The sequence below is a fragment of the Citrobacter sp. Cpo103 genome (assembly GCF_030332605.1).
GTDB lineage: Bacteria > Pseudomonadota > Gammaproteobacteria > Enterobacterales > Enterobacteriaceae > Citrobacter > Citrobacter portucalensis.
Map to the genome: position 1 here is coordinate 1 of NZ_JAOWHO010000026.1, position 57,671 is coordinate 57,671.

The 57,671-nt window shown below is 50.9% G+C and carries 57 protein-coding genes and 1 tRNA gene (1 of these 58 running past the window's edge); 25 read left to right on the forward strand and 33 right to left on the reverse strand.

The features are described 5' to 3' along the window. The 6 genes from OGX89_RS07780 to OGX89_RS07805 all read left to right on the forward strand — a co-directional run bounded on the left by OGX89_RS07780 (position 1) and on the right by OGX89_RS07805 (position 5,336). A tRNA-Arg gene (locus OGX89_RS07780) sits at positions 1–77 on the forward strand. A gap of 252 nt (positions 78–329) precedes the next feature. Continuing rightward, positions 330–896 carry a fructose-1-phosphate/6-phosphogluconate phosphatase gene (gene yqaB, locus OGX89_RS07785; protein ID WP_003825960.1) on the forward strand — a complete coding sequence of 189 codons (567 nt, stop codon included), beginning with the start codon at positions 330–332 and terminating at the stop codon, positions 894–896. After that, positions 893–1,321: a YqaA family protein gene (locus OGX89_RS07790; protein ID WP_003825961.1), complete on the forward strand. Its 429-nt coding sequence runs from the start codon at positions 893–895 to the stop codon at positions 1,319–1,321. Before yqaB ends, OGX89_RS07790 begins: the two co-directional genes overlap by 4 nt. 77 nt (positions 1,322–1,398) lie before the next feature. Further along, positions 1,399–2,955, forward strand: a complete 1,557-nt coding sequence (gene gshA / locus OGX89_RS07795) for a glutamate--cysteine ligase (protein ID WP_008785615.1) — start codon at positions 1,399–1,401, stop codon at positions 2,953–2,955. Between the two features lie 149 nt (positions 2,956–3,104). Beyond that, positions 3,105–3,620, forward strand: a complete 516-nt coding sequence (gene luxS, locus OGX89_RS07800) for an S-ribosylhomocysteine lyase (RefSeq protein WP_003037312.1) — start codon at positions 3,105–3,107, stop codon at positions 3,618–3,620. A 345-nt stretch (positions 3,621–3,965) separates the two neighbouring features. Next, entirely contained in the window at positions 3,966–5,336 is a 1,371-nt protein-coding gene (locus tag OGX89_RS07805) for a carbohydrate porin (RefSeq protein ID WP_125112816.1), read from the forward strand. Between the two features lie 48 nt (positions 5,337–5,384). On the opposite strand, the gene emrB is transcribed toward OGX89_RS07805, so the two are convergent. The 14 genes from emrB to OGX89_RS07875 all read right to left on the reverse strand — a co-directional run bounded on the left by emrB (position 5,385) and on the right by OGX89_RS07875 (position 19,577). Continuing rightward, on the reverse strand, positions 5,385–6,923 hold the full coding sequence (gene emrB / locus OGX89_RS07810; protein ID WP_125112815.1) for a multidrug efflux MFS transporter permease subunit EmrB: 1,539 nt from the start codon (positions 6,921–6,923) through the stop codon (positions 5,385–5,387). A 16-nt stretch (positions 6,924–6,939) separates the two neighbouring features. Next, positions 6,940–8,112 (reverse strand): multidrug efflux MFS transporter periplasmic adaptor subunit EmrA, encoded by a 1,173-nt coding sequence (gene emrA / locus OGX89_RS07815; protein WP_003825968.1) that lies wholly within the window; start codon positions 8,110–8,112, stop codon positions 6,940–6,942. A 129-nt stretch (positions 8,113–8,241) separates the two neighbouring features. Further along, a complete protein-coding gene (gene emrR / locus OGX89_RS07820; protein ID WP_003037300.1) occupies positions 8,242–8,772 on the reverse strand; it encodes a multidrug efflux transporter EmrAB transcriptional repressor EmrR in 531 nt (176 codons plus the stop codon). A 90-nt stretch (positions 8,773–8,862) separates the two neighbouring features. Then, positions 8,863–9,198, reverse strand: a complete 336-nt coding sequence (ygaH, locus tag OGX89_RS07825; RefSeq protein ID WP_003825969.1) for an L-valine transporter subunit YgaH — start codon at positions 9,196–9,198, stop codon at positions 8,863–8,865. After that, complete coding sequence (locus OGX89_RS07830; protein ID WP_003825971.1) at positions 9,188–9,925, reverse strand: AzlC family ABC transporter permease; 738 nt, start codon at positions 9,923–9,925, stop codon at positions 9,188–9,190. Before OGX89_RS07830 ends, ygaH begins: the two co-directional genes overlap by 11 nt. A 122-nt stretch (positions 9,926–10,047) precedes the next feature. Continuing rightward, positions 10,048–11,232: an MFS transporter gene (locus OGX89_RS07835; RefSeq protein ID WP_125112814.1), complete on the reverse strand. Its 1,185-nt coding sequence runs from the start codon at positions 11,230–11,232 to the stop codon at positions 10,048–10,050. 190 nt (positions 11,233–11,422) lie between these two features. After that, positions 11,423–12,418, reverse strand: coding sequence for a glycine betaine/L-proline ABC transporter substrate-binding protein ProX (gene proX, locus OGX89_RS07840; RefSeq protein WP_003825976.1), 996 nt, complete (start codon positions 12,416–12,418; stop codon positions 11,423–11,425). A 93-nt stretch (positions 12,419–12,511) separates the two neighbouring features. Continuing rightward, complete coding sequence (proW, locus tag OGX89_RS07845) at positions 12,512–13,576, reverse strand: glycine betaine/L-proline ABC transporter permease ProW (RefSeq protein WP_008785611.1); 1,065 nt, start codon at positions 13,574–13,576, stop codon at positions 12,512–12,514. After that, positions 13,569–14,771, reverse strand: coding sequence for a glycine betaine/L-proline ABC transporter ATP-binding protein ProV (gene proV / locus OGX89_RS07850; RefSeq protein WP_003037282.1), 1,203 nt, complete (start codon positions 14,769–14,771; stop codon positions 13,569–13,571). The genes proW and proV overlap by 8 nt, the downstream gene beginning before the upstream one ends. 354 nt (positions 14,772–15,125) lie before the next feature. Beyond that, positions 15,126–16,085, reverse strand: a complete 960-nt coding sequence (gene nrdF / locus OGX89_RS07855) for a class 1b ribonucleoside-diphosphate reductase subunit beta (protein WP_048215699.1) — start codon at positions 16,083–16,085, stop codon at positions 15,126–15,128. A 10-nt stretch (positions 16,086–16,095) separates the two neighbouring features. After that, positions 16,096–18,240: a class 1b ribonucleoside-diphosphate reductase subunit alpha gene (gene nrdE, locus OGX89_RS07860; protein ID WP_193134568.1), complete on the reverse strand. Its 2,145-nt coding sequence runs from the start codon at positions 18,238–18,240 to the stop codon at positions 16,096–16,098. Further along, positions 18,213–18,623, reverse strand: coding sequence for a class Ib ribonucleoside-diphosphate reductase assembly flavoprotein NrdI (nrdI, locus tag OGX89_RS07865; RefSeq protein ID WP_003825987.1), 411 nt, complete (start codon positions 18,621–18,623; stop codon positions 18,213–18,215). Before nrdI ends, nrdE begins: the two co-directional genes overlap by 28 nt. Continuing rightward, complete coding sequence (gene nrdH, locus OGX89_RS07870) at positions 18,620–18,865, reverse strand: glutaredoxin-like protein NrdH (RefSeq protein ID WP_048236625.1); 246 nt, start codon at positions 18,863–18,865, stop codon at positions 18,620–18,622. Before nrdH ends, nrdI begins: the two co-directional genes overlap by 4 nt. A gap of 280 nt (positions 18,866–19,145) precedes the next feature. Next, positions 19,146–19,577, reverse strand: coding sequence for a carboxymuconolactone decarboxylase family protein (locus OGX89_RS07875; protein ID WP_003825991.1), 432 nt, complete (start codon positions 19,575–19,577; stop codon positions 19,146–19,148). A gap of 90 nt (positions 19,578–19,667) precedes the next feature. Between OGX89_RS07875 and pdxR the strand changes: the two genes are divergently transcribed. Both pdxR and OGX89_RS07885 read left to right on the forward strand, forming a co-directional pair. Then, positions 19,668–21,002, forward strand: coding sequence for a MocR-like pyridoxine biosynthesis transcription factor PdxR (gene pdxR / locus OGX89_RS07880; protein WP_125112812.1), 1,335 nt, complete (start codon positions 19,668–19,670; stop codon positions 21,000–21,002). Positions 21,003–21,125: 123 nt separating this feature from the next. Next, entirely contained in the window at positions 21,126–21,476 is a 351-nt protein-coding gene (locus OGX89_RS07885) for a DUF2002 family protein (RefSeq protein WP_003037262.1), read from the forward strand. 36 nt (positions 21,477–21,512) lie between these two features. On the opposite strand, the gene alaE is transcribed toward OGX89_RS07885, so the two are convergent. Next, on the reverse strand, positions 21,513–21,962 hold the full coding sequence (alaE, locus tag OGX89_RS07890) for an L-alanine exporter AlaE (RefSeq protein WP_003037259.1): 450 nt from the start codon (positions 21,960–21,962) through the stop codon (positions 21,513–21,515). A 557-nt stretch (positions 21,963–22,519) separates the two neighbouring features. Between alaE and stpA the strand changes: the two genes are divergently transcribed. Further along, positions 22,520–22,921 carry a DNA-binding protein StpA gene (gene stpA, locus OGX89_RS07895; RefSeq protein WP_008785604.1) on the forward strand — a complete coding sequence of 134 codons (402 nt, stop codon included), beginning with the start codon at positions 22,520–22,522 and terminating at the stop codon, positions 22,919–22,921. Between the two features lie 36 nt (positions 22,922–22,957). On the opposite strand, the gene OGX89_RS07900 is transcribed toward stpA, so the two are convergent. The 3 genes from OGX89_RS07900 to OGX89_RS07910 all read right to left on the reverse strand — a co-directional run bounded on the left by OGX89_RS07900 (position 22,958) and on the right by OGX89_RS07910 (position 24,064). Further along, positions 22,958–23,137, reverse strand: coding sequence for a GDFGVC terminal motif YodC-like protein (locus OGX89_RS07900; RefSeq protein WP_003825999.1), 180 nt, complete (start codon positions 23,135–23,137; stop codon positions 22,958–22,960). Positions 23,138–23,227: 90 nt separating this feature from the next. Further along, positions 23,228–23,755 carry a rhodanese family protein gene (locus tag OGX89_RS07905; protein WP_003826001.1) on the reverse strand — a complete coding sequence of 176 codons (528 nt, stop codon included), beginning with the start codon at positions 23,753–23,755 and terminating at the stop codon, positions 23,228–23,230. A gap of 9 nt (positions 23,756–23,764) precedes the next feature. Next, on the reverse strand, positions 23,765–24,064 hold the full coding sequence (locus OGX89_RS07910) for an ArsR/SmtB family transcription factor (protein ID WP_003037247.1): 300 nt from the start codon (positions 24,062–24,064) through the stop codon (positions 23,765–23,767). 183 nt (positions 24,065–24,247) lie between these two features. Here OGX89_RS07910 and OGX89_RS07915 point away from each other — a divergent pair, with 183 nt between their 5' ends. Next, positions 24,248–24,406 carry a YqaE/Pmp3 family membrane protein gene (locus OGX89_RS07915; protein ID WP_003037242.1) on the forward strand — a complete coding sequence of 53 codons (159 nt, stop codon included), beginning with the start codon at positions 24,248–24,250 and terminating at the stop codon, positions 24,404–24,406. Positions 24,407–24,501: 95 nt separating this feature from the next. Beyond that, positions 24,502–24,951 carry a peptidoglycan-binding protein LysM gene (gene lysM, locus OGX89_RS07920; protein ID WP_063940987.1) on the forward strand — a complete coding sequence of 150 codons (450 nt, stop codon included), beginning with the start codon at positions 24,502–24,504 and terminating at the stop codon, positions 24,949–24,951. 12 nt (positions 24,952–24,963) lie between these two features. On the opposite strand, the gene csiR is transcribed toward lysM, so the two are convergent. The 7 genes from csiR to OGX89_RS07955 all read right to left on the reverse strand — a co-directional run bounded on the left by csiR (position 24,964) and on the right by OGX89_RS07955 (position 33,139). Next, positions 24,964–25,650: a DNA-binding transcriptional regulator CsiR gene (gene csiR / locus OGX89_RS07925; protein WP_020996289.1), complete on the reverse strand. Its 687-nt coding sequence runs from the start codon at positions 25,648–25,650 to the stop codon at positions 24,964–24,966. 45 nt (positions 25,651–25,695) lie between these two features. Further along, complete coding sequence (gabP, locus tag OGX89_RS07930; protein WP_032944690.1) at positions 25,696–27,096, reverse strand: GABA permease; 1,401 nt, start codon at positions 27,094–27,096, stop codon at positions 25,696–25,698. 147 nt (positions 27,097–27,243) lie between these two features. Beyond that, a complete protein-coding gene (gabT, locus tag OGX89_RS07935; protein ID WP_063940988.1) occupies positions 27,244–28,527 on the reverse strand; it encodes a 4-aminobutyrate--2-oxoglutarate transaminase in 1,284 nt (427 codons plus the stop codon). Positions 28,528–28,552: 25 nt separating this feature from the next. Then, positions 28,553–30,001 (reverse strand): NADP-dependent succinate-semialdehyde dehydrogenase, encoded by a 1,449-nt coding sequence (gabD, locus tag OGX89_RS07940; RefSeq protein ID WP_125112811.1) that lies wholly within the window; start codon positions 29,999–30,001, stop codon positions 28,553–28,555. A 23-nt stretch (positions 30,002–30,024) separates the two neighbouring features. Next, positions 30,025–31,293: an L-2-hydroxyglutarate dehydrogenase gene (lhgD, locus tag OGX89_RS07945; protein WP_003826017.1), complete on the reverse strand. Its 1,269-nt coding sequence runs from the start codon at positions 31,291–31,293 to the stop codon at positions 30,025–30,027. A gap of 17 nt (positions 31,294–31,310) precedes the next feature. Beyond that, complete coding sequence (glaH, locus tag OGX89_RS07950; protein ID WP_003826020.1) at positions 31,311–32,288, reverse strand: glutarate dioxygenase GlaH; 978 nt, start codon at positions 32,286–32,288, stop codon at positions 31,311–31,313. Between the two features lie 248 nt (positions 32,289–32,536). Then, on the reverse strand, positions 32,537–33,139 hold the full coding sequence (locus OGX89_RS07955) for a short chain dehydrogenase (RefSeq protein WP_003826021.1): 603 nt from the start codon (positions 33,137–33,139) through the stop codon (positions 32,537–32,539). Positions 33,140–33,237: 98 nt separating this feature from the next. Between OGX89_RS07955 and OGX89_RS07960 the strand changes: the two genes are divergently transcribed. Next, positions 33,238–34,128, forward strand: coding sequence for a LysR substrate-binding domain-containing protein (locus OGX89_RS07960; protein ID WP_003826023.1), 891 nt, complete (start codon positions 33,238–33,240; stop codon positions 34,126–34,128). Between the two features lie 49 nt (positions 34,129–34,177). Here the strand turns inward: OGX89_RS07960 and OGX89_RS07965 are convergent, their stop codons facing one another. From OGX89_RS07965 to OGX89_RS07975, 3 genes are read right to left on the reverse strand one after another with little or no spacing between them, the layout of a single operon-like run. Further along, positions 34,178–35,692 carry a tripartite tricarboxylate transporter permease gene (locus tag OGX89_RS07965; protein WP_003826025.1) on the reverse strand — a complete coding sequence of 505 codons (1,515 nt, stop codon included), beginning with the start codon at positions 35,690–35,692 and terminating at the stop codon, positions 34,178–34,180. A gap of 10 nt (positions 35,693–35,702) precedes the next feature. Continuing rightward, positions 35,703–36,137 (reverse strand): tripartite tricarboxylate transporter TctB family protein, encoded by a 435-nt coding sequence (locus tag OGX89_RS07970; RefSeq protein WP_100247225.1) that lies wholly within the window; start codon positions 36,135–36,137, stop codon positions 35,703–35,705. Positions 36,138–36,151: 14 nt separating this feature from the next. Further along, entirely contained in the window at positions 36,152–37,129 is a 978-nt protein-coding gene (locus tag OGX89_RS07975) for a Bug family tripartite tricarboxylate transporter substrate binding protein (RefSeq protein WP_125112810.1), read from the reverse strand. A gap of 153 nt (positions 37,130–37,282) precedes the next feature. Here OGX89_RS07975 and tctD point away from each other — a divergent pair, with 153 nt between their 5' ends. The 13 genes from tctD to OGX89_RS08040 all read left to right on the forward strand — a co-directional run bounded on the left by tctD (position 37,283) and on the right by OGX89_RS08040 (position 52,935). After that, on the forward strand, positions 37,283–37,957 hold the full coding sequence (tctD, locus tag OGX89_RS07980; protein ID WP_003826032.1) for a transcriptional regulator TctD: 675 nt from the start codon (positions 37,283–37,285) through the stop codon (positions 37,955–37,957). Then, entirely contained in the window at positions 37,944–39,356 is a 1,413-nt protein-coding gene (locus tag OGX89_RS07985; protein ID WP_057067654.1) for a sensor histidine kinase, read from the forward strand. The genes tctD and OGX89_RS07985 overlap by 14 nt, the downstream gene beginning before the upstream one ends. A 454-nt stretch (positions 39,357–39,810) precedes the next feature. Beyond that, complete coding sequence (locus OGX89_RS07990; protein ID WP_003826035.1) at positions 39,811–41,226, forward strand: undecaprenyl-phosphate glucose phosphotransferase; 1,416 nt, start codon at positions 39,811–39,813, stop codon at positions 41,224–41,226. After that, positions 41,216–42,502, forward strand: coding sequence for an outer membrane beta-barrel protein (locus tag OGX89_RS07995; protein ID WP_125112809.1), 1,287 nt, complete (start codon positions 41,216–41,218; stop codon positions 42,500–42,502). The genes OGX89_RS07990 and OGX89_RS07995 overlap by 11 nt, the downstream gene beginning before the upstream one ends. A gap of 1 nt (position 42,503) precedes the next feature. Beyond that, positions 42,504–43,061, forward strand: coding sequence for a polysaccharide biosynthesis/export family protein (locus tag OGX89_RS08000; RefSeq protein WP_003826038.1), 558 nt, complete (start codon positions 42,504–42,506; stop codon positions 43,059–43,061). Positions 43,062–43,063: 2 nt separating this feature from the next. Further along, positions 43,064–45,193: a GumC family protein gene (locus tag OGX89_RS08005; protein ID WP_125112808.1), complete on the forward strand. Its 2,130-nt coding sequence runs from the start codon at positions 43,064–43,066 to the stop codon at positions 45,191–45,193. Beyond that, positions 45,190–46,401: a lipopolysaccharide biosynthesis protein gene (locus OGX89_RS08010; protein ID WP_125112807.1), complete on the forward strand. Its 1,212-nt coding sequence runs from the start codon at positions 45,190–45,192 to the stop codon at positions 46,399–46,401. The genes OGX89_RS08005 and OGX89_RS08010 overlap by 4 nt, the downstream gene beginning before the upstream one ends. Further along, positions 46,398–47,768, forward strand: a complete 1,371-nt coding sequence (locus OGX89_RS08015) for a hypothetical protein (RefSeq protein ID WP_003826045.1) — start codon at positions 46,398–46,400, stop codon at positions 47,766–47,768. The genes OGX89_RS08010 and OGX89_RS08015 overlap by 4 nt, the downstream gene beginning before the upstream one ends. Before the next feature lie 4 nt (positions 47,769–47,772). Then, positions 47,773–48,762, forward strand: a complete 990-nt coding sequence (locus tag OGX89_RS08020; protein ID WP_125112806.1) for a glycosyltransferase family 2 protein — start codon at positions 47,773–47,775, stop codon at positions 48,760–48,762. Between the two features lie 14 nt (positions 48,763–48,776). Beyond that, positions 48,777–49,988, forward strand: a complete 1,212-nt coding sequence (locus OGX89_RS08025; protein WP_125112805.1) for a glycosyltransferase family 4 protein — start codon at positions 48,777–48,779, stop codon at positions 49,986–49,988. A gap of 1 nt (position 49,989) precedes the next feature. After that, positions 49,990–51,102: a glycosyltransferase family 4 protein gene (locus tag OGX89_RS08030; protein WP_125112804.1), complete on the forward strand. Its 1,113-nt coding sequence runs from the start codon at positions 49,990–49,992 to the stop codon at positions 51,100–51,102. Positions 51,103–51,104: 2 nt separating this feature from the next. Then, entirely contained in the window at positions 51,105–51,512 is a 408-nt protein-coding gene (locus OGX89_RS08035; protein WP_003826052.1) for a hypothetical protein, read from the forward strand. Positions 51,513–51,543: 31 nt separating this feature from the next. Beyond that, positions 51,544–52,935 (forward strand): DUF4832 domain-containing protein, encoded by a 1,392-nt coding sequence (locus OGX89_RS08040; RefSeq protein WP_125112803.1) that lies wholly within the window; start codon positions 51,544–51,546, stop codon positions 52,933–52,935. A 46-nt stretch (positions 52,936–52,981) separates the two neighbouring features. Here OGX89_RS08040 and galE read toward each other — a convergent pair whose 3' ends face one another. The 5 genes from galE to nhaC all read right to left on the reverse strand — a co-directional run. Continuing rightward, positions 52,982–53,998 (reverse strand): UDP-glucose 4-epimerase GalE, encoded by a 1,017-nt coding sequence (gene galE, locus OGX89_RS08045; RefSeq protein WP_003826055.1) that lies wholly within the window; start codon positions 53,996–53,998, stop codon positions 52,982–52,984. Positions 53,999–54,065: 67 nt separating this feature from the next. After that, positions 54,066–55,004, reverse strand: a complete 939-nt coding sequence (locus OGX89_RS08050; RefSeq protein WP_003826057.1) for a glucosamine inositolphosphorylceramide transferase family protein — start codon at positions 55,002–55,004, stop codon at positions 54,066–54,068. 206 nt (positions 55,005–55,210) lie between these two features. Further along, the gene (locus tag OGX89_RS08055) at positions 55,211–55,846 is read right to left on the reverse strand and encodes a carbonic anhydrase (RefSeq protein WP_003826059.1); all 636 of its coding nucleotides are present in this window, start codon (positions 55,844–55,846) and stop codon (positions 55,211–55,213) included. A 154-nt stretch (positions 55,847–56,000) separates the two neighbouring features. Then, on the reverse strand, positions 56,001–57,173 hold the full coding sequence (locus OGX89_RS08060) for a MalY/PatB family protein (RefSeq protein ID WP_125112802.1): 1,173 nt from the start codon (positions 57,171–57,173) through the stop codon (positions 56,001–56,003). Between the two features lie 122 nt (positions 57,174–57,295). Beyond that, positions 57,296–57,671: the 3' end of a Na+/H+ antiporter NhaC gene (gene nhaC / locus OGX89_RS08065; protein ID WP_032944663.1), read on the reverse strand. The gene runs 1,085 nt beyond the window's last position; the window shows 376 of its 1,461 coding nt (coding positions 1,086–1,461); its start codon lies beyond the right edge, outside the window; the stop codon is at positions 57,296–57,298.

Here is a 57,671-nt window from a genome sequence, read left to right on the forward strand (position 1 = left end):
GCATCCGTAGCTCAGCTGGATAGAGTACTCGGCTACGAACCGAGCGGTCGGAGGTTCGAATCCTCCCGGATGCACCATCTTCTCCTAAATAACAGCGAAACTGTTGTTTCATGGTCTGCGAGATAATCGCGAGCACCAGGGAGGATAACGTTGCTTCAGCAACGGCCCGCAGGGCGAACATGAGTGAGTAATCCTCCCGGATGCACTATATTCTCCCTCCCTCTAAATCATTTCTACATACTCTCTGAACACCCCTCAATTCGCTGTCAGCGACAAAATCAATCAATTACGATAAAATAACGTCTGGTCACTCGGCTTGTGAGAAGACGATGTACGAACGTTATGCGGGTTTGATTTTTGATATGGATGGTACCATCCTGGATACCGAGCCTACGCACCGTAAGGCGTGGCATGAGGTATTGGGGCATTATGGACTACGGTTTGATGAACATGCCATGGTCGCCCTCAATGGCTCCCCAACGTGGCGTATTGCGCAGTCGGTAATTGAATTGAACCATGCCGATCTTGATCCTCATGCACTGGCACGTGAAAAAACCGACAAGGTGAGAAGCATGCTGCTGGATAGCGTCCAGCCTTTGCCGTTGGTTGATGTCGTGAAAGCCTGGCATGGTCGTCGTCCTATGTCGGTAGGTACGGGTAGTGAAAGCGCAATTGCAGAAGCGCTGCTCGCTCACCTTGGTCTGCGTCGCTATTTTGATGCTGTAGTCGCAGCCGATCACGTACAGCACCATAAACCGGCTCCTGATACGTTTTTGCTTTGTGCCGAACGTATGGGGGTTGTTCCGGCTCGTTGCGTCGTGTTTGAAGATGCCGATTTTGGAATACAGGCGGCGCATGCCGCGGGAATGGATGCCGTGGATGTCCGGTTATTGTGAGTGATGGACTGTCGCTCCTGTCACTGTTTGCCAGCAGTTTTCTCAGTGCCACGCTATTACCCGGCAATTCTGAAGTTGTTCTGGTTGCTTTGTTGGTCTCCGGGGTCAGTCATCCCTGGGTCTTAGTCTTAACAGCAACAATGGGTAATAGCCTTGGAGGGTTAACTAACGTTATCCTTGGGCGTTTCTTTCCATTGCGTAAAACATCGCGCTGGCAAGAAAAAGCCACTGGCTGGCTGCGGCGCTATGGCGCTGTCACACTATTATTAAGCTGGATGCCGGTTGTGGGGGATTTGCTGTGCCTGTTAGCCGGGTGGATGCGCATCTCGTGGGGCCCAGTTCTCTTTTTCTTATGCCTTGGCAAGGCGCTGCGCTATGTTGTTGTCGCAGCGGTTACGACACAAGGCATTATGTGGTGGCACTAATTGTGTTGTGGGATAGCCTTCAGGGTAACCAATACCATTATGCTAATTAAAACGATTTTGACAGGCGGGAGGTCAATTTGATCCCGGACGTATCACAGGCGCTGGCCTGGCTGGAAAACCATCCTCAGGCATTAAAGGGGATTCAACGTGGTCTGGAGCGCGAAACGCTGCGTGTTAATGCAGATGGGTCATTAGCAACGACAGGCCATCCTGAGGTGTTAGGCTCAGCGCTAACGCATAAGTGGATAACCACTGACTTTGCCGAAGCATTGTTGGAGTTCATTACTCCACCCGGTGACGACATTGAGAAAATGCTCACGTTCATGCGCGACTTACATCGTTATACCGCCAGAAACCTTGGCGACGAGCGTATGTGGCCGTTGAGCATGCCTTGCTATATTGCCGAAGGTCAGGATATCGAACTGGCGCAGTATGGTTCGTCGAATACCGGTCGCCTGAAGACGCTGTACCGTGAAGGCCTCAAAAACCGCTATGGCGCGTTGATGCAGACAATCTCGGGCGTCCACTACAACTTCTCGCTGCCTATGGCTTTCTGGCAGGCGAAATGCGGTGTAACCGAAGGTGAGGATGCTAAAGAGAAGATCTCCGCGGGCTACTTCCGTCTGATCCGCAACTACTACCGTTTTGGTTGGGTGATCCCGTATTTGTTTGGTGCCTCTCCGGCCATTTGTTCCTCATTCCTGCAAGGAAAACCAACAACTCTGCCGTTTGAAAAAACCGACTGTGGGATGTATTACCTGCCGTACGCAACGTCGCTGCGCCTGAGTGACTTGGGCTATACCAATAAGTCGCAAAGCAATCTCGGAATTACGTTTAACGATTTGCATGAGTATGTGGCAGGATTAAAGCGCGCGATTAAGACGCCTTCCGAGGAGTACGCGGCGATCGGTCTGGAAAAAGACGGTAAGCGTCTGCAAATCAATAGCAACGTTCTGCAGATTGAAAATGAGCTGTATGCGCCTATTCGCCCGAAACGCGTCACTCGTCGTGGAGAAACGCCATCAGATGCGCTTCTGCGTGGCGGTATCGAGTACATCGAAGTACGCTCGCTGGATATCAATCCGTTCTCGCCTATCGGCGTGGACGAGCAGCAGGTGCGCTTCCTCGATCTGTTTATGGTCTGGTGTGCGCTGGCTGATGCCCCGGAAATGAGTAGCGATGAATTGCTGTGTACGCGTAAAAACTGGAATCGCGTGATTCTCGAAGGGCGTAAGCCTGGGCTGACGTTAGGTATTGGCTGTGAAACAGCCCAGTTCCCGCTGCCGAAGGTTGGGAAAGATTTGTTCCGCGATCTGAAACGCGTGGCACAAACGCTGGACAGCATCGATGGGGGAGAGGAGTATCAGAAGGTCTGTGATGAACTGGTTGCCTGTTTTGACAATCCTGAACTGACTTTCTCTGCCCGGATCCTACGGTCTATGATTGATGAAGGCATTGGCGGCACGGGCAAAGCGCTGGGTGAGGCTTACCGAAATCTGCTGCGTGAAGAGCCGTTAGAAATAGTGCAGGAAGCTGAATTTATTGCTGAAACCGAGGCTTCAAAGCGTCGTCAGCAGGAGATCGAAGCGGCTGATACTGAGCCGTTTAGCGTGTGGCTGGAAAAGCACGCTTGATACAAAAGAAAAAGGCCACTCGGGAGTGGCCAAAATTTCATCTCTGAAAACAGGGATGATGATAACAAATGCGCGTCTTTCATATACTCAGACTCGCCCCGGAACAAAGAGTTCAGATTATTTTTAAAAAATTTATCGGAGGTGGCTAAATGCCGTTGTTAGATAGTTTTACTGTCGATCACACCCGGATGGAAGCTCCCGCGGTCCGGGTTGCAAAAACGATGAACACCCCGCATGGCGACGCAATCACCGTGTTTGATCTGCGTTTCTGCATTCCGAACAAAGAAGTGATGCCTGAGAAAGGTATCCATACGCTGGAACACCTGTTTGCAGGTTTTATGCGTAACCACCTTAACGGTAACGGCGTTGAGATTATCGATATCTCTCCGATGGGATGCCGTACCGGCTTCTACATGAGCCTGATTGGTACGCCGGACGAACAGCGTGTAGCCGACGCGTGGAAAGCGGCAATGGCGGACGTGCTGAAAGTACAGGATCAGAACCAGATCCCGGAGCTGAACGTTTACCAGTGCGGTACGTATCAGATGCACTCTCTTAGCGAAGCACAGGATATCGCGCGTCATATTCTGGAGCGTGATGTACGCGTGAACAGCAATGAAGAGCTGGCACTACCGAAAGAGAAACTGCAGGAACTGCATATTTAGTCTTATTGATTAGCTGTTCCAGTATTTATATTAACCCCGGTTTATGTCCGGGGTTTTTTATTGCTTAATATAATGTGTGTTTATTATATTTGCGGTGAGAATACATTTTAATTTAAGTGATGCCTGACCTGTTAAATAATAAAATGTGATCTGGCAAACAGAATGAGGCGGATAATTAACGATGCCAGAGTGTATTGATCACATAAACTAAAAAACATAAATAATTAATAGAAAAACATAATGGAATGCGCCAGATATCCGGGTAATAACAAGACTCTTTTAATAGCCGGTAGATAGGTTTTTTATCAAATCTTATCTGGTATACATTAAACTTTAGGGATGAAAATGAAGGCTAAATATTTGGCGCTGATGATCGGTGCTTGCTTTTCTCATAACCTTTGGGCAGCAAATAATATCACTATTGAGCAGCGTCTGGCTGAACTGGAGCAACGTGTTGTTAATGCCGAAAAACGGGCATCCGATGCTGAGGCGCAAATTCGCTCGCTGAAGCAGCAGCAGGTCGCTGCTGCGCCGACGGTGAATGTCCAGTCTGCCGAGCCGATTGCAGCAGGTGAAACTCCGCCTAAGCTGACATTATCTGGCTTCAGCGATATTAAGTTCTATGGCGATGTCGAATTTAATATGGATGCGGCAAGCCGTTCCGGTAGCCTGACATCGACGAGAACATCAGCGAATAAAGATTGGGCACCAGGAACCAATGAACGCTGGGATATTAACGGACGCCTGTTGCTGGGCTTTGATGGTTACCAGCGGCGGGACAACGGTAATTTTGCAGGGTTATCGGTACAGCCTCTGGCGGACCTGACCGGAAAAATGAACCTCGATGATGCCGTTTTCTTCTTTGGTCGTGAGAATGACTGGAAAATTAAGGTTGGTCGTTTTGAAGCCTACGATATGTTCCCGCTGAATCAGGATACGTTTGTTGAATATTCGGGGAATACAGCGAACGATCTCTACAGTGACGGTTACGGCTATATCTATATGATGAAAGAAGGACGGGGACGTAGCGACAGCGGGGGTAACTTCCTGCTGAGCAAAACCATCGACAACTGGTATTTCGAAGTTAACACATTGCTGGAAAATGGCAGTACGTTATATACCGAGAAGCAGTACCACGGAATGGATTTAACCAACGATAAAAACGTGGCTTACGTCCGTCCGGTTATCGCCTGGCAAAACGGGCGTTTTTCAACGGCGATAGCGATGGAAAGTAACGTCGTTAACAACGCCTACGGTTATTACCAAAATGGGACGTGGATCGATCAGTCAGATCGTACGGGCTATGGTTTTACCATGACCTGGAATGGTCAAAAAACGGACCCGGAAGATGGCGCAGTGATTAACCTGAATACCGCCTATATGGATGCGACCGATGAGACAGATTTTACCGCTGGGGTGAATGCGTTGTGGCATCGATTTGAACTGGGTTATATCTATGCGCATAACAAAATCGAAGCCTTCAATGCTACCAATATCGATGCCGTTTGTGAGGATGATTGCTGGATCACCGATCCCGGCAATTATGACATTCACACTATTCATGCCTCATATTTATTCCCCAATGTGATGGATATGAAAAACTTTAACATCTACCTCGGCGCCTATGCTTCATGGGTAGAGGCCAATCCGAATAATGGTGATAACAGCGAAGATGCGCGTTACGGCGGGCGTCTGAGATTCAAATATTACTTCTGATTGTAGGTCTAATAAAAAAGGGATCCGCAGATCCCTTTTATCAGATAGTTAGTGTGCGCCACCACCACCGCCGCCCGCACCGAAGGGCGGTTTGGCGAACCACACCAGGCCAAGCAGGACCAGGAATATCCCCGCCGACATCCAGAAGATTTCGTTAGCGGAAATAATCAGCCCCTGATTGGTGATCTGCTGAGCTATCCAACCTGAAGCCTGCTGGTGCGTCATCCCTAAATCCTGCAGCTTATCGTACATAGCCTGTGCATTTGGGTTGTAGGGGTTAACAGATTCCGTTAGCTGAGCATGGTGCAGCGACTCGCGGTTCGTCCACATTGTCGTCGTAATCGATGTACCGATGGAACCTGCCAGCGTTCGCGTAAAGTTCGACAAGCTGGATGCCGCCGCCAGACGTTCAGGCGGTAAACCGGACAGCGTAATGGTGGTTAGCGGCATAAAGAAGCAGGCTACCGCGAACCCCTGAATAAACTGCGGCCAGGCCGATGCGCCAAAGTCCATACCCGGCTCGAACGTCCACGCACGCCAGTAGAAACAGACGGCGTACATAATAAAACTGAACGTCACCAGCCGACGCATATCCAGCTTGTGCGCGAAGCGGCCGATAATCGGCGACAGGATCACCGGAATCACCCCAACCGGCGCTGACGCCAGACCAGCCCAGGTTGCCGTATAGCCGTATACCTCCTGCAACAGCTGCGGCAGCAGGACGATTGCGCCGAAGTAGAGCATATAGGCCAGACTGATACACAGACAGCCGATGGTAAAGTTGCGCGACTTAAACAGCGAAAGATCGACAATGGGGTGCTCGTCGGTAAGCTCCCAGACGATCAGGAAGCTGATAGCGATAACGGCGACCACCGTCAGGATGATAATCTCCTGCGAGGCGAACCAGTCCAGCTCTTTGCCGCGGTCGAGCATAATCTGTAAACTGCCGATACCGATGACCAGCAGTGCCAGACCAATGGCGTCAATGCGCCGCTGCTCGGTTTTGGTTTCCCGACCGCGCAGGGTTTGCAGGGTCATCAATACCACCACAGCCCCGATTGGCACGTTGATGAAAAATATCCAGCCCCAGTGATAGTTGTCGCTGATATAGCCCCCAAGAATAGGACCACATATCGGGGCAACAATCACCGTCATCGACCATAGCGCGAGGGCGATGGAACGCTTGGCGGGTGGATAGTTATTCAGCAACAGGCTCTGTGACAGCGGAATTAATGGACCGGCAACAATACCCTGGATTACGCGGAAGAAAATCAGCATGTTCAGGCTGGTGGACATCCCGCATGCCCATGACGCAATGACGAAGGCGATAGTTGACCACATAAAGAGTCTTACTTCGCCAAAGCGTTTTGCCAGCCAGCCGGTGATCGGAATAGAGATAGCGTTCGCCACCCCGAATGAGGTGATCACCCAGGTTCCCTGGCTCAGTGAAGAGCCGAGGTTCCCGGCGATAGTGGGGATCGCCACGTTAGCAATGGTGGAGTCCAGCACCTGCATGAATGTCGCCAGGGACAGCGCGATCGTCATAATGACGAGCTGCGCGCCTTCCAGCGGTTTTTGCTGTTGCATCACACGCACCTTTGAATTAGCCCGCGTTGGCCCGCACGATCTCTTCGATCATCTTATTGACCGGAGCAAGGTTGATTTCACGTGCATTACTTTCTGATACCGGCGTGGTACGAACCTGGCTTGCCAGAATTTGTCCGTCACGATTTGAGGTATCTACCGTAACCAGCGTAGACAAACCAATACGTAATGGATGCTGTGCCAGTTGCTGCGCATCCAGTTCGATACGTACCGGCAGACGCTGGACGACTTTGATCCAGTTGCCGGTTGCGTTCTGCGCTGGCAGCAGGGAGAAGGCGCTGCCCGTACCCATATCGAGACCGACAACTTTACCGGTATATTTTACGTCATCGCCGTAAATATCGCTGATAACGGTCGCCGGTTGGCCGATACGCATGTGCGCGAGCTGTGTTTCTTTGAAGTTGGCATCTACCCACAGGTTAGTGGCCGGAACAACCGCCATCAGCGGCGTGGTTGGGCTAATTTGCGCACCAGGCTGTACGGCGCGACGGGATACATAACCGGTCATTGGGCTGACAATTCTGGTACGTTCCAGCGCCAGCCAGGCATTGCGCACTTCGGTGGCAGCCTGTTGCACAGCGGGTTGATCTTCCAGCTTGCTACCCAGAATCATCGCCTGGTTAGCATTATATTGTTGGATTGCGACATCAAGCTGAGCCTGAGCGCTGGCGACGGCATCACGAGCGTGTTGCAGCTCTTCGCGGCCAATCAGGTTGGCGTTGCCCAGCGGGACTCGGCGATTAAAGTCGCTTTGTGCCTGCGCCAGCGCGGTTTTCTGCACCTCAATGCTTGCCTGTAACTGCTTGCTGTTGATCATCAACTGGTGCGTCTGACGCACGCTGGAAGCCAGCGCAGTTTTGGCTTTTTCAAATGCCTGCTTTGCGTCTGTCTGGTCGAGGGTGACCAGCACATCGCCTTGTTTTACAAAGTCAGTGTTATCAGCCCAGACTTTCGTCACGCTGCCTGATACCTGAGCCATGATTTGAACCTGGTTCCCTGCCACGTACGCATCGTCTGTCTCTTCGACATGACGAAGTACTAAAAACCAATAAATCCCATATGCCACGGCAATGATAATAAAGAGCAAGGTCAGAAGGAGCAGCATACTTTTACGTTTGCCATTCTTCTTGACCGGTTGCTGCGGGGTTTGAGTCTCCGCATTTGCGCTCATGTTGTTCTCCACGATCTTATTTTTTTCACATCGGCTGAGCCGACCTGTTTATCAGACAGGCCAGCAGTATGCGTGCTGGCCTGTCGGTTTTTTCATTTATAAATCTGGATTTCTGAGCGAGTCGGCGCGTTAGCGCAGCGCTTCTAACACCGCGCCATCCTGCTCCATCTGATCAAGACGGGTCAGAAGTTTACGGGTAATTTGCTCAAGCTGATCTTTTTCGGTGGTGCTAAGAGACGACCAGAGCTGATGCAGGCAGTTATGCTGAGGCGGTAACACCTCTTGCAAAAAAGCATGGCCTTTCTCGGTCAATTGCAGATGCAGACAGCGGCGATCGTTATCGCTTTCACGACGTTCGATCCAGCCACGTTTTTCTAACTCATCCGCAATGCGGGTAGCGTTAGTGCGTGACGAGCCAAGCGCGCAACTCAGTTCAGAAGGCTGAATACTGTGGTTTTCCTGAGACTCCAGCGTAATCAACGCCATAAACAACGTCTCGTTAATCCCTTGAGCTTTCAGCATCTTATTGCGGTTTTCCAGCAGCTTGCCCTGCATGTGCATGCATAGGCGAGTCAGAAGCACTTCCTGATAAGGGAACTCTTCGTAGCGGCTGGCGCGAAATTTTAGCATTTGTTCAATGGGCGTAAACGAACTATCCATTTGGGTATAACCTCATTAATTTCAGCCGATATAGTAACGACAGTGACAAATAAAGTAAATGTATTATTTCTTTAAAATGATTGTTTTTATCTATAAGCCAACAAGCATTTTCCAGGCTAATCCATAGCCCAGAGCACTCAGTAACGTTGGAATGATGATGCTGCGGGTCTTATAGAAGCTTGCGCCCAGTATGACAAACCCCACCAGCGTAGGCACGAACCGACGAGCGTCGTGCATCACTTCTGGCGCGGTAGACACCACCAGCAGGGCGCAAATAGATGCAATGCCAATAGTGTCGAGTAATATGCCCGTCGCGCCGCGCTTCGTCGGGCGAACATTGCCCACCCCAAGACGGAGTGGCAAATAGCGAAAACAGTAATTAACGCAGCCGACCAACAGGCCAAGTAGCAGAACCTCATAGCTCATCAGGACCTCCCTGCCAAAATGACTGGATGAGCGCCGTCAGGCATCCGCAGACAATACCTGCAAGGATAGCGGCAGGTATGGAAAACAGCATGACGCCAGCCAGCGCCCCGGCCAGGGAGGCAGTCACGCAGAGCGCTTGTTTACGTTGGAATGACGCGAGCAGGAAGCTCATAAACAGCGCCGGGAGCATGAATCCCAGTGCCGCTTCAACCGCCGGGTAATCCTTGAGTAAACCACTGCCGGAAAACGCGCCGATCACCGTACCAAACACCCAGGAGGCCCAGGAGCACAGTGCGATGCCGATCATCCAGTTTTCACTCCAGCGCCGATTATCCCGGACCAGTTTTGCCGTTGCGGCGGCAAAGACTTCATCGGTAAGGCCAAAAGCCCACAGTGCACTTTTGGGTTTACTCAGTCGCTGGGCTATTCGGCTGCGCAGGGAAGGGCCGTACAAAACATGGCGGACATCCATGGCCATGACGGTAAGGGCGGCGACCCACAGCGAACTGCCCGCAGCGAGCATGGTGGTAATGACAAACTGGCTGGCTCCCGCATAGATAATGCAGGAGAAAAAGACGCTTTCAACCGGCGTAAAGCCAAGGCGAGTGGCATTGAGACCAAATGCAAAAGCGACAGGAATATAGCTGATGACTATTGGCAGGCTGTCTTTGAATCCTTCCGTTAACGTTGCCGAACAGGATTCAGACTGGGGTACAGGGCTTTCCATAGGGTTATAGGTTTCATTACCGAAATTAATATAACTTGGCTCAATGAGTTATAACCTTAGCAGACTGATGGGCTCCTTAACACCCTGTGGAGCCCAATCAGCGGTAAACATGCACTATACGCTTAATTTACGGCTTCCTGACGGTGAAAACCTCGCCACCAGACCACCAGGTTGAGTACGGCAACGGTCGTACCCGCCAGACAAACGCCAGCCCACCCGGCATGCTGCCAGGCGGAGGCTGAAATCAGCGAACCTGCCGCTCCGCCAATAAAATAGCTGGTCATGTATCCGGCGGTCAGGCGATTACGCGCATCCGGATGAATGCGATAGATAACCGTCTGGTTGGTGATGTGTACTCCCTGAACGGTGAGGTCCAACACCAGAATACCGATAATCAGCATGGGTACTGAAGCGTGCCCAAACCAAATAGCAAGCCAGGAGAGCAGCAGTAATAGCAGCCCCATGGTTGTGGTCAGGTGGGATTTACCTTTATCGGCAAAACCGCCCGCCGGACGTGCGCCTAACGCCCCTGCGGCACCCGCCAGACCAAACAGACCAATCATGCCTTCTGAATAGTTAAACGGCGGTGCGGCGAGCAAAAACGCCATTGATGTCCATAGGATACTGAAATTGGCAAAGGTCAGACAGCCCAGCATCGCGCGGGTACGCAGCAGTTTATCGTGGATAAACAGGCTGAATACCGAACCCAGAAGTTGCGGGTAGTTAAGATGCGTTTCTGATTTCATCTTCGGCAGACCGCGCCACAGCGCAATCGCCATCAGCGCCATTAATACCGATGCCACCCAAAACACGGTGCGCCAGCCGCCCAAATTGGCCAGTAATCCCGCTACGGTGCGTGCCAGCAGAATGCCCAACAGCAGGCCGCTCATAATCGTGCCGACAACTTTACCGCGCTTGTCTGGCGTGGCAAGTGTCGCCGCCAGCGGAACTAAAATCTGTGCGACTACCGAGAACAGTCCGGTCAGAGCGGTGCCGAGGATCAGCATACCCAGTGACTGACTGCTGGCGGTAATCAGCATGCCACCAGCCGCGAGCAACGTCATGGAGACGATCAGCATCCGACGTTCGAACATATCGCCAAGCGGGACTAAAAACAGCAGACCAGCGGCGTAGCCGAGTTGGGCCGCGGTGACAATAAACCCGGCAGTACTGGCAGATAGCGAAAAGTTACGCGCAATGGTATCAAGCAGCGGTTGCGCATAATAGTTACTGGCGACGGCAAGGCCGGTGGCGATAGACATTAACAGGATCAGCGAAGGGCTAAGTCCCTGAGTGGTTTTCGTCATTGTTTTCAACTGAGTAATGGGTTGCAGAAAACAATCATAACGGAAGTGATTAAATGTTGCTGATTTGTTGAGTGATGGATTGTGCGATTGGGGGAGGGAGGATAGGCCGGATTAGGTGCATCGCGCCACCATCCGGCATTTATGCGGTTACAGGCCTGATGGCGCTACACTCATCAGGCCTGTGAGTGGATTATTTCTGCGCGGCCAGCGCTTCGTTCACCCAGCCGTCAAACTGCTGCTGGTGGGCTTTGATCCAGCCGTCAACGTGACCCTGCACGTCGGCTTCAGACGCTTTCCCGTCGTGCATCATTGCGTTCTGTGCGTTGATATCCGCCAGCGGCAGCTTCATGATGGCAAACAGTTTCGCCGCAGCCGGGTTTTTCTCCGCCCAGGCTTTATTGGCGACAATATGCATAGTGTTCACCGGGAAGCCGTAGTTGGCACCGTTTGGCAGTTTGGTATCAATATCTTTCTGCTCGCCTGGCAGGGAAGAGAACGGTACCTGCAGCCAGACCACATCTTTACCCGGCTTCATTACGTCGCTGACCCAGTACGGTGTCCAGGTGTAGTAAAGAATGGGTTTACCTTCTTTGAAGCGGGTAATGGTGTCGGCCATCATCGCCGCATAGTTACCGTGGCTGACCTCGACGGTTTTTTCCAGATCGAAAGCTTTGTTCTGGTGGTTGATTACTGCTTCACAGCCCCAGCCCGGTGAACAGCCCATCATATCGGCTTTTCCGTCGCCGTTGGTGTCAAAGATTTTGGCGATCTTCGGATCTTTTAACTGGGCGATATTGGTGATTTTATACTGCTCAGCGGTTTTCTTGTCGATCAGATAACCCTGTGCGGCACCTGTAACGAATACCCCCTCGCGATAAAACTTTTTGTCTCCGCCCGCAGCGGCGTACATATCATCATGTAGCGGCTGCCAGTTCACGGCGGTAAAAGTTGCATCGCCAGAGGCAATGGAGGTATAGCCGACGTTGTAGTCAACTTCGCTGGTTTTGTTAACGGTGTAACCCAGTTTCTCCAGCGCACGGGCGACTAATTGCGTCTGGAAGGATTCTTCAGAGATAGTGCTCTGGATTGGCTGTACGGTGATGCCTTTGCCCGGCAGGTCGGCAGCGAAAGTGCTGGTGGAGACAAGGGTGGCAAACGCTGTGGCAATAATTACTTTCTGTCGCATCGTTGTTCCTTATTACACTTCATCCTGAATGATTTTGTGCAAGTTAATGAATTGTAGGCCCGGTAAGCAATGCGCCACCGGGCAACGGGTGAATTACTTCGTGAATGGGCGAGTGATAAGCCCAATGGGACCGGTGGTGTACCAGCGACGGTTGCCACGACTACGCGAGTCGCGACCGACGGCCTGCGTCAGGCGGTCGAGAATGATGGCGAGGATCACAATCCCAACCCCGCCGACGGTGGCAAGCCCCATATCCAGACGACCGATTCCGCGCAGAACCATCTGGCCCAGTCCGCCGACGGCAATCATCGACGCGATGACGACCATTGAGAGCGCCAGCATCAGCGTCTGGTTAACCCCAGCCATAATGGTGGGCATTGCCAGCGGGAGCTGCACTTTAAACAGCATCTGACGCGGGCTGGCGCCAAACGAGCGCGAGGCTTCAATCAGATCGGCTGGCACCTGGTTAATCCCCAGAATAGTCAGACGCACGATTGGCGGCAGGGCGAAGATAATCGTCACCACTACGCCCGGGACGTTACCAATACCGAAAAGCATGACAATCGGCACCAGATAGACAAACGCGGGTGTGGTTTGCATGGCGTCCAGCAGTGGGCGAACAATTTTTGCTGCCCGTGGACTGCGCGCCAACCAGATCCCCATCGGCAGACCGATCACCACGCAGAACAGCAACGCGGTCAACACCAGCGCCAGGGTTATCATGGCCTGCGACCACGCGCCGATGGCACCGATGGCAATTAAGGAAATCAGCGTAGCAACGCCCATCCCCACGCCGGAAATCTGCCAGGCAATCAGCGCGAACAGGATAATCGCTACCGGGGCTGGCATACCTAACAGCAGCTGTTGAAAGCCGTTGAGAATGTAATCCACCGGGACACGAATGCCCTGGAAGACCGGACGGAAATGGGTAACGACCCAGTCGATCCCCTCTGTGACCCAACTGTCCAGCGGGATCAGCGTTTTATGGAACGGATCCATAATATTGAAATGCTCTGGTGCCGGCGCGGGTGCGCTGGTCAGCCAGTCCGCGCCACCACCGTCGGTGGGTGCGCCTGATGGCGTACTCCAGGCATCAGCATTTTGTGCGGCACTGTCGGCCGCTGGTGTGGTGTCCCACGGATTAGTTTGATCAGCCATTGTTTACCCCCTCACGATCTAAAGCCTGTAACAGCATGCGTTTTGAAATGACGCCCACATACTGCTGTTCCTCATCTACAACCGGCACCGCGCACGGGGCCTGACCGACATGAGAAAGCAACTCGCTGAGAGGGGTTTGTGCATCTACGGCTAACGGCTCATCGATCAATGCCGCTTCAATACCTTGCGCCTGACTTAACGCTGTTTTTAATGAGTCGATAGAGACAACGCCAACGAATTTATTGCCGCGTTCGATCACGTAACCATATTCGCGATCTTTGTCCTGCAATAATTGCAGCGCTGAACGTGGACCCACCCCGGGCGTTTTACGAATTAAACCCTCGGGGCTACGGCGTGAAATATCTTTCGCACTGAAGACCTGGCTAATATCAACGCCGCGGAAGAAGGTGCGTACATAATCATTGGCTGGATTATTCAGGATTTCATCCGGCGTGCCGACCTGGACCACTTCACCGTTTTGCATAATGGCAATTCTGTCGCCAATACGCATAGCTTCGTCGAGGTCATGCGATATAAATACCACGGTACGTTGATGCTTCGCCTGTAGCTTTACCAGCTCATCCTGCATCTCGGTACGAATTAACGGATCGAGGGCTGAGAAGGCCTCATCCATTAATAAGATGTCAGGGTTAATGGCTAATGCGCGGGCGAGGCCCACACGCTGGCGCATCCCTCCGGAAAGTTCATCCGGGTAGCCGTGAGCATAATTCTCCAGACCAACCTGACGCAGCGCATCTAACGCTTTTTCACGACGTTCATCCGCACCTACGCCGGCTAATTCCATACCGAATGCCGTATTGTCGAGAACCGTCATGTGCGGCATCAGGGCAAAGGACTGGAACACCATCGCAATCTTTTTTCTGCGCACCTCGCGAAGCTCAGCATCGGATATCCGGGCGATGTCTACGCCGTCAATCAATACCTGTCCGCGGGTGGGTTCAATCAGGCGATTGAGAAGGCGTACCATTGTGGATTTACCCGAACCGGATAATCCCATGATGACAAATATCTCGCCTTCTTCAATGGCCAGACTGGCGTTCTTAACGCCAAGCGATAGCCCCGTTTTATCCAGAATCTGCTCTTTTGAAAGTCCTTTTTCAATATATTTGAAGGCTCTCTGGGGATGCTCTCCAAATATCTTATAGAGATTTTTAACTTCTAATTTAATTGCCATGCAATAGAATGATTCCTGTTATTTGTTTATATCGATATATTACCTGATGGAAATAGTGACCTTTTTCTACCCTAACATACTGAGAATCTGAGACAACCCTGAATTTGGTTGTGGCATGAATATTGCCGAAGGCCAGGCGGCGGGACTTCCCGTGATATAAGGGCTGAGCGCGAATGCGGGCGGGTTAATATTTTTTGTAAATGCCAATGAAAAATCGCCTGAATTGCTGGAATGCAGGCGAATAATGCGGCTGATATTGAGTGTAGATCACACAATTATATTTGCACGACAAAAGTGTGATCCTGTTAAAATATTTCCGCGAAAAATGTACGGTATTTCCCGCAGAATTGATTGCTAGAAATTCCAGTCGTCGTCTTCGGTTTCGACCGCTTTTCCCATCACATAGGATGAGCCAGAACCCGAGAAGAAATCGTGGTTTTCGTCAGCGTTGGGCGACAGCGCGGCAAGGATTGCCGGGTTAACCTCCGCCATTTCAGGTGGAAATAGCGCCTCATACCCCAAATTCATCAATGCCTTATTGGCGTTGTAGCAAAGGAAGGCTTTGACGTCATCCACCCAGCCTGTTTCTGCATACAATTCTTCCGTATAGCGCGCTTCGTTATCATACAATTCCATCAGCAGATCGAAGGCAAAGTTCTTTAACTCCTCGCGTGCGGACTCGGAAATATGCTCCAGACCTTTTTGATATTTATAACCAATGTAATACCCATGAACGGCCTCATCACGAATGATCAAACGAATGAGATCGGCGGTATTGGTCAATTTGCCGCGACTGGAGAAATACATCGGTAACCAGAAGCCAGAATAGAAGAGGAAGGATTCCAGAAACACGCTGGCAATTTTCTTCTTCAACGGTTCGTCGCTGGCGTAATGTGTCAAAACGATCTGCGCCTTGCGCTGGAGTGGGGTATTTTCTTCACTCCAGGCGTAAGCTGCATCCACATCTTTGGTCTGGCAAAGGGTGGAGAAAATAGAGCTGTATGAACGGGCGTGCACCGCCTCCATAAAGCTGATATTCGACAGCACCGCCTCTTCATGCGGTGTTAACGAATCAGCCATTAACGCTGGTGCTCCGGCAACATTCTGAATGGTGTCGAGCAGCGTCAGCCCGGTAAAAACGCGGATTGTTAGCTGCTGTTCGGCGGCGTTCAACGTTTGCCAGGCCGGAATGTCATTGGAGAGCGGGACCTTTTCCGGGAGCCAGAAGTTACTGGTCAGACGGTTCCATACCTCAAGATCTTTATCATCCTCAATCTTGTTCCAGTTGATGGCGCTCACGCGGGATAATGTCATTTTCTCCTCCTTACAGCGCGCATGACACGCAGCCTTCTATTTCGGTGCCTTCCAGCGCCAACTGGCGTAGTCGGATGTAGTACAGGGATTTGATGCCCTTACGCCAGGCGTAAATCTGCGCTTTATTGATATCACGCGTGGTGGCGGTATCGGGGAAAAAGAGCGTCAGTGAAAGCCCCTGATCGACATGGCGTGTTGCTTCTGCGTAGGTGTCAATGATTTTTTGTGGACCGATCTCGTAGGCATCCTGATACAAGGCCAGATTCTCATTGGTCATAAACGGGGCAGGGTAGTAAACGCGCCCGGTTTTGCCCTCTTTGCGAATCTCCACTTTCGACACGATCGGGTGAATGCTTGACGTGGCATGATTGATGTAGGAGATAGAACCGGTGGGGGGAACCGCCTGTAAATTCTGGTTATAAATGCCGTAGCGCATCACATCTTCACGCAGCTGTGACCACATCTCGCGCGTCGGCAGCGTAATGCCGCTGGCGGCAAACAGCGTGCGAACCTTGTCGGTTTTTGGCTGCCAGTCGCCCTGCAGATACTGGTTAAAATATTCGCCGCTGGCGTAGCGCGACTGTTTGAATCCGGCAAAGGTTTGACCGCGCTCGCGGGCGATCTTCATTGACGTATTCAGCGCATGCCAGGTGATGGTGTAGAAATAGAGATTGGTGAAATCCAGCCCTTCCGGCGAACCGTAGGCGATCCCCTCCCGCGCCAGATACCCGTGCAGATTCATCTGCCCAAGACCAATTGCGTGCGACGCGCTGTTTCCGGTCTCAATCGAGGGCACGCTGCGGATATGGCTCATGTCCGAAACGGCGGTTAAGCCACGAACCGCCGTTTCCACGGTACGACCAAAGTCGGGTGAATCCATGGTATGGGCAATGTTTAACGAGCCGAGATTGCAGGAAATATCGTGCCCGGTCTGTGCGTAATTGAGATTTTCATCGTAGGTAGAGGCACTGTTAACCTGCAAAATCTCCGAGCACAGGTTGCTCATATTGATCCGACCGGCAATCGGATTGGCGCGATTCACCGTATCTTCAAACATGATGTAAGGATAGCCAGACTCAAACTGGATCTCGGCCAGCCGCTGGAAGAAATCGCGGGCGTTAATGAATTTTTTGCGCACACGTTCGTCGGCAACCAGTTCGTCATACCGCTCACTCACGGCGATATCACCGAACGGTTTGCCGTAAATCCGTTCCACGTCATACGGTGAGAACAGCGCCATTCGGGCATTTTCTTTCGCCAGTTGAAAGGTAACATCCGGGATCACCACGCCAAGCGAGAGCGTTTTGATGCGGATTTTCTCGTCGGCGTTTTCGCGCTTGGTATCGAGAAAACGTAAAATATCCGGATGGTGTGCGTGCAGATACACCGCCCCCGCACCCTGACGTGCCCCGAGTTGATTCGCATAAGAAAACGCATCTTCCAGCATTTTCATTACTGGGATCACCCCAGATGACTGGTTCTCAATGCGCTTTATGGGCGCTCCTGCCTCGCGCAGGTTGGAGAGTAAAAATGCCACGCCGCCGCCGCGTTTGGAGAGCTGAAGTGCGGAGTTGACCGCCCGACCAATAGACTCCATGTTGTCTTCAATACGCAACAGGAAGCAGGAGACCAGCTCACCGCGTTGCTGTTTTCCGCAGTTTAAAAAGGTTGGTGTGGCGGGCTGAAAGCGCCCGGAAAGCATTTCATCGGTCAGCTGCATCGCGAGCGTTTCATCGCCCTGCGCCAGCGTGAGCGCCACCATTGTGACCCGATCCTCAAAGTCTTCGAGATAGCGCTTACCGTCGAACGTTTTCAGCGTATAGCTGGTGTAGAACTTCCATGCGCCGAGGAACGTCTGGAAACGGAATCCGCTGGCGTGGGCATGGTTGAATAGCTTCAGCACGAACGCGCGATCGTAGCGGGCTAACACGCTGGCATCGTAATAGCCTTCATCCACCAACGTTTCCAGACGCTCCTGCTGGCTGGCAAACGCCATCGAGTTTGGGCGGACGTGGGAGGCAAAGAAAGCCTCCACCGCCTGATGGTCTTTGTCGAACTGAATGCGCCCGGCTTTATCGTACAGATTCAGCATGGCGTTCAGGGCGTGATAATCCAGCGTTGGCTGCATTACACGTTCTGCGGTTGTCGTTGCCAAAATTCGCTCACTCCTTTTCGAACGTTGTCGATATCGCTTTGGGTGCCCATCAGCTCAAAGCGATAGAGCCACGGCACGCCGCATTTTTGTGAGATGACATCACCTGCGCGACCGTAGGCGTCACCGAAATTACGATTGCCGGAGGCGATCACTCCACGGATTAACGCCCGGTTGTGCGTATCGTTTAAAAAGCGGATCACCTGTCTTGGGACCGCGCCAGCAGTGCCGCCGCCACCGTAGGACGGCACGATTAATATGTAAGGTTCGTCTACCCGGATCCGCTCGCGTTCGTTAAGCGGAATGCGGATGGCTGGCAGCCCCAGACGCTGCATAAAGCGGTGCGTATTTTCGGAGCTGCTGGAGAAGTAGACGAGCTGACTCATGCGCTGGCCACACGGTGTTCCGGATGCAGACGGTTGATCATGTCCGGGCGAAACCCTGACCAACTGGTTTCACCCGCGACCACGACCGGTAGCTGGCGAAACCCTTGATCGCGCAGGCTATCAGCCAAATCGGGTTGTAAATCGACGTTTACCATCTCAAAGTCAAAACCACGGCTTTCCATTGCCCGTTTGGTGGCGTGGCACTGAACACAGTTATTGCGAGTGTAAATAATAATGCGCATGATTCGTATTTCCATTTAAAAATAAAAGATCGGCGCGATAGAGGGCGTCGGGTTGTGTGTGTCCTGATAGGAGAGATACTAGATGTAGTTTTAAAAAGATTCAACCATACAAAATATGGGAATTTTAGATTGATGATGAGCTGGGTGATGAGCGTGGCGGGGGAAGTGATATGTACCATCGCAGGTTGCCGGATGACGACGCGTCGCGTCTAATCCGGCCTACAGGAAAGTACTTCCCGGGCCGGATAAGGCATTTATGTCGCCATCCGGCAGCGCAGAATCACATGCGCATCCCCACCGCCAGACGGTTAAAGCAGTTCATCAGGCTAATGGCAAATGTCAGGTCGCTAATTTCTTTCGCGCTGAAATGGTCTAGCAGCGGCAGATAAACGTCATCTTCGGCGTGAGTAGTGGCAATCTGGGTGACCGATTCGGCCCACGCCAGCGCCGCACGTTCCTGCTCGCTGAAGTGGTGACTCACCCGCCAGCCTGCCAGTGCGTCCAGTTTGGCCTGCGCAACACCGGATTTGCGCAGTGCTTTACTGTGCATTTCCAGACAAAAGGCGCAGCCGTTGATTTGCGAGACCCGCAGGTAAATCAGTTCCGTCAACGTAGGTTCCAGCGCGCAGTTTTCCAGCGCTTGGCTTGCCTGAACCAGAGCGTTATAGATTTCAGGACTGAGTTCGTAATAGGGCTGGCGTAACATTGTCATGGTATTTCTCCTCGTTTGGATGACCCGCAATGTAGCACTATAATGGACTGCAACAGAGAGCCATATTGTTGCCAAAAAAGCAGACCATAAATGCCACGTTATCAGCAAATCGCCCGTCAGTTAAAAAACGCAATTGAGAAAGGCGAACTCAAGCCTGGCACCAGATTGCCCTCCAGCCGGACCTGGGCCCAGGAGCTGGGAGTATCACGCTCGACGGTGGAAAATGCCTATGCAGAGCTGGTGGCGCAGGGCTGGCTCGCGCGGCGTGGGCAGGCAGGAACGTTTGTCAGTGAGCAACTGCGACCAGAAAGGGCGCCTGCATCGCCTGCCATCTTCGCCGGAGAAAATCCCAGACCGCAACCTTTTCAGATGGGATTACCCGCACTCGATCTTTTTCCGCGTGAAGTCTGGGCACGGGTGATGGGACGGCGTTTACGCACCCAAACGCGTTTTGATCTGGCGGTGGGCGATGTATGTGGCGAAAGGGTGTTACGCCAGGCAATTGTTGATTACCTGCGCGTTTCACGCAGTATTGAATGCCAGCCAGAGCAGATTTTTATCACTTCAGGCTATGCGGCATCAATGACGTTAATCCTGCGCGCTCTGGCGCATCCCGGTGAGGGAATGTGGGTCGAAGATCCCGGTTTTCTGCTGATCCGGCCCGTGGTGGCTCAGGAACGCATTGAGTTGATGCCGGTAGCGGTGGATGCCGATGGTCTGGATGTCAGCGCCGGGATCCGCGACTACCCGCAGGCGCGTTTTGTACTGCTCACTCCCGCACATCAAAGCCCACTGGGGGTAGCACTGTCTTTGGACCGTCGCCACCAGTTGCTGGAGTGGGCGACTCGCGCGCAGGCGTGGGTAATCGAAGATGACTATGACAGTGAATTTCGTTACCACGGTAAGCCGTTGCCGCCGCTAAAAAGTCTGGATGCGCCTCAGCGGGTGATTTATGCCGGAACGTTCAGCAAATCGATGTTTCCGGCTTTGCGTACGGCATGGCTGGTGGTGCCCCCGACTCAGGTCGATTATTTTCGTCAGCAGGCGGCGCTAACGGCCTGTAGCGTTCCGGTTTTATGGCAGCAAACGCTGGCAGATTTTATGCAAGACGGCCACTTCTGGCGGCACTTAAAACGTATGCGCCAGCATTATGCCGAACGACGACAATGGATGGAAAACGCCCTGACTAAACAAGGGTTTAGCGTCATTCCTCAGGAAGGTGGGATTCAACTGGTGATGAGTGTAGACGGAGATGATATTGCGCTGGTGCGCAAAGCGAATCAGGCCGGGTTAGCGGTTCAGGCGCTAAGCCGCTGGCGAATAACGTCAGAAGGAAAGGGTGGAATATTGCTGTCATTTACCAATATCAGCTCGGCGGAAATGGCGCAACAGGCGGCCTACCAACTGAGGTTGGCGCTGACATAAATCTGTACGGTTCTTAAGATATTCATCTCATCGTGTTCACTCGTTTATGGACTTTTCTGAAAGCGTTGTTAATGCTGAATCAGGTAAGGTAAGCCCGCAGTAAAAGATAACGAGGAAAATAATATGTATTTACGACCTGATGAGGTGGCGCGCGTACTTGAAAAAGTGGGCTTTACCGTTGATGTAGTGACGCAGAAAACGTACGGCTATCGGCGTGGCGAAAATTATGTGTATGTTAATCGTGAAGCTCGCATGGGGCGTACCGCATTAATTATCCATCCCACGTTGAAAGAACGTAGCTCTTCGCTGGCGGAACCGGCAACGGATATTAAAACTTGCGATCATTACCAGCAATTCCCGCTGTATTTAGCCGGAGAGACTCATGAGCATTATGGTATTCCGCACGGCTTTAGCTCGCGTATTGCGCTTGAACGTTATCTGAGCGGGCTGTTTGGCGACGTTAATTCTAACTAATAACGCGACTGGCAGTGCCAGTCGCGAAAAAGCGTGTCAGGCTTTAGCCTGATGATAGCTGCTGACCTTAAACAAGCGGCGGCAATAATCAAGAAAGTAGCCATAGACAGCGCCCATCAGCATTGACACCACGATGTTCGAACTTACTGCAGCTGTAATCTGATGCCAGTCTGCGCCAACCGTCAGCAGAATAATCACATACACCGGCGACTGGAAGGTGACATAAGCCAGCACATCCGCCAGATTTTTTGCCCATCCTGCCTGCGTGGCTTTACGGGCCGCGCGCATGAACAAATCACGATACATGCCGTATGGCCACGCGATCAGTATGTTGACAGGGATAGCGACTAATCTGGAATACAGCGACTGTTCGAAGCTCATTCCAGATAGGAATATTTCGATCAACATGTTCACGACAGAACAATAAACAACCATCGCGAACGTGTCTGCTACTGCATGACGCAAGCGTGACTGCGGAGAGAACATGTTAATGCTCCTTGTAAAAAGGGGAAAAAAGGTTTTGAATACCTTAACTGCTAGTGATTTGTCTTGCTGCTTTCGCGTTTTAATAGGATATCTGCCTGGATAATAACTAGCAACTAGCTGAAAATTTTTATTTATTGTCTTTTTGTCGATAAAATGCTCTGCAATGGTTTGTTTTTTGTTCGTTTTGGTATTTTCGTTGCTGTGTTAATTAAAGTCTTTTTAGATCAAAGAGTTATTGTTGCTTGTTTTTCTGGATTTTTTGCGCTCCTTTTCTGAATGTTGACTGATGTGCAATATGTATACTCGTTGGTTCCACGAGATGCTGTGGCTTGTTTCTTAAGTGACGCGCTGAGATACCTTGCAGGTATATTCAAAGCTGCAATCAGGGTAATAGAATATATTGTCTGGGCGATAGCAGAATGGATGCTATAAATATCAGAGTTGGCTATTTGTTTAATGATAAACGAATAAATTAGACTGGAAATATAATAATCAGTTGCATACAATATTTAGCGTAATACCGTTTTTATGTTTTACGTTAAAGAGGTTTTGTTAATATGAGTTCAATGTTAAAAAACTTAAATAATATCCGCTCGCTGCGTGCAATGGCTCGTGAATTTTCCGTTGATGTACTGGAAGATATGCTTGAAAAATTCAGGGTAGTGACCAAAGAACGGCGTGATGAAGAAGAACAGCTACAGCGCCAACGTGCAGAACAGCAGGCGAAAATTAATGCCTTGCTGGCGCAGATGCAGGCAGACGGGATCAGCCCGGAGGAGCTGCTGAGCATAACACCTGCGACGGCACGTTCAGTTAAAAAACGCCAACCGCGCCCGGCGAAATATCGTTTTATCGATCTCAATGGTGAAACGAAAACATGGACCGGGCAAGGTCGCACACCGAAGCCAATTGCCCAGGCGCTGGCTGCCGGTAAATCTCTTGATGACTTTTTGATCTAATTGCGAAGGCGGTGAGGAGATCCTCACCGCTTATTTTCAGCAAACGCCGAAATCACCCTCTTCGGTATATCGCGTGACATCAGCTGCTTTCAGCGTGAATTTATCACCGCTTTCATTACTGGCTTGTACCGCCACAATTTGATCGTCATTGACTTCAACAACCTTCAGTTTTGGACCGCCCATACGCGGTTGAACCAGATCGCCAGGTTTAAACATATTGTTGCGCTCCTTTATTTATCATTTATCGCAGAACTCACCATAGATCACGTCAACCGGCGGGTACAGTGCTGTTTCAATGATTACCGCTTAATGAGTACGTCGGTTCCAGGGCATGATGTCCAGTAATCGCGCCATACCGCAAAAGCCGGTCATGCCAGCGAGAATCAGCCCGGCGCCTACAAAACCGCTCAGCAGGAAGAAGGCGCTGCTAACGCTATAGCCCAGAATAACGCCGAGTAGGGCAAGGCTGCCTGCGGCTATCTGCACCTGACGCATCAGCGGTAACGGTTGTGAACTGTCTTTCGCCACCGGCAACCCTGCGGCTTTCCAGCCGTCAATTCCACCTTCCAGCAACCAGACCTGCGCGGGTGCGGCGATGGCGCTCAGTTTTGTTGCCGCATTTTGTGTACGTTTGCCTGACTGGCAGTGAAAAATCACCTGCTCGGCGCGTAAATTCGCTGGCAGCGATCCCTGCTCAAGCGCGGGTAATGGCGCCAGATGTGCCTCAGGAATATGCTCGTGCAGATACTCGTCAGCATCGCGGATATCAATCAGTTTTGCACCCTGCGCGACCAGTGTCTGCGCCTCGCGTGGGGAAATCATCCCAATAGTCATGATGGCTCCTTATGGGCAATACAGTGTTTTTAATGTGGCGATCAACGAATTCACAGCCGCATTTTTAATGGAGTAGAGGATGCGCTGAGCATCGCGCTGGCTTTCTATCAGACCTTCTTCACGCATACGCGCCAGATGCTGGGATGTGGCGGAAGGGCTAAGGCCGGTAACACGGGCTAACTCACCCGCGCTGGTACCGGGTGAACCACAGAGCATGCACAAAATCAGCAACCGTTTCGGGTTACTCATCGCTTTTAGCAGGGCGGCAGCCTGTTCAGCGCTGGCCTGGAGTTGTTCAAGTTCAGTCATATGTATTTAAGCATGATCTAAATTAAGCGTATTCTAAAATAAGTAACCAACGTACGCCAGCGTAAAGAGCGTAAAGGAGGGTAAAACAGCCGCGGAATGCTGGCAGAGTTGGGTAGAATGGCTACTCTTAGAGATAAAATCTCTTTTTAAACAATGATTAACTTTTGCTTGTAGGGAGTGTGTATGGGTTTCTGGAGAATCGTTTTTACTATTATTCTGCCCCCGCTTGGCGTGCTGCTGGGGAAGGGATTCGGCTGGGCATTTATCCTCAATATCGTTCTGACGCTGCTGGGCTACATTCCTGGTTTGATCCATGCCTTCTGGATACAGACGCGTAACTAATTCCTTTCTACTACGGCGCTTTGGCGCCGTTTTCTTTGTGCCCCTTTCTCCTCTGCTACACTTTTGGGTGTTGATTGTTAATTACCGAGGTGGATATGGGACTCTTCAATTTTGTAAAAGATGCAGGTGAAAAACTGTGGGATGCGGTCACTGGAAACCATGACACAGCCGATCTGGCAAAAAAAGTGCAGGAACACCTGAACAAAACCGGCATCCCTGATGCGGATAAAGTGGACGTGCAAATTAACGAAGGCAAAGCCACTGTTTCTGGTGAGGGATTAAGTCAGGAAGCGAAAGAAAAAATTCTGATCGCGATTGGTAATATCTCCGGTATCGCCAGCGTAGACGATCAGGTTAAAACCTCTGCACCCGCGAGCGAAAGCCAGTTTTATACCGTGAAATCTGGGGATACCCTGAGCGCTATTGCCAAACAGGTTTACGGTAATGCCAACCTGTATAACCAGATATTTGAAGCGAATAAACCAATGCTGAAAAGCCCGGATAAAATCTATCCTGGGCAGGTTTTACGTATTCCGGAACAGTAATATTATTCAGGCTTATTGCGTCAGCAATTTACCGGACATAGCCTGTTGAATTATCGGAATCGGCGTCAGCAGGTGCTGGCGCATTAATTCGCTGGCGCGCGCGGCATCACGTGCCAGAATCGCTTCGGTCAGCGTTTTGTGCTGATCGTGTTTGTCTTCCAGCATTTCAACCGACAGCACCGTTTTACGTAGCCAGATAAACCGGTAGCGCGCCGCCAGAGAAAACAGCCGTTCACGCATTTGCAACAGATATTGTGAACCACAGCCGGCGACAATCGCCGAGTGAAACGCCTGGTGGCGCTGATCCCACTCGTCGAGCATCTGTTCGCTGGCGTCAATGGCCTCAAGCTTACTGAGCATATGTGCGCGCGCCAGAATTTCAGCTTCCCAGGCGTCGTCGCCGCGTTCAATGGCCAGCGCGACCAGCATGGCTTCCATATTGGCGCGGGCATCGAAAATATCGAGCAACTCCTGCTCTGACATCGGGGCGACACGATACCCTTTCTGATTAACCACCGTCACTAACCGCTCGGCAACTAACTGCGAAAGCGCTTCGCGCAGCGGTCCCACACCTAGCTCATAGCGTGAGGTTAGCAGGCTCATACGCAGTTTTTCATCAGGCTGATACACACCGCGGATGATGTCGTTCTTCAGCCAGCGGTATCCATCAATGGCCGTCGGTTGGGGAATGGCGGTCATGGTCATACTCCTGAAAGGATTTCCCGGCCTGAGCCGGGAACAGGTTTAATGCGTATTTTGCAATGGTGCTTTTTGCCACGATAGCAGTTTTTTCCAGCGTGACATAATGGGCACGGTGCAAATAATTCCTATGGCTAACAACCCGGTAGAGATAACTTCCAGCTGTTGTGCCGGGCGAAACAGCATGACCACCAGCACAAAGATAATAAACGCGATGACCAGCCAGGTAAGCCACGGATAGAGCCACATTTTCAGTTTAATTTCACCGCCTCGCGCCAGCAGGATTTTGCGCATCCGCAGTTGAGAAACGGCAATGACCAGATACACCAGCAGCGCGATGGCACCGGAGCTGTCGATCAGGAATTTAAATACCTTGGCCGGGGCGTAATAATTGACGATGACGGTGAGGAACGCGGCACCTGTCGACAGTAACACCGCCACATAAGGCGTTTTGCTGCGGTTCGTTTTACCCATAAAGGCGGGGGCATCGCCACGGCGGCTCAGGGAGTAGAGCATACGCGATGACGTATACAGCGCGGAGTTAAGACAGCTGGTCACCGACAGTAAAATGACGCAGTCCATGATCAATTTCGCGTGCGGGATATGCAGTAGCTCCAGCACCGAGCGGTAAGAACCGACTTCTTTCAGGCCCGGCATATTCCACGGGATCAGCGCCACCACCACAAAAATAGAGCACAGATAGAAGATAGAGATACGCCAGATAACCGAGTTGGTGGCGCGAACGATATGTTTATCCGGGGTATCGGATTCGGCGGCGGCGATGGTAACTATCTCCGCGCCCATAAAGGAGAACATGGTGATTAACATCGCGCTGATCACGGCGCCAAAACCGTTGGGCATAAAGCCGCCCTGATCCCACAGGCGTGAAACTCCGCTAACTTCGGCATAAGGGTAGAAACCGCTAATCGCCGCCGCACCGAGGGTAATAAACGCCAGAATGGCAACCACTTTGCACAGCGCCAGCCAGAACTCGAATTCACCGTAATTTTTAACGCTCAGCAAGTTACTGCCGGTTAACGCCAGCGTGATAACCAGAGAAAACAGCCAGATAGGAATGCCCGGTACCCAGGAGTGCAGAATGATGGCGGCAATATTCGCTTCCAGAGGGATAACTAACACCCAGAACCACCAGTACAACCAGCCGATGGTATAACCTGCCCACGGCCCGATGGCCTTATCGGCGTAAGTGGAAAAAGAACCGGTATCCGGGGTGGCAACGGCCATTTCGGCCAGCATGCGCATAATCATCACCACCAGCAATCCGGCGAACAGATAGGCTAATAATACTGCGGGACCGGCTTCTGCAATCGCCACACTTGAACCGACGAACAAACTTGCGCCGATTACCCCGGCAATAGACAGCATGGTGACGTGGCGTGATTTCAGCCCGCCCCCTAAATCATGTGATTGTGACACTTGCCCCATCTTTAAACCTCGTTATTGTTATTGACGTCGCTTCCTGCACCTTACCCGTAGGCCCGGTAAGCGTAGCGCCACCGGGCATCACAACATTGCCGGATGGCAGCGCTTGCGCTTTATCCGGCCTACAATTTCACGTTTTTATTCGGGGGTTTAACCCTGCTTTGCCTCGGCAAAACACTGGGCGATAATGTCCAGCCCCTGGCGGATTTGCGCATCTTCAATGGTCAGCGGGACAAGAATGCGCAGCACGTTGTAGTAAGGTCCGCAGGAGAGCAGGATCAGTCCTTTCTCGCGTGCACGCGCCACCACTTCCGCAGTCAGTTTGGCGTCTGGTTTCGTGCGATCGCCGTTTTCGAACAGTTCGATAGCAATCATCGCGCCCAGCCCGCGTACGTCGCCAATCTCGCGATGGGTTTCCGCGATAGCCAGCAGGCCTTCGCGCAGGGTTTGCCCCAGCTCGTTGGCTTTTTGCAGCAGATTTTCCTGTTCGAAAATGTTCAGTACCGCCAGCGCGGCGGCACAGGCAATTGGGTTACCGGCATAGGTGCCGCCCAGACCGCCCGGTGGGATTGCGTCCATGACTTCGGCGCGTCCGGTCACGCCCGCCAGCGGGAAGCCTCCGGCGATGGATTTGGCGAAGGTGGTGAGATCGGGTGCAACGCCCATCTGCTCCATGGCAAACAGCGTACCGGTGCGACCCGCACCGCTCTGTACTTCATCGGCAATCAGCATGATCCCGTGTTCGTCACAAATGGCGCGCAGCCGTTGCATAAAGGAAGGAGAGGCCGCGTAAAAACCGCCTTCGCCTTGAACGGGTTCAATCACGATGGCGGCGACGTCTTCTGGCGCGGCATCGTTTTTGAAAATGCGGTGAATGCTGGCGATAGCATCATCTTCACTGATGCCGTGCAGCGGGCAAGGATAAAGCGCACGATACACGTGGCCCGGCATCAGCCCCATTCCGGCGGAGTACGGATTGACTTTCCCGGTCAGTGACAGGGTGTAGTGGGTACGACCGTGGTAAGCGCCGCTAAAGGCGATAGTCCCCGTACGCTTGGTGGCGGCGCGGGCGATTTTCACCGCGTTTTCCACCGCTTCAGAGCCGGTGGTCACCAGCAGGGTTTTCTTGGCGAAATCACCCGGCACTTTCTTATTCATGATTTCACACAGCTCCAGGTACGGCTCATAGGCCAGCACCTGGAAACAGGTATGAGACAGCTTTTTCAACTGCGCTTCTACCGCTGAGACGATCTGCGGATGCAGGTGACCGGTGTTCAGCACCGCAATACCGCCAGCAAAGTCGAGGAATTCACGGCCTTCAACGTCCCAAACCCGACAGTTTTCTGCCCGCTCGGCAAAAATAGGGTGGATCTGGCCTACGCCACGGGGAACGGCGTTGCTGCGACGTTGCATAAGTTCTTTGTTGGTGCTCATCAGGTGTTCTCCAGTATTTGTTTTATTAAAGGCCGATGCACATATATTTGATTTCTAAGTAGTCTTCGATGCCGTATTTCGATCCTTCACGGCCAAGACCGGAGGCTTTTATCCCCCCAAACGGGGCGACTTCGTTGGAGATAATGCCGGTGTTAATCCCGACGATGCCGTACTCCAGCGCTTCGCCAACGCGGAAGACGCGGCTTAAATCACGGGCGTAGAAATAGGCGGCCAGACCAAACTCGGTGTCGTTGGCCTGAGCGATGACGTCAGCTTCGTCTTTAAAACGAAACAGCGGAGCCAGCGGGCCGAACGTTTCTTCTTTGGCGACCTTCGCGTTATCTGGCACATCCACCAGGATGGTGGGCTGGAAAAAGTTACCGCCCAGCGCGTGAGGCTTGCCGCCCGTGATAATGCGCGCGCCTTTATCCAGAGCGTCGGCGATGTGTTCCTGCACTTTGGCAACCGCTTTATCGTCGATCAGCGGTCCGGTGGTGACGTCAGGTTGCAGACCATCGCCGAGATGCAACTTGCTCACCGCCTGCTGGAGTTTTTCAGCAAAGCGCTCATACACGCCGTCCTGCACGTACAGGCGGTTGGCGCAGACGCAGGTTTGACCAGCGTTACGGAACTTCGATGCCAGCGCGCCCTCCACGGCTTTATCAAGATCGGCATCGTCAAAGACGATAAACGGCGCATTGCCGCCCAGCTCCAGCGATACTTTTTTGATGTCTTTGGCGCACTGCTGCATTAACTGACGGCCGATTTCGGTCGAGCCGGTAAATGACAGCTTGCGCACCAGCGGGTTGCCGGTCAGCTCGTTACCAACCTCGCTTGCAGAACCGGTCACTACGCTGAAAACGCCTGCCGGGATCCCGGCGCGATTAGCCAGTTCTGCCAGCGCCAGTGCGGAGTAAGGGGTCTGGCTGGCGGGTTTAAGCACCATCGTACAGCCAGCTGCCAGCGCCGGACCGGCTTTACGGGTGATCATCGCTGAGGGGAAGTTCCACGGCGTAATCGCGGCGGTAACGCCGATCGGCTGCTTGATGACGAGCAGACGCTTATCGGCCTGATGACCAGGGATCGTATCGCCATAGATGCGTTTGCCCTCTTCGGCAAACCACTCAATAAATGAGGCGGCATAGGTGATTTCGCCTTTGGCCTCCGCCAGCGGCTTACCCTGTTCCAGGGTCATCAGGTGGGCGAGATCGTCCTGATGCTCAATCATCAGGTTGAACCAGCGGCGCAGGATATTGGCTCGCTCTTTGGCGGTCAGCGCACGCCAGGCCGGTAAGGCGCGGTTAGCGGCGTTAATCGCTTCGCGGGTTTCATCTGCCCCCATTTTAGGTACGCTACCCAATTGCTGACCGTTGGCGGGATTGGTTACCGCGATGGTCTCGCCGCTGTTGGCGTCACGCCAGTTGCCGTCGATCAGTGCCTGCTGGCGAAATAAGGTTGGATCGTTAAGTTGCATGATTGCTTCCTGTCTTAATCGGTTTAACGGGTAAATGCGGCGTGTAATGTCTCCACGCTACGTGCCGCACGCAGCGTGCGTCCGGGATTACTCTGGTTCTCCAGCAGCGCATGAACTTTGCTGACAATATGTGCGCCGATAGGGATCGCCGACGTTGCCGCCGGAGAAGGGGCGTTACAGGTGTGAATTGAGCGTGGCGTGGTGACAAACAGAAAATCGTCGATAAGCTTGCCATCAGGTGATACCGCCTGTGCCCGTACGCCCGCAGGCCACGGTTGCAGATCCTTGAGCGTCAGGCTCGGGCAGTACTTTTGTACCAGCCGCAGATAACCGCTTTTGCACAGCGAATTCTTCATTTCACCAAGCCCTGAGCGCAGGTTGTTTTGCAGCACGCGGCGAATACCAGAAGAGCCGAGGATCTCCAGCGTATCGCTGAGCGAGAAGTCACGTTTACGGTAGCCTTCACGTTTAAATGCCAGTACCGCGTTGGGGCCGACGGTGACGCTGCCGTCAATCATCCGGGTCAGATGAACGCCGAGAAACGGCATCGCCGGGTCGGGGATGGGGTAGATCAAATGGTTAACTATCTGATTATGTTCTGGCGCCAGGCGGAAATATTCGCCCCGGAACGGACAGATGATAAAGCCAGGTTCAACGCCGAGCATTTTTACCAGTCGGTCCGCCATCAGGCCAGAACAGCTAATCAGCGTCGCGCCTTCATATTCCTGGCCCTGACGGGTACGGACAATCACGCCCGCAGCATGCTCTTTCAGCGCGCTGACCTCGGCGTTGTAAATAATCTCACCGCCTTTGGCCTGGAAAATTTTCGCCATCGCGGCGGTGACTTCGCGGTAGCTGACAATCCCGCTCGACGGGACAAAAATGCCGCCCAGTCCGGTGATATTGGGTTCACGCTCGCGAAGTTCCTGCGCATTCAGCCATTCGCGCTCCAGACCGTTAGCGGCGGTGCGATCCCAAAGCGCGCGCATGCGCTCCATTTCCAGAGCGGAGGTGGCAACCAGCATTTTTCCGCAGACGTCGTAGCGGATGCCGTTTTGGTCGCAAAAGGCTTTTGTGGCGCGATTTCCGGCCAGGCAAAACTGAGCCTTCAGGCTGCCGGGGGTGTAATAGACCCCGGCGTGAATGACGCCGCTGTTATGGCCCGTCTGGTGGCAGGCCGGGCCGGGCTCTTTTTCCAGTAGCGCGATTTTGGCGTCCGGATAGACATCAATCAATTGCATGGCGGTCGACATGCCGATAATGCCGCCGCCAATAATCACAAAATCATACATCCGCTTTTCCTTCGCGCTTACTGATGGGTCTGGTAGTGGTTTGTCGCGTACGCAAAATAACCACGCTGGCGCATCAGTTCGCGGCGCAAGTCCGGATGCGAAGTGAAACGATCGCGCCCGTGCAGCCAGAACAGGTTGTTGATCAGCAGGAATTTACCTACTGAAACCGGAACGGAAATAATGCTCTTGCTGGTTTCCAGCGCATCGGACAGGTCACTCAGCCAGACGCCTTCTTCATAGTCTTTTGGCTGGACGAACTGGTCGATGTAGCGCATTACCGGGCGGCCCTGCTGGTCAACGTCAAATACCGGATGGAACACTTCCTGACTGACGTTTTTGCTTGGCGGTGCGGCAAAGCGCATGGCGCGACGCGCCAGAGGATGGGTAAAGTACTGCTCCAGATGCTCCCAGTCGTCGAGGTGCAGTAGCAGCGAGTTACCGCCGGTCATGTTCTGCTCGTCGATCTTCATCATCAGCACGTAATCGGTGATTTCTTCGAGGTAGGTTCCGTCGTTGTGCAATTCCATCACTCGGTGAGGCTGGCGCAGATAGCTGTCTGAGTTATCGACGTTTTTCACCACAAAACGAGCGTAATATTGACCGCTCATCGCATCAAAATTAGAGCGTCCGATGAGGTGCGCTACCGCCGTTGCCAGCTTGACCATCTCTTCCGCCTGCGCCACGTCGTCTACGCCAACGGCATTGATTAGCAGTGCGCCTTCGGCACGATCGAGCAGGGTTTTCAGCAGCAGGGGCTGTAACTGATTGCCGCACAGGTCGTCGAGGATTTTGCCCACTTTGAAGCGCAAGAAGGATTTGTATTCCAGCGCCTGAACCGGCCACTGCGCGACGGCCTGCAGAAATTGCTCAGTGGTCTCAGCAGAAAAAGTCAGCTCCAGCAGGCGTGGGGATTGGGCTGACGGTTTCAGCGTGAAACCGCTGTAGTGCTGGGCTGGATCTTCAGCGTTCGGTTTTACGGCAGTCAGTGCGTTCATCAAATCGTTCCTCTCAGTAGATTGTCAGGGAGATATGGCGCAGCTCGTTTCATAGCCATAAATTAAAAATATCTACATTTTTGAAAAACGCGCACAGAATGAACTTGTTTGTTTATTATTTGTGATCAAAAGCAACAATTATTTAACATTATGAAGGGTGTGGGTTAATGCGAGGGAAAAGATAAAGTATTTTAAAACAGTGGGTTAATCACGCTGCCGTTGGTGATGAGTCAACGGCAGCGGCAAAGTCAGTAACCGACTTTATAAATACGCCCGGTTTGGATGCCTTCCACACTGCGGCGGTAGGCGTTGGCGACGGTGGTGGCGGGCACGCTTTCAAAGCCCGGGAAGAAACTGTCGTAAGCTTCGGCGGATTCACTCAGCACGGTCGGACTTATCAGGTTAATGCGTTGACCATGGCCTAGTTCACAGGCCGCGGCGCGAACAAATCCTTCCAGCCCGGCATTAATCGTTGCGGCGTTTGTCCCCTGTGCGATGGGCTCGTGGGCGATAATGCCGCTAATTAACGTTATCGATCCGCCAGCATTCAGAAAATGCTGCCCGGTTAATGCCAGGCGTATCTGGCCTAATAGCTTATCCTGAAGCCCCTGATTAAAGTCCTGGTCGGTCATTGTCGACAGCGGCCCAAAGAACAGATTACCGGTGGCGGAAACGATCGCATCTACCCGACCGACTTTTTCAAACAAGGCCTCGACACTCTCCTGCGAGGTGATATCGACCTGGTAATCCCCCTGAGTGCGACCCACGCGGACCACCTCATGTTTACGGCTCAATGCTTCTGTAACTGCGCGACCCACTGTACCACTGGCACCAATAATGACGATTTTCATAACCACCTCCGCAATAGTGTGAGCCGCTATTCTTTAATGAAAATGAAATCAGATAAACTGGCTAAAAGTTAGATGATTACTAACCAGGGGTTTGTAATATGGATAAACTGCGCGGCATGGAAACGTTTGTCGCCGTGGTGGAGAGTGGGAGCTTTACTTCTGCGGCGACGAGGCTAGAGATGTCTGCGGTGATGGTGGGAAAATATATCACCCAACTGGAAGCGCAGCTCGGCACGCGTTTGCTGGAGCGCAATACGCGCCGCCAGAGTCTGACCGATGCCGGACGCGTCTATTTTGAAGAAGCCCGTCGTGTGCTGGAGCAGGTATCGATAGCCGAACGTTCGGTAGAGCGTCTGCGGCTGGCACCTGCGGGGACGCTGCGCATTAGCGCGCCCACTTCTTTTGGCGCTTGCGTGATCTCGCCGCTGGCCGCTGCGTTTTTACAGACCTGGCCAGAGGTGCGCATTGAACTGGATCTCACCAACCGGATGGTTGATCTGGTGAATGAAGGTGTCGATCTGGCGATCCGCATTGGCGATATCCATCAGACAGACGTGGTGGCGAAATACCTGTGTCCCTACCGTATGGCAATTTGTGCTTCGCCAGATTATCTTGCCCGCCATGGCACCCCCCGGACGCCCGCGGATCTGGTGGATCATCTGTGCCTGTCCCATACCGTGTGGACGGCTCGCAACGAGTGGATACTGCCTGGCGTGACGGGGGAGGTCAGATGGAAGCGCGATGCGATCCTGCGCTGTAACGATGGTCATGGCCTGCGTATGGCGGCAGTAGCGGGGGCTGGGCTGTTATTGCAACCTGAGGTGCTGCTGGCGCAAGAACTGGCTACGGGGAAATTGATTCGGATCCTGGAAGGGTTTACGCCGCAGCCGCGGCCAATTCATTTGCTGTGGCGACAGGATTTGCGTCCGTTGCCTAAGCTGACACGGTTTGTTGAGCACCTGCTGGAAGGAACGCGAAGTTTGCGCTGAAGATGAAAATGCCGGATAGGGCGCAATAGCGCCGCCATCCGGCAATTTGTTAGCCGATATCCACCTGCGGTTTGCTGTTGCGTTTACGGATCATGCGCAGCACCGGCGGGACCACGATAACCAGTACCGCCATCACCAGCAGCACTTTCGCCACGCCGCTGGCCCACAGAATATCCATACTGCCGTTACTGATAGACAACGCCCGGCGCAGGTTCTGCTCCAGCATTTCCCCGAGAACGAAGCCCAGAATCAATGGCGACATTGGGAAGTGCATTTTACGCAGGATGTAGCCCAGCACGCCGAGGGCGACCATCAATACCAAATCGAAGGTGGTGCTGTGAACGGCGTACACGCCAACCGCGGAAACTGCCGCGATAGCCGGTACCAAAAACCACAGCGGGATGGTCAGCATGCGGGTAAACAGACCGATCAGTGGAATGTTCATCACCAGCAGCATTACGTTAGCAATCAGCAGCGCTGCAATCAGCCCCCAAACGATATCCGGCTGCTCGGTAAACATGGCTGGACCCGGGGTGATGTTGTACAGCGTTAGCGCGCCCATCATCACCGCCGTGGTACCGGAGCCCGGCACACCGAGCGTCAGCATCGGAATAAAAGAGCCGCAGGCCGAGGCGTTGTTGGCGGCTTCTGGCGCCGCAACGCCGCGAATATCCCCCTTGCCAAAGCTGTCGCTGTTGCCGCTGAGCTTTTTCTCGGTCATGTAGGTGATGGCACTGGCAATGGTGGCGCCAGCGCCAGGCAGAACGCCGACGAAAAAGCCAATCACTGATGAACGCAGGGTGGCCCCTACGCACTGTGCGCCTTCTTTGGCGTTGAACAACATGCGGCCCGTTTTACGCACCAGCGTCTGGCCACTGCTGGTATGTTCCAGCATTAACAATATTTCAGAGACAGAGAACAGCCCAATCACCACCACGATAAACTGCACACCGTCAGAGAGATGGACACTGTCAAAAGTAAAGCGATAAACCCCGGTGTTGGCGTCTACGCCGACGGTCGCAAGTCCGAGACCGATAAGCGCTGCCAGAAATGATTTCAGCGGATTTTGCGCCATCATGCTGCCGAGACAGGCAATGGCGAAAACCATTAAGGCAAAGTACTCCGCTGGACCGAAGGCCAGCGACCATTGGGCTAACGCCGGGGCAAACAGAATGATGCCGCCGATGGCGATAAGCGAACCAAAGAAAGAGCTGACCGCCGAGATAGAGAGCGCCACGCCACCGCGTCCTTGCTGCGCCATCGGGTAACCATCCAGCGCGGTCATAATCGCCGCCGCATCGCCGGGAACATTCAACAGGATGGAGGAGATGCGCCCGCCATATTCACAGCCTATGTAGACTGTAGCCAGCAGGATCAGCGCGGATTCTGCGGGCAGATGCAAAGCAAAGGCCAGCGGCAGCAGGATCGCCACGCCGTTGATCGGTCCAAGGCCGGGCAGCAAACCCACAATGGTGCCGACAAAACAGCCTATCAAGGCGATGACCAGGTTTTCCGGTGTCATTGCCACCGCGAAACCCTGAGAAAGATAAATCCAGGTATCCATCGTTTCTCCGTTAACCCAGCCAGGCGCCGAGTGGTAAGGTGACGTCAAGCAGTCGGTCAAAGGCATACCACAGCAGAATGCCGAGCACCGCGCCGGAAATACCCGCAGCCGGGATGGTTGCACCGAACAGCATGCCAATCACCACGGTGAGAATGGCGGTGGCGATGGGAAAACCGAGCCACTCAAAACCCCAGGCGTACATCAACAGAACAATGACCATCGTCAGCAGCTTTTGCAGCACGTGGCGACGGGGCCAACTGATGGTGTCCGGATGGCGCAACAGCAGCGCCACGGCACAGACCAACATCAGACCGATAATGCCAAGCGGGAAGGGACGCGGCCCTACGGGTTCATAGCTGTATTCGCTGCTGATTTGCCAGGCCACGAACAGCCCGGCTATGCAGAGCAACAGCCAGATACCTGCGAAAATACGATCGCTCATCATCTTTGCCTCTGCGTTTACTTCGCCAGACCGAAGGCTTTCGCCTGCTCACGATAATCCGTGACCTGCTTTTTCACGTAGTCGTCGAGCTGTTTGCCACTCATGTTGAATTCAAACAGGCCGCGCAGATCGCGCTGCTTTTTAAACTCATCGGTCTGCTGGAGTTTGTTAAAGGCATTAACCCACCACTGATACTCGGCGTCGCTGACTTTTGGCCCAACGTAGAAGCCACGAATGATAGGCCACACGAGGTCATAACCCTGCTCTTTGGCGGTTGGCACGTTGGCTAACTGTCCCGGCAGGCGTTCATCAGAGAACACCGCGAGCACGCGGATTTTGTCGCCGCTGAGGTAAGGCACCATCTCACTGAGATCGCCGGAAACCACCTGCACGTGATTGCCCATCAGTGCGGTAACCGGCTCGCCACCGCCTTCAAAGGCCACATAGCGCATCTTGTGTGGATCGACATTGGCTTTTTGCGCCAGCAGCGCCGACTTCATCCAGTCCTGGCTACCGATAGAGGCACCTGCACCAATGACCACGCTGTTAGGGTCTTTTTCCATTGCCGTCAGCAGATCTTTCAGCGTTTTCCACGGTGAGTCCTGGCGCACGGCAATCATGCCGTAGTCGGTACCCACACTTGCCAGCCAGCGGACATCATCCACGCCGTAGCGACCAAACTTGCCCTGTGACAGGTTCAGCAGTGAGCCGCCGGAGAAGGCCACTACGGTTCCCGCTTCAGCCGGGCGTTGAGCGACGATCGCGTTATAGGCCACGGCACCAACGCCACCGGGCATGTAGGTGACGCGCATCGGTTTTTCGATAGCGCCGGTTTCCATCATGCTCACCTGAATCAACTTACAGGTGAGATCGAAACCGCCGCCGGGTTTAGCAGGGGCGATACATTCAGTGCGCGATGGCGCTTGTTCCGCCAGTACAGAGGTACTCATCAATAAAATGCTTGCAGTAAGGGTACGAAGTAACTGTTTTTTCATTGTTTATCCTCACGCCGGAAAACCGGATTTTCGGGTACGGAAGAAGATTTTTGTGATTATGTGAGCCGATGTGTAGCAGTTCGGTTGCGTGATTGTTAAAACATTAACCTTTCAATTCCCTTTCAATGCGGCAGAAACTTTACAGGATGTGATATGCGTCTCTTATTAGCGGAAGATAACCGTGAGTTAGCTCACTGGCTGGAGAAAGCGCTGGTGCAAAACGGTTTTGCCGTTGACTGCGTGTTTGATGGCCTGGCAGCCGACCATCTTTTACATAGCGAAACGTATGCGCTGGCGGTGCTAGACATCAATATGCCGGGGCTGGATGGTCTGGAAGTCGTTCAGCGGCTGCGCAAACGCGGGCAGACGCTTCCTGTCCTGCTGCTGACGGCGCGTAGCGCGGTGGCCGATAGGGTGAAAGGGTTGAACGTCGGAGCCGATGATTATCTGGCAAAGCCGTTTGAAATCGAGGAACTGGATGCCCGGCTGCGGGCCTTGCTGCGTCGCAGTGCGGGACAGGTGCAAGGCATACAGCAACTGGGGGAGCTGGCGTTTCACGATGAAGGCTATTTTCTGTTGCAGGGGCAGCCGTTGGCGCTCACGCCACGTGAACAGGCGCTGTTGACGGTGCTGATGTACCGTCGGTTGCGGCCGGTTTCACGTCAGCAGTTGTTTGAGCAGGTCTTCAGCCTGAGTGATGAGGTTAGTCCCGAAAGCATTGAGCTGTATATCCATCGTTTGCGCAAAAAGCTACAGGGAAGCGATGTGCGTATTGCTACGCTGCGCGGTCTGGGCTATGTGCTGGAGCGTAGCGATGAAGTGGGTTAAACCCCAATCGTTGTACCTGCAACTGCTGATGTTTTTGGGCTTGCCGCTAATGTTGCTGTGGGGGCTGTCGGCATTTAACAGCTATGTCAGTGCGCTACAGGCGGCGACCCAGGCGTATGACCGCACGCTCCTTTCATCCGCCAGGACCGTTTCCGAGCGGCTGGTGGTGCGCAATAAACAGCTGGAAGTGAACGTGCCATGGGTGGTGCTGGACAGCTTTGAATTGAATATGAATGACCGACTGTACTACAAAGTGGTTGATCCGGCGGGGAAGGTTATCTCTGGTTATGACGATTTACCGGCGATGCCGCCAGCTACCTCGCGCACGCGGCTTTATCCGGCGCTGGCATGGTTTTATCACACTGAATATCGCGGTGAGGCAATCCGCGTGGCACGTCTTCTGCAGCCCGTCAACGAAGGCGGCATTGTCGGCATGGCGGAGATTTATGTTGCCGAAACGCTGCAATCGCGGCGCTATCTGGCGCGACAGCTGCTGTTTTCCTCGTGGGTTTCGCAAGGGCTGCTGGTGCTACTGACTCTGGTGCTGGTTGGCTGGCTGCTGCGCCGGGTGCTACGCCCGATGCGCCAGCTGTCATCGCTGATGGTGCGTCGTGAGCCAGGCTTGCTGACACCGCTGCCGGAACTGCTGCCATGGTCGGAAACCCGTCTGCTGATTGTGGCTTTCAACCGTTATCTGGACCGACTTCGCGGTCTGATCTCTCGTCAGGAGCGCTTCAGCGCGGATGCTTCCCATCAGCTCAAAACGCCGTTGGCGGTACTGAAAACTCAGGCATCGGTGGCTCTCGCCAGCACCGAACCGCGGCAATGGTATGAGAGTTTACAAGCCATGAGTAGCACGCTCGATAATACCATTCAACTGACGGAGAGGCTGTTGCAGTTGTCTGCGGTGAAGCGCAAGGAGCAGGGGGAAAGGCATTTCTCGCCGGTTAATCTGTATGAGGTGGTGCAAACCAGCTGTTTTACCCGACTGGCGCAGTCGCGTAGTAAAGGGATCGATCTGGGCTATGAAGGGGAACAGGACGCGGTGTGGGTCGAGGGAGATGAAGTGCTGCTCGGTGAACTGTGTGGGAATCTGCTGGATAACGCACTGAAATACACGCCGTCACAGGGGATGGTGACCGCCCGACTGCAACGAGAAGGAGAGGCCGTGGTGCTGGTGGTCGAAGATAGCGGACCGGGCATAGATGAGCAGATGGTTCATCAGGCTCTGCTACCGTTTCATCGTCTTGATAACGTAGGCAATGTCCCAGGCGCCGGGATCGGCCTGGCGCTGGTCAATGATATTGCTCGCCTGCATCGCACGCATCCTCAGCTAACGCGTAGTGAGACATTAGGTGGGCTGAGGGTTCAGGTACGCTTTTTAAGCGTTACCGTATGAGGTATTCATGGTGATGATATTTGTTGTTTAATTATAATAAAAAGTAATTAATTGTATTATTAATATCATTTGAAATGTTGTCTTAAGGCAGCTGTTTTTATTTTAATTACTGTATTAAACAGTAACGCTAAAGTGATTCAACGTCACTGAAACAATACTTTTGTGCAATTTATCATACATAAAACACTTTTTCATAGACCATGAGATGTTATCTGTCAATAGCGATAATGTTGTTAAAGGTTATCTTTTTTGCTGAGGTAGATAAAAATCCTATTGATATCAACTGCATTAAAATCATATAGATACGATTTCACTGGAGAGGGTTGTCACAGTAATGAGTATTATTTTTTACATTTACTGACAATGTGCCATTGCGTTTTTTAGACTTGTGATATAATTAGCAACATGAAATGAGAAAAAAACAATTAAAGATCAATAAATAATGGGCTGAGATATGCTTAAAAAATCGCTAAAGATTAGCAGCCAGGGATATCCAGTCTTTTTAAAACTGGTCGATTTCATTGTTATCAATGTGACGTTAATTTTTAGCGCCCATTTGCTGGGTTTGGTGCCCTTTAACACCATTGCCATTTTGAGTCTTCTCTTCTCCATCTTTTTCTTGCTGTTTGCTGAATACATTAAAATGTACCAGCAAAAGATTAAGACGATCGGTTTACGTAATCAAAAGCGCTTGGTTTTTTGTACGCTGCTGGCGATTTTTTTTAACGAACTGGTCAGTATGACGGTGGCTGAACCTGAGTCACTGGGCTACTTAGACAGACTGCCTTCCCCTTTTTATTCAGCCATTATTTACTGGTACTTCATTCCATTACCTTTTCTTTACTACATTCGTTTTTTTATTTTTAAGTATTCAACGAAAAAGAGTATACGGGTGGCGATTATTGGTCTGACCGACAATGGTCTGGCCGCAGAAACCGCGCTAATGAATGAATACGCCAATATCACATTAGATCTGGCCTTTTATGATGAGCGCGCCTTATCTCGTTGTGGCGATGTCGTTGATAAGGTTAAAAGTCCCTTTCGTGGTCCGGTTATCAATCTGGTCGAGGAAGCCAAGAAGGGAAACATAGACGAAATCTATATTGCTTTACCGATGGTTGCTTTACATCGCATTCGTCACTTTTTGGCCATGATGTCAGACACCACCGTAGATACCTATATTGTCCCTGACTTTTATACCTACAGTAACAACATGTCCAAGTTACGATCCATCCACAATCTGCAAACTATCGGTATCTTTAGTTCACCTTTTGAGGGGGCTGGCTCGTTTATTAAGCGGGCGGAAGATTTGGTTCTTGGCAGCGTCATTATGGTGATGATTTCCTCCCTGATGCTGGCGATTGCCATTGGTATCAAACTCACGTCCCGTGGGCCTGTTTTTTTCAAACAGGACCGCTATGGCTTGAGCGGGCAAAAAATTAAGGTCTGGAAGTTTCGTTCTATGCGCGTCATGGAGAATTCCGATACGGTTATTCAGGCCACTAAAAACGATCCACGGGTAACCAAATTCGGGAGCTTTTTGCGCCGCACTTCGCTGGATGAACTTCCGCAATTTATTAATGTTTTGCAGGGAAGTATGTCGATTGTCGGTCCCAGACCTCATGCGGTTACGCATAATGAGCAGTACCGCAAACAGGTCGAAAATTACATGATTCGCCATAAAGTTAAGCCAGGGATCACTGGGCTTGCGCAGATCAACGGGTTCCGTGGGGAAATCGATGCGCTTTATAAGATGGAAAAAAGGGTTCAGTACGATATTGAGTACATTCAAAACTGGTCGTTATGGTTGGATATAAAAATTATTATTAAAACTATTTTCAAAGGATTTGTCGGTAAGAATGCATACTAAATTACTCGTTATTACCGGAATCGTGATATCGCAGTCCGCATGGGCTGATTTAACACCGAAATCACACATTGGCTTTGCGGGGATAGACTTCCAGGGCAAGGTCGCTGTGGACTATGGTTATAATGATAACGTGTCTTATCAGCCACATAGCAGCGATGCTATCGGTTCCTCGTTTCAGAGTGCTGCGCCCGTTCTGAGTATGATTGGAGAGCGTGGTCAGGATAAGTATTTGCTGATGTACTCTGGGGATTATCGTAACTACTCAAGCGATTCTGCTGATAACTACAACGATCATTTTTTCCGTTTTAACGGTGCCTGGCGTTATGGGCTCATGCATGGCTTAACCCTCAATCTGGAGGATTCGCTTGGGCATGAATCCCGCGGCCGTGATATCACCGAGGGTTTTCTACCGAGTCAGTTTGAGCAGTATGGGATTAAATCTCCGCTGACGACGAATTTTATCAATAGTGAATTGCGTTACAGCTACGGTGCGCCTGATGGTCGCGGCAAAGCGGAACTGGCATTGTTATACAAAAAACTGACTTTCGGTAACACCTCTGATGTTCGGGACAGCAGTGAGGACTTCTACAATTATATTCAGGAACAGGAATGGCATGAAAATAGCCTGATAGCGGAAGTTTTTGACCAATACTCATCCAGAACGCGCTTTCGCTATAGCTTTATTACTAACCAGCGTCGCTATGATAACAACTCAGATAAAGACACTAATGAGTATTATTTGCTGTATGGCCTGAAGTCGCAGTTGACGGGGAAAACCAATGTCGACATGAATATTTCATGGCTGTATAAAACATTTGAAAACAACGCAAACTCGCATGATTTTAATGGTCTAAACTGGGACATAAAAGCGGAGTGGAAGCCGTTACAGCAGTCTGTTTTCACGGCCCATTCTGCGCAAAGCATTAAAGACCCATCGGAAGTTGGGGGATATATTTTAGTGACCCAGTATGGCCTTTCTTACCAGCATTTCTGGTTAGGTACTCGTTTTTCTACTTTATTGGACTACTCATTCACTTCGGAAGACTATAAAAAACAGAACAAGGATCGGCATGATAAAGATGGCGTGTTTAGCGTCACCATGAGCTATGACTACACGCCGTCGGTTAATTTTGAGATTAAATATCAGATAGATACATTAAATTCGAATAAGGATACTGACTCGTTTTATATCGGTCCCAACGACAATCAGGAAGTCATTAGAACGTTGGGTTATGATAATTCTATGATTATGCTTAAAGCTAAGGTTCAGATCTAAAATGAAAATAATAGAACTGTGCGCGGTTTTGCTATTCAGTATCCTGTTGGTCGGATGCACAGCGTCCAGCCCGCGATTAATGGACGATCCTGCTACTGTTCAGCAGGATTATCGGCTTGGGGCGGGGGATACGGTCAATATCGCTGTTCATGGTCAACCCGATATGACGATGCGGTTTATTTTGGATAAGAGCGGGGAAATTAATTTCCCGTTTGTTGGTGCTCTTAAATTACAAGATAAAACCGTTGATCAAGTGACTAAAGAATTAACTCAACGCCTGACCGGAGATTATTTTACATCTCCGATGGTGACGGTGAGTATTGCCGAGTTCCGCAAATACTATGTTTCAGGTGAGGTAAAAAGTCCAAATGGCTTCGCCTATGAGCCAGGGCTTACCGTCGAGAAATCTATTGCGCAGGCGGGTGGATTTACAGATCGTGCTGACCGAAAAGATATCAACATTCGCCTGTCAGGGAGCAATCAGCTGCTTGAGAATGTCGATTTAACGCACTCTGTTCATCCTGGGGATGTCGTGATTATTGGCATGGGGTTCTTCTGACGATGAAACTATCAATAGTGGAAAACGGCAAAAAACGAGAAAGCAGTGTCGAATTCTCCCGCTTTGCCAAAGAGCTGAAAAAGAACGCCTGGAAAATCGCGCTGGCCGGTATCGTTGCCGGGGTCGTCGCGTATCCGTTAATCAGCATGATGTCTTCAAAGTATGTTTCAACGGCGACGGTGCTGATTAAGGCGCAGGCTGATAACGTTTCTCCGTTTCCACAGGTTGATGGTTTCGATTCAACGCGCAGTGGTTACTACGAAACACAATATGCGTTGATGCATTCACGTATTGTGCTGGAGCAAGCCGTACGTGATATGAAGCTGGATGAAAACCCGGAGTTTACCGGGGAAAAAGCCGGTGCTCAGGGGGCTGATAGCAATGAAAGTCGACAACTGAGAATGGAGCAAGCGCTGAAAACGCTGGCGAAAAATCTGAATGTCATTGGTATTCGTACGACGAACCTGGCGTCTATTACCTATGAATCAACGTCCCCTCAGGTTGCGGCTGACATTGCGAATGGCGTCGCGCAGGCTTTCATCAACTACACGGTGGAGCAGAAACGCCTGAAGGTGGAGAAAGCTCGCGAACTGAATTTTGAAAAAATGGAAGAGATTCAGAAGTCGATAGCTAAGCAAAAAGACGAGATGGACAGCTATCTGAAAAATGCCGGGCTGCTGACCTTCCGCGGTATCGATGGTTTTGAAACCGAGCAGTTAAGTATCGTAACCAATCGCCTGGCCGATGCGACTCAGCGTCGGGTTGCCGCTGAATCCGTCTATAACGAGGTGAACGGGGGAGGTAAGTCCATTGAGAGCGTTATCTCGCTGCCTTCGGTCTCTAACCACGCTCAGATCCAGGATTTGCGCATTGCGTTGATTCAGGCGCAACGAACGTTGTCCGAACAGCGTAAAGTCTATGGGCCAAAAAATCCTGCCATTTTAAAAGCAGAAGCCGATGTTCAGTCGATCCAAAGCCAGACCGGACGAGTGTTGGGTGAGCTGAAGGTCGGTTTACGTCAGCAATATCTGGCGGCGCTGGCGGACGAAAAAAACTATCAACAACAGGTGGATGAGCAGAAAGAGATCTTCCAGAAAATGGCGTCAAAACGGGATGTCTGGAACAGTCAAAAGCTGTCGTTAGATAAAATGGAAGACCTGTATAAATCGCTTTATCAACGTACTCAGGAGCTGTCGCTGTCCGGCGTGAATGCCGATGCGGTGTTATACGACCCTGCGGTACCCGCGTTAAAACCGGCGAAACCGAATAAATCTTTGCTGTTGCTGATGGTGGTCATGCTGGTGGTGGTGTTCTGCATCATGTATTTCATTGTCAAAGCGGCAATGGATAACTCAATCGGTACCCTCAGTCGCATGAAAAAACGGCTCAATGTTGTTCCGTTGGGTGAAATTCGTCGTTTTAGCGGAATCTCAGGGCGCGCGCAGGTGCGGGACATGATCATGAAGAACCCGCTTAATGCCGATATCGTGCACGGTATCCGTACCCGGATTATGCTGGATAGGCGACCTTTACAGACGCTCGCCGTGGCGTCAACGGAGCACGGCGATGGGCGTTCTTTGTTGGCGAATCTGTTAGCGAACTCTTTTAGTTTCGACCAGAAAACACTGCTTATTGATGCGGATTTCTTTAACACTGGTGGGCTCACATCCGAGCTGGCGTCAGCTACATCCGCAGGCTTAGCGGAACTGCTGCGCGGGGAGGCAGAGCTTGAACAGGCGAGGATCAAACTCAGTGATAATCTCGACTTTATTCCACACGGCAAGAACACCATCTCATCTTTACTGATGCTGTCTTCGGAGCATGTTGAACTCTTAATGCGCGAGCTGAAATCGCATTATCAGCGCATCATTATTGATGTTGCTGCCGTGAATCAGAGCCAGGATGTTCAACTGATCAAACGTGCCGTCGATGGCGTTGTTTTCATTGTGAAAGCCGGGGTGGGGTCGGCGGGACAAATCGCCAACGCGCTGGATAAGATCGAGGAAAATAACGGCGTGGTGATTGGTGCGGTGCTCAATGCAGTTGAAGAAAAGGATCTTGAGACGCAAGAGGGTCTGCGTTCACTGAACTTCAGTACCGATCAACTGATGGCAACGCCAGGCCGCGTATGAGTCTACTGAAGAGCGCTTCCACGATAGCCGGTTCATCAGTCATCTCGCAGTTGATTGGTGCACTGTCTATTTGGTTGATTTCACACAAGTACGATATGGCTGAAGTAGGGCTTTATGCGCTCAACTACAGCATCGCCGTGGTGGGCGCTCAGGTGTGTACCTTTGCATCACAGCTGTTAATTCCTAAACAGCAGGATGACGAACTGGTGCAGAATGTCGTGTTTTGCTTAATACAAAGCACGATCATTGCCTTACCGTACGCCGTACTCACCGCGTGGCTGTTTTACCAGAACATCCTGTTTCTCTATTTGCTAACGCTGGCAACGGCGTGGGTTTTAATCTCAGAAAACCTGTCGCTACGCACGGCCAACTTTCGTTTTCTGATTTTCCAGCGTATTTCTGTTTCTGTGGTCGTTGTACTTTCCGTTCTTCTTACGCACCATGTACAACTATTTTATTGGTCGTGGGCCTGCGCGACGATGGTGCTGACCATAAACTGTATTTTGCATTCGTTTGATATTCGTTCGGTGGCGGCCAGACATCTGCGACCCGCCAGTAATTGGCATTTTTTCAAACAGAATATTCATCACATTACCAAAGTGGGCAGCGCGGAAGTGCTGGCGATGGCCAGCAGCAATTTGCCTATTATGCTGATTAACTTTTGGTTCTCGGCGCTGACGGCGGGTTATTTTTCCGTGGTTAGCCGCTTTTGCCTGGCTCCGGTGGTGATCATCGGGAATGCGGTGCGCAATACTATTTTTTCCAAATGGTCTATCGACTTCAGAAATAATACCTTTAACTATCAGGAGTATACCAAGGTACGTATGCTATTGCTGGTATTAGGGGTTATCTGTACCCTTGGGGTTTTTATTTTCTATCCGATTGTGATGCGCCTCGGTTTTAGCGAAGACTGGATTAACTCCATTGAGACGTCACGCTACATGTTGCCCTATTTATTCCCTGCGCTGGCGATAAGCCCTCTGACGGTGATAGAGCTTATTTTTGGTTCCCATCGCTATTTTCTGCGCATCCAACTGGAACAGCTGGCGATTGTACTCTTCGCTTTTGTTGTGACGCCCTATTTTTATAAAGATTATGCAACGTCGGTCATCTTGTTTTCTTCACTGACATTTATTCGCTATGCCTTCATTTATCTAAAAATGAATAAGCGAGCCAATCTCCTGAAAGACAAGCCGGTGATACTATGACGCTTAATACCGGATACTATTTACAGGTTTATACCTTTGTCACGCTGATCCTGTGTGGCCTGGTGCAATACTTTACCGGCATGCAGTCAGTGCTGTGGATACCTTTTTTCCTCACCTTATTGATGGTGGGATTATTGGTGATGCAGACGCGTGATGGCTCCTTACATCTGGATGCCCAGGAGACGATTGTCCTGGCATTGTACTTTTCGTTTCTGGTGCTGGCTGGAGCATCGACGCTGATTCAGGGCGGGATCACCGTCGCGATTGTGGCATTTAAAAACGAAATTGCGCTGTCGCTGGTGATGATCTGTTTGCTGCTGGGCTTTTGCCGGGAGTCACAGATTTACCGCGCAACGCGCTATCTGTATTGGGTGTTTTACGCGCAGATTCCGGTAATGATTTATCAGGTGTTACTGGTCGTTCCCCAGCGCGTCGCGGTGCGTGGTGAAGATGAGAAATGGGACTCCGTGGTTGGCACGTTTGGCGGTGACCCCATGGGGGGCGGGAATACTGCCGCAATGGGCCTGTTTTGCCTGTTAATTATGTTGTTAAAAGTCTCAGAATATAAGCATGGACTCACCACGTTCAAATCCATGGCGCTGCATATTGTTCTCGGTATCGGGTTATGCATCATTGGTGAAGTAAAGTTTGTCATTCTGCTATCGCCTATATTCCTGGCGTGGGTGTGGCTTTCACCGAGCTACGTCAAAGACGTTAGTAAGGTCAATCTGAAGACGTTATTGGTTATTGTGGCGGGAATGCTGTTGCTTATTAGCCTGTCGATTGTGATCCTCGCGTACTATTATTCTACGGCGTTCGGTGGCGATCCATCGAAAAGCTCGTTAAGTATTTTTATCGACTCCTTAAGCTATATCTTTGATCCGAACTACATTATGTCTACCGGTGAGTTAGGGCGCTTTACGACGTTCCTGTTCTGGTTGAAAAATAACGATCTGTGGGGGCTTTCAGGAACGTTATTTGGCTACGGACTCAATGCAACTAACAGTGGTAGTACGGTGTCGCCGGGCTTTTTGAATATTATCTACAACTTAATTCTTGACTCGACTTCCCTGAGTATGCTGCTGTGGGAAGTGGGGGTGATCGGCACGTTGCTCTTTATTAGCTTATTCATTTATATCCTGAAGGTTTGTCAGCCAAAGCCATTACTGATGCTTGAGCAACTGGACCAGCAGGATCTTCAGTTGTTGAGCTTTGCACCGGCGTTTAACGCTTTTGCGATTAGTTGCTTAATTAGCTTACCTTATAGCCAGATACTGATGATTACACCGATGTTACAATTCCTGTTCTATTTATCACTAGGATCAAGTTTAGTGATTCGTCGAACCGTCCTTCGCTGCGTAGGGTAATTGTATGGACCAAAAACCGTTTATTTCAGTGAGTATTAAAACACTCAATGAATCTAAATGTATTGAGAAGACGATTGACAGTATCCGTAAGCAGCTTATTGATTATCCACACAAAATTATTGTGGCAGATAGTCTGTCAACGGATAACACCCAACAGCTTGCGATCGATAAAGGGGTGACCGTAGTGTCCTTAACTGACCCTGGCGATCGCTGCTGTGGCGTCGGGCACCAGTTAGGTTATCTGTATAGTGAAGGGGATTATCTGCTGCTGATGGACGGCGACATGGAACTGGAAGAGGGCTTTGTGGATCAGGCGGTCGCGTTTTTGCAGGCCGAACCAGAATATGCAGGCGTTGCGGGAACCGTTGAAATGGACGATGCCGTTAACTATGAATTTAAATCGCGTAAGCAACGCATTAATAAAATCTATCCACTCGGGGATAGCGATCATCTGGGTGGCGGTGGGCTGTATCGTCGGTCGGCAATTGAAAAAATTGGTTATCTGACTAACCGTAATTTGCACGCGTATGAAGAGGCTGAACTGGGCCTGCGTTTAATCGAAGCAGGCTATAAACTGCGGCGTCTGGATATTCCTTACTTCAGCCATACGTCACATACGCTGCCGACGTTTAAGATGCTGGCGCGGCGCTGGACCAGCGGTTATTACCAGGCACCGGGTGAGCTTTTGCGTTGTAGTTGGGGGAAGCCTTGGTTTTCCCAGTCATTCAACATCGTGAAGAATGAGGCGGTATTTGCGCTTTACCTTATTCTCTTATTTGTGGCGCTGCTCAGTTTAAATATCAATGTGTTTGCCGTTGCGCTTCTACCATTACTGGCGTTTGCTTTGTTGAAGATTGTGCAAAACCGCTCGTTAACAGATGGGCTGCAAAGCGTTATTAATTTAATCGTACGCTCAGCGGGGCTGATCAAAGGTATTTTTTATCCGGTACGCGATCCGCTGACTCCGCCTAACAGTAAAATCATTCATGAATAACCGGGGCAGGCGCCATGAAAGTATTATTGGTTAACAAGTTTTTTTTCATCAAAGGCGGCGCGGAAACGGTTTATTTTCAAGAGCGCGATATGCTGAAACAGGCCGGAGTGCAGGTTATTGATTTCTCTATGCAGCATGAGAATAATTTCCCCTCGGACTATACGGATTATTTCGTCAGTAATGTGGACTACCACAAAGCGAGCAATCTGCTGGGTGGTATCAAAACGGCGGTTAACTTTATTCATAATTCGCAGGCCTGCAAAAAAATGCTGGCGCTTTTAGAAAAAGAGCGCCCGGATATCGTCCACTTTCACAACATCTACCATCAGTTAACACCGGCATTGATTAAAGTTGCGCGCAATTTTGGCTGCAAAACGGTGCTGACTGCGCATGACTATAAGATTGTGTGCCCCGCGTATTCCATGCTGCGCGACGGCAAAGTGTGCGATTCCTGTATTACCGGAACGGTTTTCAACGCCTTCAGGTATCGTTGTCAGGAAGGTTCAGCCTCAAAAAGTTTACTGCTCTCCCTGGAGGCAACCTGGCAGTACATTGCACAAAACTATCAGGCACTGGATGTGATTGTTTCACCAAGCGTTTTTTTACGCGGTGTTTTGCTGCGCACGCTGCCAAATTCGCGCATTGATGTCATCGTCAATGGCGTTGATGATAGCCGTCCCCTGGCCGAAGTAAGCGATGAAGGCTATATGCTGTACTTTGGCCGTCTGAGCCGTGAAAAGGGCGTGGCAACGTTGTTGGCAGCGCATAAAAAAATGCGGAACAGAGCGCCGCTGAAAGTTGTGGGGCACGGTCCGTTGCATGATGAATTAGCCGCCAAATACCCTGATGTTGATTTTTTAGGTTATGTGCAACAAGGGGAGGCGCTCGATAAGCTTATTAAGCATGCGCGAGCGGTGATCCTGCCTTCAGAATGCTATGAAAACTGTTCTATGGCGATATTAGAAGCGATGTCCTTAGGCAAACCGGTTATCGGGTCGCGCATCGGCGGTATACCGGAACAAATTCGTGACGGTGTCGAAGGGATTTTATTCGAACCGGGTAATGTGCATGAGTTAGCCAATGCGATGGACGCTCTGGCTGACTCGCCTGAGAAGGCGAGGAATATGGGCTTACAAGGTCGTGCACGGTTGAGTGAAAAATATGCGCTGAGTAAACATATGGATACCCTACAGGCGCTGTATAAAGAACTGCTGAGCAGGCCATAGTATGAGTAAAAAAATAACGGTTTTTGGAACGCGTGGTATTCCCGATGTATTGGGTGGTGTGGAGACACACTGTCAGAATCTTTATCCTGCCATTAAACGGCAGTTCGACGTGGATATTTGCGTGATCGCTCGCTCGCCATATGTAAATTACAAACTATCGGTATATAAAAAAGTCGAAACCTACGCGCTGTGGGCACCCAAAAAGCGCTCGCTGGAAGCTATTGTCCATTCCGTTATAGCGGCGTTTAGGACACGTATCGACCATTCGGATATTGTGCATGTCCATGCTATCGGCCCTGGCCTTGTGATCCCACTCTTACGCGTGATGGGTAAAAAGGTGGTTTTTACCCACCACGGGCCCGATTACGATCGGCAGAAATGGGGATATGTAGCCAAAAAAATATTGTTGCTGGGTGAGCGTTGGGCGGTGAGATATGCCAACGAGGTGATTGTGATTTCTGAAGTTATTAATCAACTGATCCAGAAAAAACACGGTCGCTATGATGCGCATTTAATTCACAATGGCGTGAACGAGCCGCGGTTATTATCACAGCTCACCATCGACAATACGCTCTCCCGCTTTGGGCTGCAGCCGAAAAACTACCTCGTGGTGGTTGGGCGGTTTGTGGAAGAAAAAGGGATGCATGATGCCATCGCCGCTTATCAACACAGTGGTTTGACCATACCGTTAGTACTAATTGGCGATGCGGATCATCCGACCGAATACAGCGTGCGCCTCAAAAAGCTTGCCGCCGACACGCCAGGTGTTGTGATGACTGGTTTTTTACGTGGTGACGAACTTCAGGCGGTGTTTTCGCAGGCTAAATTGTTTGTGATGCCCTCATACCATGAAGGATTGCCCATTGCGCTGCTGGAGGCAATGTCATTTTCTCTTCCGGCCGTCGTCAGTGATATTCCGGCTAACCTTGAAGTTCAACTGCCCGCCGAGGCCTATTTTAAGGTGGGTGATGTAACCGGTCTGGCTGAAAAATTAGGCCAAGGGGCAACAGCAAATAGCGTGGACTATGGTGTATATTTGCAAAACTACAATTGGCATGAAATCGCCAAAAAGACGGTTAACGTCTACCACTCCATTGATAAAGATATAGGTTAATTTTGACCAGTCCTCAAAATCGTCCTCCTGCCATCGAACGGTTTTACGCTCACCTTGATGAGCGGATAGCGGAGGAATTGACCCCTGAACAAAAAGAAGGGGTGGAAAAAGCGCTCCTTGCTACAACCCTGACTTCGCGGCATCAGATCGATATTCGCAGAAGCTTTCCTTTTTTCAGCAAGCGTTATTATCTGGTTTTTTTGTTTGGCAGAGATTTACGCCGCCAGCATCGCCAGGAATCAACCCTGTCGAGAATGTTGCTCACTTTTTTGCTGCTGATTGCCGTGCTATTCGTCACCTGCTGCATATTGCTGACGCTGTATATGATCAAATCCGCGTTAGGTATTGATGTGTTCCAAAATTTTCACGTAGGTATCTGGGACTGGTGGTTAAGTCTGAAAGACCGCTAGCGTTAACAAATTGGTGGAGGACGTCTTTGCGATGAAGCGTAAATGGGTTTGTGCGTTGTTGTGCATGTTTTTCCCGCTGACGGTTATGGCCGCATTGACGACCGTTACCCCCAAAGCATTGACGGGCCCGTTAACCAATCCGGGGATTGGCGTGGCAAGTTTTCATCAGGGATACGGTGAAACGCTGGGGCTGGCGGACTATCCCAATACCGGATTTGAATACGAGCGTTTTTACTGGCGGGATCTGGAGCCAGTCGAAGGCCAGTACAATTTTGCGTTGGTGGATGATGCCTTTAAATACGCGGCGGCACATCGCCCTGCGATGAATGTCGGGCTACGCTTTATGGCTCTGGCAGAGCCGGAAAGCGGTTCGCAAATTCCTGACTGGCTGATTAAAAAAGGCGTGAAAGGAACCTGGACGCCGGATAAAAAGACATTTGCCCCGGATTTAGACGATCCTCTGTTTATTCAATACAGTCAGCGTCTGTTGAACGCATTTGGTAAGCGCTACGATGGTAATGAGAATCTCGCGTTTGTTGATATTGGCATGGTGGGATCGTGGGGAGAATGGCATAACAGCAACTTCCCGAACCTGAAGCCATTACTGGAGCGATACACCACGGCGCAACTGGATCGCTACGTCGCGATGCACTTTTCTGCTTTTCCAGTGACGCCAAAAACCATGCTGATAAGCGGCGGTCAAAGTCTGGCGAATGCGGTGGCGCGTGGGGCAGGATGGCGTGCGGACTGTTGGGGAGACCTACGCGTATTTTCAGACTCCTGGAACCATATGGCTGATGATTACCCGCAGCGATTGCTGGCTGCACAGCAGAGTTATTCAGGGTTCAACGACGCCTGGAAACGTGCGCCGGTGAGTCTGGAGATCTGCTCGTATATGCAGGACTGGAAGAACACCTTTCACTATACACGTGCTGAAGTGCAGGGGATTTTTGACTGGGCGGTCAAGCAGCACGCCAGTACCATTAACCTGAAATCGAGAACGATTCCCAGCGACTATCGACCGATGGTCGACGATGCGCTGACCAAATTGGGCTATCGATTTCGCCTTGCGTCCCTGAGTCATGAGCCCGTGTGGGATAGCGGACAAACGCTGACATTAAACAGTACCTGGTACAATGAGGGTATCGCACCGATTTATCTGCCTTACATGCTGGCATTCCGGGTCGTAGACAGCGCCAATAAGGCGGTGGCACAGGGGAATTCCGCGGAGGATATTCGCCGCTGGCTCCCCGGTAAGTATCAGGTCAGTTATGCGTTATCTATGCCAGGCCGACTGGCGAAAGGGCAATACGCGATTGAGGTTGCGATGCTGGATAAGTCAGGGGCGGCGAGAATTAACTTTGCCAATGAAGGGAAGCAGAGCAGCGGCTGGTACCGGGTGTCAACAATAACGGTACGCTAGTCAGACACAGCAGCGAGCCTGACGGTCAGGCTCGCTGCTGAGAACATTAAATTTGATACCCATTCGGGTTATTTTTTTGCCAGTTCCAGGTGTCACGCATCATTTCATCAAGGTTGTAGATGGCCTTCCAACCTAGCTCTTTGTATGCCAGCGATGGGTCAGACCAACATTCGGCAATATCTCCGGGTCTTCTGGCGACAAACTGATAGTTTATTTTTGTCTGCGCCGCTTTTTCAAACGCCTCAATCAGATTAATTACGGAATAACCGACACCGGTACCGAGATTAATCACTTTGTAAGCCGCGCCTTTGTTCTGGCAATCCAGCGCGGCTAAATGACCGGTCGCCAGATCCATGACGTGAATATAATCACGCACACCGGTACCATCAGGGGTTGGATAATCATTACCGTACACCGACACGGTTTCCAGCTTACCAATCGCGACCTGGGAGATATACGGAACCAGGTTATTAGGGATACCGTTAGGATCTTCACCAATCCGACCTGATGGATGGGCGCCAACCGGGTTGAAATAGCGCAGACAGGTAATGCGAAAATCGGGTTGTGCACGTGAGAAATCGGCCAGAATTTGTTCGACCATCAACTTAGACGTGCCGTACGGATTAGTGGTACCACCCGTGCGTGATTGCTCGCTCAGCGGTACGCTTTCTGGATTACCATATACCGTGGCAGATGAGCTAAAAATGAAACGATTAACGCCAGCGGCCAGCATCTCATCCAGTAAAACCAGCGTTCCGGTAACGTTGTTTTCATAGTAGGCGAGGGGCTCTTTTATCGACTCTGAAACTGATTTGAGTCCCGCAAAATGAATGACATCGGTGATGTTATGGTCGGCGAAAATGTTTTTTAATGCCTGCCTGTCGAGAACATCGGCGATATAGACAATGGGCTCTCTTCCGGTGAGTTCCGCGACCCTGTCCAGCGAGATTCTGCTGGCGTTCGCCAGATTATCGATGACTACGACATCATCGCCTCTTTCCAGTAGCGTTAACACAGTATGTGAACCAATATAACCTGCACCACCAGTGACAAGAATTGCCATACAGACTCCAGAAAAATGCTATAAACCCGAGCGATTTTCTACCAATGCCACCCGAGAATCCAGTGAATCAGTTATTTTGCCGGGTAAGGTAAGTGTTTCTGTATTTTATCATACATTTATATGCTATTTTTTTAAAGATTGCCAACAGACTGAACTTATTAACTTTTGTATCATAAACAATATAGTTATTTGAGAAGTTCAGCGTGTGGACGCCGTCACTGTGGTTGATCGACGAATTGATTTGTTCGATCAGAGTTTCAGCAAAATTAGTGTCGTTTAGTGTCACTAATTCTTTGATATATATTGATTTTCCATAAGTTTCAGGCGTGCACTCCTGTGTAAGGAAGTACATTTTATTTTCGACCTGATAGGAGGCACCTGCACCTCGATGATGGGGATTGCTCACCTTCAATGAGGGGGTAATCCGCTGCCATTGTCCATAAATATGATCTGCTGAATGAATAATTATTTCGTTATCCATCGTGGTGGACAACAGATAACAGGTTTCATTAATTGAGATAAATACGTTGTCGGTTAATTGGGTATCAGAGATTAAAACTTTAACTTGCTTCCAGCGTGCAGGGAACTCAATTGACTGAAACAGTATTACCTCTTTTCTTTCTGAAGACTCGGGGATCATGAACAGTTGATCGTTGATATGTATCAGATAAGGGAATGACAAATGACACTGTAAGTCGTCAAAGCCTTCAAGCCTAATATCTTCAAGTTCAACCAGTTCACGGTCAAGAACGCGACATCGTAGCGTGCCTTTTGAGTTGCGAAAGCTAAGAGCTTCATAGAAAACATACAGTTTATCGCCTTTTTCAATCAGAAAAGGATCGGCCTGAAATGTATATTTCTTTTTTAACTGCTGCGCAGTGGATTTGCTTAATATCTCCAGAGTGTTGTCGGGGAATGAGTGTGTACCATTATCCTTAATAAGCATGATGTCCCACGACTCATGATAAAATAACTTATCCATTATTCTTTTTATTTTTGTTTGCATTTGCACCTGATCCTTTTTATCGCCAGCACCATGTATGAACAGCTGTTTGCGACTCAGTGAATGAGCCTGTCGCAATGTTGTATAAATGTGCGAAAACCGATGTGGAACACCAGTGGCTACTTTAAAACTAGTCGCAAGCCCGTTTTTTGTCCACTAACAGAAATAGGGAGAGGAGATGTCCAGAGCATCCTTGCTCCAGTGGGGAATTACTCGAAATGCACCTGCGGGTTATCTGCAAGGGAAACGTAGGTTTTGCTGTTTTTATCCAGGGTACGGATTTCACCGCTTTCGATGTCATACACCCAACCGTGCAGACGAAGCGCATTATTGCGCAGCCCAACCGCGACACAAGGATGCGTTTTAATGTTGTTAAGCTGTGCGATAACGTTCTCTTCCACCATGGCATTAACTTTATCGATTGGGTTATCCCAGGTTTTTTTATCGACCACGGCTTTCGCGGCATCGGCATAGTGCAGCCAGTGAGCGACAGCGGGCATCGGATCCAGGGGCTGGCTATCGGCAATGGCTTTCATCGCGCCACAATTGGAGTGACCGCAGATGACGATATCCGTTACGCCAAGTGCGACAACCGCGTATTCGATGGTTGCGGATACACCACCCGGCTCCGGACCAAATGACGGTACGATATTACCGGCGTTGCGGATAACGAAAAGCTGTCCTGGATCTTGCTGAGTAACGAGTTCTGGTACCAGGCGGCTATCGGAACAGGAGATGAAAAGTGCCTTAGGATTCTGGCTGGATGCCAGGCTGCGGAAGAGTTCCTTGCGTTGAGGGAAAATCTCTTTTTGGAAGTTGAGGAAGCCCTCGATGATATGTTGCATAGCAGTGTCTCTTGTCTCTGTTTAAGCAGGTTATGATGAAGATCACACTTTCCAGTTTAACACCAGCCGACAGAAGGGAAAGACTTTATAGCAGTTCAGCAACATCTTTGGATAATTTTGCCCCACCGTGGCAGGGCAAATCGTGTGATGTACGCTATGCGTTTTGCCATTTCTGGTATGCCGCTTTTAGCCGGTTCATCGCTTCTACCAGTACCGGGCGTGGGCAGCCAACGTTGAGTCTCATGTGCCCCTCTCCACCGGGACCATATTGCGCCCCAGGTGATAGGCCAAGCCTGGCGTCATGCACAAAAAAAGCGCTTAGCTGCTCATCGCTGAGATCCATTTTTTCCGCATTCAGAAACAGAAGATACGACGCGCCGCCATACACAATGGAAATCAAGGGACAGTACTTTTCGATTTCACTTTTTACAAACGCTACATTGTCGGCCAGATAGGTCAATAATTTCTGGTGCCAGTCGGCGCAATGAGTAAAGGCGCTGTAAATGGCCGCCTGCTGCAATGAATGGGTCTCTGCAAGGTAGCAGTTATCCAGAAAGTGGTAGAACTGATGGCGTAATTCATCATTCTTAATAATGGCGATTCCGCCCTGGATCGCCGCCGTATTGAAGGTCTTGCTGATGGAAGTAAGCACGATTGACCGACTATCTGGCGCTTCATCAACAGTAAAAAACGGCAAATGGCGCTTTCCTGGCAGGGTTAAATCACTGTGCACTTCATCAGACAGAATGATGACCCCAGCCTGCTGGCAATAGTGGCTTATTTTTTCCAACGTTTCCCGCGACCACACCATTCCACCTGGATTATGCGGTGAAGGGAACAAAAACATTTTGCACTGCTTGAGTTTCTCGCTGAAATCATGCCAGTCAAATTCATAGTGCCCGTTTTTCTCAATGAGGCGCGTCTGAATCAAATTCCTGCCGCTGGTGTTTACCAGATTAGGATAGGGATCATAGATTGGCGTACAGGTTAAAATATTATCGCCTGGACGGGTAAGCGCCATTAAAGAGAGTACGATAGTTTTTATAACACCGGGAATAAAATGTAACCAGTGTGCCTTGATATCGGCATCATACTGTTGTGCATACCAATGAATAACAGATTCTTTCCATTGTGGATAATCCAGGTTATAGCCTTGCACAGGCTGCGATACCACCGAACGCAGCGTGCTCATGATTGGCTCTGGTGTCGCAAAATCCATATCTGCAATCCACAGCGGTAATACATCGGTGGTACCGTACATCTGTTGTAATTGCCCGTATTTGCGACAATTAACATCCCTTGTGACAATATCATCAAACAAAGACATTGTTGACTCCTGGAAGTCTCTGAAAATAGTGTAAGCAACGCAAAAGCGAAGAATGTTTATGTATATCTAATGGATATATTTAATTTACCCTGGTGATAGCTAAGATTTAGCTATTTAGTAGTTTATGATTTTTGCTCAACCATATTCTCAGTGGCTTCATTGGGCTCATATTTAGCAATGCCAATACCGGTTGCCGCCCACAGTAGGGCAAAGATGACGCCGCTGTAACAGAGGATTGCCCAGGGCAAGTAATCAAGCGTGGCAACGCCCAGCATAGTGGCGCAATAAACGCCTGAGGCAGACCAGGGGATAATCGGTTCGACAACGGTTCCGGCATCTTCAGTGGTTCGTGAGAGGTTTTTTGCCGCAAGACCTCGTTTTTTGTACTCCTCTTTAAAGGCATCACCGCACAGCAGCAACGGTAAGGTCCCATTTGCCGTGCAGGCACAGATGGTAAATGTCGTCACAATCGTGGTAGCCACCAGGCGGAATGTGGAT

Coding starts and splice junctions, on each gene's coding strand:
- OGX89_RS07875 (WP_003825991.1), bottom strand. CDS start 19,577: ATGACAATGTTACGCCAGCCCTATTACGAACTCAGTCCTGAAATCTAT.
- OGX89_RS08060 (WP_125112802.1), bottom strand. CDS start 57,173: ATGTCTTTGTTTGATGATATTGTCACAAGGGATGTTAATTGTCGCAAA.
- OGX89_RS07835 (WP_125112814.1), bottom strand. CDS start 11,232: ATGACGAAAACCACTCAGGGACTTAGCCCTTCGCTGATCCTGTTAATG.
- OGX89_RS07915 (WP_003037242.1), top strand. CDS start 24,248: ATGGGTTTCTGGAGAATCGTTTTTACTATTATTCTGCCCCCGCTTGGC.
- OGX89_RS07830 (WP_003825971.1), bottom strand. CDS start 9,925: ATGGAAAGCCCTGTACCCCAGTCTGAATCCTGTTCGGCAACGTTAACG.
- OGX89_RS08005 (WP_125112808.1), top strand. CDS start 43,064: ATGAAACTATCAATAGTGGAAAACGGCAAAAAACGAGAAAGCAGTGTC.
- pdxR (WP_125112812.1), top strand. CDS start 19,668: ATGCCACGTTATCAGCAAATCGCCCGTCAGTTAAAAAACGCAATTGAG.
- OGX89_RS07900 (WP_003825999.1), bottom strand. CDS start 23,137: ATGTTTAAACCTGGCGATCTGGTTCAACCGCGTATGGGCGGTCCAAAA.
- OGX89_RS07955 (WP_003826021.1), bottom strand. CDS start 33,139: ATGAAAATCGTCATTATTGGTGCCAGTGGTACAGTGGGTCGCGCAGTT.
- emrA (WP_003825968.1), bottom strand. CDS start 8,112: ATGAGCGCAAATGCGGAGACTCAAACCCCGCAGCAACCGGTCAAGAAG.
- lhgD (WP_003826017.1), bottom strand. CDS start 31,293: ATGTATGATTTTGTGATTATTGGCGGCGGCATTATCGGCATGTCGACC.
- luxS (WP_003037312.1), top strand. CDS start 3,105: ATGCCGTTGTTAGATAGTTTTACTGTCGATCACACCCGGATGGAAGCT.
- OGX89_RS08000 (WP_003826038.1), top strand. CDS start 42,504: ATGAAAATAATAGAACTGTGCGCGGTTTTGCTATTCAGTATCCTGTTG.
- OGX89_RS07885 (WP_003037262.1), top strand. CDS start 21,126: ATGTATTTACGACCTGATGAGGTGGCGCGCGTACTTGAAAAAGTGGGC.
- ygaH (WP_003825969.1), bottom strand. CDS start 9,198: ATGAGCTATGAGGTTCTGCTACTTGGCCTGTTGGTCGGCTGCGTTAAT.
- OGX89_RS07965 (WP_003826025.1), bottom strand. CDS start 35,692: ATGGATACCTGGATTTATCTTTCTCAGGGTTTCGCGGTGGCAATGACA.
- OGX89_RS08050 (WP_003826057.1), bottom strand. CDS start 55,004: ATGCAAACAAAAATAAAAAGAATAATGGATAAGTTATTTTATCATGAG.
- OGX89_RS08040 (WP_125112803.1), top strand. CDS start 51,544: ATGAAGCGTAAATGGGTTTGTGCGTTGTTGTGCATGTTTTTCCCGCTG.
- alaE (WP_003037259.1), bottom strand. CDS start 21,962: ATGTTCTCTCCGCAGTCACGCTTGCGTCATGCAGTAGCAGACACGTTC.
- OGX89_RS07805 (WP_125112816.1), top strand. CDS start 3,966: ATGAAGGCTAAATATTTGGCGCTGATGATCGGTGCTTGCTTTTCTCAT.
- OGX89_RS08015 (WP_003826045.1), top strand. CDS start 46,398: ATGACGCTTAATACCGGATACTATTTACAGGTTTATACCTTTGTCACG.
- OGX89_RS08030 (WP_125112804.1), top strand. CDS start 49,990: ATGAGTAAAAAAATAACGGTTTTTGGAACGCGTGGTATTCCCGATGTA.
- tctD (WP_003826032.1), top strand. CDS start 37,283: ATGCGTCTCTTATTAGCGGAAGATAACCGTGAGTTAGCTCACTGGCTG.
- OGX89_RS08010 (WP_125112807.1), top strand. CDS start 45,190: ATGAGTCTACTGAAGAGCGCTTCCACGATAGCCGGTTCATCAGTCATC.
- proW (WP_008785611.1), bottom strand. CDS start 13,576: ATGGCTGATCAAACTAATCCGTGGGACACCACACCAGCGGCCGACAGT.
- proX (WP_003825976.1), bottom strand. CDS start 12,418: ATGCGACAGAAAGTAATTATTGCCACAGCGTTTGCCACCCTTGTCTCC.
- nrdH (WP_048236625.1), bottom strand. CDS start 18,865: ATGCGCATTATTATTTACACTCGCAATAACTGTGTTCAGTGCCACGCC.
- gabT (WP_063940988.1), bottom strand. CDS start 28,527: ATGAGCACCAACAAAGAACTTATGCAACGTCGCAGCAACGCCGTTCCC.
- OGX89_RS07910 (WP_003037247.1), bottom strand. CDS start 24,064: ATGACTGAACTTGAACAACTCCAGGCCAGCGCTGAACAGGCTGCCGCC.
- OGX89_RS07905 (WP_003826001.1), bottom strand. CDS start 23,755: ATGACTATTGGGATGATTTCCCCACGCGAGGCGCAGACACTGGTCGCG.
- OGX89_RS07960 (WP_003826023.1), top strand. CDS start 33,238: ATGGATAAACTGCGCGGCATGGAAACGTTTGTCGCCGTGGTGGAGAGT.
- OGX89_RS07985 (WP_057067654.1), top strand. CDS start 37,944: ATGAAGTGGGTTAAACCCCAATCGTTGTACCTGCAACTGCTGATGTTT.
- emrB (WP_125112815.1), bottom strand. CDS start 6,923: ATGCAACAGCAAAAACCGCTGGAAGGCGCGCAGCTCGTCATTATGACG.
- OGX89_RS07975 (WP_125112810.1), bottom strand. CDS start 37,129: ATGAAAAAACAGTTACTTCGTACCCTTACTGCAAGCATTTTATTGATG.
- OGX89_RS08020 (WP_125112806.1), top strand. CDS start 47,773: ATGGACCAAAAACCGTTTATTTCAGTGAGTATTAAAACACTCAATGAA.
- stpA (WP_008785604.1), top strand. CDS start 22,520: ATGAGTTCAATGTTAAAAAACTTAAATAATATCCGCTCGCTGCGTGCA.
- galE (WP_003826055.1), bottom strand. CDS start 53,998: ATGGCAATTCTTGTCACTGGTGGTGCAGGTTATATTGGTTCACATACT.
- OGX89_RS07970 (WP_100247225.1), bottom strand. CDS start 36,137: ATGATGAGCGATCGTATTTTCGCAGGTATCTGGCTGTTGCTCTGCATA.
- OGX89_RS07995 (WP_125112809.1), top strand. CDS start 41,216: ATGCATACTAAATTACTCGTTATTACCGGAATCGTGATATCGCAGTCC.
- proV (WP_003037282.1), bottom strand. CDS start 14,771: ATGGCAATTAAATTAGAAGTTAAAAATCTCTATAAGATATTTGGAGAG.
- gabP (WP_032944690.1), bottom strand. CDS start 27,096: ATGGGGCAAGTGTCACAATCACATGATTTAGGGGGCGGGCTGAAATCA.
- yqaB (WP_003825960.1), top strand. CDS start 330: ATGTACGAACGTTATGCGGGTTTGATTTTTGATATGGATGGTACCATC.
- nrdF (WP_048215699.1), bottom strand. CDS start 16,085: ATGACATTATCCCGCGTGAGCGCCATCAACTGGAACAAGATTGAGGAT.
- OGX89_RS08055 (WP_003826059.1), bottom strand. CDS start 55,846: ATGCAACATATCATCGAGGGCTTCCTCAACTTCCAAAAAGAGATTTTC.
- nrdI (WP_003825987.1), bottom strand. CDS start 18,623: ATGAGTCAGCTCGTCTACTTCTCCAGCAGCTCCGAAAATACGCACCGC.
- glaH (WP_003826020.1), bottom strand. CDS start 32,288: ATGAACGCACTGACTGCCGTAAAACCGAACGCTGAAGATCCAGCCCAG.
- gabD (WP_125112811.1), bottom strand. CDS start 30,001: ATGCAACTTAACGATCCAACCTTATTTCGCCAGCAGGCACTGATCGAC.
- OGX89_RS07990 (WP_003826035.1), top strand. CDS start 39,811: ATGCTTAAAAAATCGCTAAAGATTAGCAGCCAGGGATATCCAGTCTTT.
- lysM (WP_063940987.1), top strand. CDS start 24,502: ATGGGACTCTTCAATTTTGTAAAAGATGCAGGTGAAAAACTGTGGGAT.
- OGX89_RS08025 (WP_125112805.1), top strand. CDS start 48,777: ATGAAAGTATTATTGGTTAACAAGTTTTTTTTCATCAAAGGCGGCGCG.
- emrR (WP_003037300.1), bottom strand. CDS start 8,772: ATGGATAGTTCGTTTACGCCCATTGAACAAATGCTAAAATTTCGCGCC.
- csiR (WP_020996289.1), bottom strand. CDS start 25,650: ATGACCGCCATTCCCCAACCGACGGCCATTGATGGATACCGCTGGCTG.